General features: G+C 65.1%; 54 protein-coding genes and 7 tRNA genes (1 of these 61 running past the window's edge). 8 read left to right on the top strand and 53 right to left on the bottom strand.

Features of this window, described 5'->3' with window-relative positions; translation table 11 throughout:
* The 5 genes in view from carA to pyrR are tightly spaced (each overlapping or abutting the next) and all read right to left on the bottom strand, a layout consistent with a single transcriptional unit that may run on beyond the window.
* Positions 1-261, bottom strand: partial view of a glutamine-hydrolyzing carbamoyl-phosphate synthase small subunit gene (carA, locus tag D9V34_RS09265; protein WP_121688557.1) — the start only. The gene continues 897 nt to the left of window position 1, outside the view; 261 of the gene's 1,158 nt are visible here — the first part of the coding sequence; it begins with the start codon at positions 259-261; its stop codon lies off the left edge, out of view.
* The gene (locus tag D9V34_RS09260; protein ID WP_121688556.1) at positions 258-782 is read right to left on the bottom strand and encodes a PH-like domain-containing protein; all 525 of its coding nucleotides are present in this window, start codon (positions 780-782) and stop codon (positions 258-260) included. The genes carA and D9V34_RS09260 overlap by 4 nt, the downstream gene beginning before the upstream one ends.
* A complete protein-coding gene (locus D9V34_RS09255; protein ID WP_121688555.1) occupies positions 775-2,145 on the bottom strand; it encodes a dihydroorotase in 1,371 nt (456 codons plus the stop codon). The genes D9V34_RS09260 and D9V34_RS09255 overlap by 8 nt, the downstream gene beginning before the upstream one ends.
* Complete coding sequence (locus D9V34_RS09250; protein WP_121688554.1) at positions 2,142-3,098, bottom strand: aspartate carbamoyltransferase catalytic subunit; 957 nt, start codon at positions 3,096-3,098, stop codon at positions 2,142-2,144. Before D9V34_RS09250 ends, D9V34_RS09255 begins: the two co-directional genes overlap by 4 nt.
* Positions 3,098-3,634: a bifunctional pyr operon transcriptional regulator/uracil phosphoribosyltransferase PyrR gene (gene pyrR / locus D9V34_RS09245; protein WP_121688553.1), complete on the bottom strand. Its 537-nt coding sequence runs from the start codon at positions 3,632-3,634 to the stop codon at positions 3,098-3,100. The genes D9V34_RS09250 and pyrR overlap by 1 nt, the downstream gene beginning before the upstream one ends.
* A gap of 203 nt (positions 3,635-3,837) precedes the next feature.
* Here pyrR and D9V34_RS09240 point away from each other — a divergent pair, with 203 nt between their 5' ends.
* Both D9V34_RS09240 and D9V34_RS09235 read left to right on the top strand, forming a co-directional pair.
* A complete protein-coding gene (locus D9V34_RS09240; RefSeq protein WP_245991984.1) occupies positions 3,838-4,779 on the top strand; it encodes a 3-methyladenine DNA glycosylase in 942 nt (313 codons plus the stop codon).
* Positions 4,763-5,713: a helix-turn-helix domain-containing protein gene (locus tag D9V34_RS09235; RefSeq protein ID WP_121688552.1), complete on the top strand. Its 951-nt coding sequence runs from the start codon at positions 4,763-4,765 to the stop codon at positions 5,711-5,713. Before D9V34_RS09240 ends, D9V34_RS09235 begins: the two co-directional genes overlap by 17 nt.
* Before the next feature lie 226 nt (positions 5,714-5,939).
* On the opposite strand, the gene D9V34_RS09230 is transcribed toward D9V34_RS09235, so the two are convergent.
* Positions 5,940-6,770, bottom strand: a complete 831-nt coding sequence (locus tag D9V34_RS09230) for a polysaccharide deacetylase family protein (protein ID WP_121688551.1) — start codon at positions 6,768-6,770, stop codon at positions 5,940-5,942.
* Positions 6,771-6,990: 220 nt separating this feature from the next.
* Here D9V34_RS09230 and D9V34_RS09225 point away from each other — a divergent pair, with 220 nt between their 5' ends.
* Positions 6,991-8,199 (top strand): aminotransferase class V-fold PLP-dependent enzyme, encoded by a 1,209-nt coding sequence (locus D9V34_RS09225; RefSeq protein ID WP_245991983.1) that lies wholly within the window; start codon positions 6,991-6,993, stop codon positions 8,197-8,199.
* Between the two features lie 59 nt (positions 8,200-8,258).
* Here the strand turns inward: D9V34_RS09225 and nusB are convergent, their stop codons facing one another.
* From nusB to D9V34_RS09160, 13 genes are all read right to left on the bottom strand, one after another.
* A complete protein-coding gene (gene nusB, locus D9V34_RS09220; protein ID WP_121688549.1) occupies positions 8,259-8,678 on the bottom strand; it encodes a transcription antitermination factor NusB in 420 nt (139 codons plus the stop codon).
* Between the two features lie 2 nt (positions 8,679-8,680).
* Positions 8,681-9,244: an elongation factor P gene (gene efp / locus D9V34_RS09215; protein ID WP_030143464.1), complete on the bottom strand. Its 564-nt coding sequence runs from the start codon at positions 9,242-9,244 to the stop codon at positions 8,681-8,683.
* 153 nt (positions 9,245-9,397) lie between these two features.
* On the bottom strand, positions 9,398-9,841 hold the full coding sequence (gene aroQ, locus D9V34_RS09210; protein WP_121688548.1) for a type II 3-dehydroquinate dehydratase: 444 nt from the start codon (positions 9,839-9,841) through the stop codon (positions 9,398-9,400).
* 19 nt (positions 9,842-9,860) lie between these two features.
* Positions 9,861-10,946, bottom strand: coding sequence for a 3-dehydroquinate synthase (gene aroB / locus D9V34_RS09205; RefSeq protein ID WP_121688547.1), 1,086 nt, complete (start codon positions 10,944-10,946; stop codon positions 9,861-9,863).
* On the bottom strand, positions 10,943-11,455 hold the full coding sequence (locus tag D9V34_RS09200) for a shikimate kinase (protein WP_121688546.1): 513 nt from the start codon (positions 11,453-11,455) through the stop codon (positions 10,943-10,945). Before D9V34_RS09200 ends, aroB begins: the two co-directional genes overlap by 4 nt.
* Positions 11,448-12,668: a chorismate synthase gene (gene aroC / locus D9V34_RS09195; RefSeq protein WP_121688545.1), complete on the bottom strand. Its 1,221-nt coding sequence runs from the start codon at positions 12,666-12,668 to the stop codon at positions 11,448-11,450. Before aroC ends, D9V34_RS09200 begins: the two co-directional genes overlap by 8 nt.
* Positions 12,669-12,749: 81 nt before the next feature.
* Positions 12,750-13,622, bottom strand: a complete 873-nt coding sequence (locus D9V34_RS09190) for a shikimate dehydrogenase (protein WP_121688544.1) — start codon at positions 13,620-13,622, stop codon at positions 12,750-12,752.
* On the bottom strand, positions 13,622-15,106 hold the full coding sequence (gene mltG / locus D9V34_RS09185; RefSeq protein ID WP_121688543.1) for an endolytic transglycosylase MltG: 1,485 nt from the start codon (positions 15,104-15,106) through the stop codon (positions 13,622-13,624). The genes D9V34_RS09190 and mltG overlap by 1 nt, the downstream gene beginning before the upstream one ends.
* Positions 15,107-15,108: 2 nt before the next feature.
* Positions 15,109-15,588 carry a Holliday junction resolvase RuvX gene (ruvX, locus tag D9V34_RS09180; protein ID WP_121688542.1) on the bottom strand — a complete coding sequence of 160 codons (480 nt, stop codon included), beginning with the start codon at positions 15,586-15,588 and terminating at the stop codon, positions 15,109-15,111.
* Positions 15,585-18,245 (bottom strand): alanine--tRNA ligase, encoded by a 2,661-nt coding sequence (alaS, locus tag D9V34_RS09175; protein ID WP_121688541.1) that lies wholly within the window; start codon positions 18,243-18,245, stop codon positions 15,585-15,587. The genes ruvX and alaS overlap by 4 nt, the downstream gene beginning before the upstream one ends.
* Before the next feature lie 43 nt (positions 18,246-18,288).
* Positions 18,289-18,492: a hypothetical protein gene (locus D9V34_RS09170; RefSeq protein ID WP_030143455.1), complete on the bottom strand. Its 204-nt coding sequence runs from the start codon at positions 18,490-18,492 to the stop codon at positions 18,289-18,291.
* 185 nt (positions 18,493-18,677) lie between these two features.
* On the bottom strand, positions 18,678-19,307 hold the full coding sequence (gene rpsD, locus D9V34_RS09165; protein ID WP_030143454.1) for a 30S ribosomal protein S4: 630 nt from the start codon (positions 19,305-19,307) through the stop codon (positions 18,678-18,680).
* 268 nt (positions 19,308-19,575) lie between these two features.
* Positions 19,576-21,060 carry a replication-associated recombination protein A gene (locus D9V34_RS09160; protein ID WP_121688540.1) on the bottom strand — a complete coding sequence of 495 codons (1,485 nt, stop codon included), beginning with the start codon at positions 21,058-21,060 and terminating at the stop codon, positions 19,576-19,578.
* Positions 21,061-21,193: 133 nt separating this feature from the next.
* Here D9V34_RS09160 and D9V34_RS09155 point away from each other — a divergent pair, with 133 nt between their 5' ends.
* The 3 genes from D9V34_RS09155 (at position 21,194) to D9V34_RS09145 (ending at position 23,917) form a co-directional block, all read left to right on the top strand.
* Complete coding sequence (locus D9V34_RS09155; RefSeq protein ID WP_121688539.1) at positions 21,194-21,994, top strand: peptidylprolyl isomerase; 801 nt, start codon at positions 21,194-21,196, stop codon at positions 21,992-21,994.
* Positions 21,995-22,095: 101 nt separating this feature from the next.
* Positions 22,096-23,325: a DUF349 domain-containing protein gene (locus D9V34_RS09150; protein ID WP_121688538.1), complete on the top strand. Its 1,230-nt coding sequence runs from the start codon at positions 22,096-22,098 to the stop codon at positions 23,323-23,325.
* Positions 23,326-23,467: 142 nt separating this feature from the next.
* Positions 23,468-23,917, top strand: a complete 450-nt coding sequence (locus D9V34_RS09145) for a hypothetical protein (RefSeq protein ID WP_121688537.1) — start codon at positions 23,468-23,470, stop codon at positions 23,915-23,917.
* A 28-nt stretch (positions 23,918-23,945) separates the two neighbouring features.
* Here the strand turns inward: D9V34_RS09145 and D9V34_RS09140 are convergent, their stop codons facing one another.
* The 13 genes from D9V34_RS09140 to D9V34_RS09080 all read right to left on the bottom strand — a co-directional run bounded on the left by D9V34_RS09140 (position 23,946) and on the right by D9V34_RS09080 (position 37,806).
* Positions 23,946-26,195, bottom strand: a complete 2,250-nt coding sequence (locus D9V34_RS09140) for a RelA/SpoT family protein (RefSeq protein WP_030143449.1) — start codon at positions 26,193-26,195, stop codon at positions 23,946-23,948.
* Between the two features lie 173 nt (positions 26,196-26,368).
* Positions 26,369-27,397 carry a protein translocase subunit SecF gene (gene secF / locus D9V34_RS09135; RefSeq protein ID WP_121688536.1) on the bottom strand — a complete coding sequence of 343 codons (1,029 nt, stop codon included), beginning with the start codon at positions 27,395-27,397 and terminating at the stop codon, positions 26,369-26,371.
* Positions 27,397-29,052, bottom strand: a complete 1,656-nt coding sequence (gene secD, locus D9V34_RS09130) for a protein translocase subunit SecD (RefSeq protein WP_121688567.1) — start codon at positions 29,050-29,052, stop codon at positions 27,397-27,399. Before secD ends, secF begins: the two co-directional genes overlap by 1 nt.
* 143 nt (positions 29,053-29,195) lie before the next feature.
* Entirely contained in the window at positions 29,196-29,570 is a 375-nt protein-coding gene (gene yajC / locus D9V34_RS09125) for a preprotein translocase subunit YajC (protein WP_245991982.1), read from the bottom strand.
* 78 nt (positions 29,571-29,648) lie between these two features.
* The gene (gene ruvB, locus D9V34_RS09120) at positions 29,649-30,689 is read right to left on the bottom strand and encodes a Holliday junction branch migration DNA helicase RuvB (protein ID WP_030143445.1); all 1,041 of its coding nucleotides are present in this window, start codon (positions 30,687-30,689) and stop codon (positions 29,649-29,651) included.
* Positions 30,686-31,297, bottom strand: coding sequence for a Holliday junction branch migration protein RuvA (gene ruvA / locus D9V34_RS09115; protein WP_121688534.1), 612 nt, complete (start codon positions 31,295-31,297; stop codon positions 30,686-30,688). Before ruvA ends, ruvB begins: the two co-directional genes overlap by 4 nt.
* Positions 31,298-31,412: 115 nt before the next feature.
* Positions 31,413-32,042 carry a crossover junction endodeoxyribonuclease RuvC gene (gene ruvC / locus D9V34_RS09110; protein WP_030143443.1) on the bottom strand — a complete coding sequence of 210 codons (630 nt, stop codon included), beginning with the start codon at positions 32,040-32,042 and terminating at the stop codon, positions 31,413-31,415.
* A 5-nt stretch (positions 32,043-32,047) separates the two neighbouring features.
* Positions 32,048-32,803, bottom strand: coding sequence for a YebC/PmpR family DNA-binding transcriptional regulator (locus D9V34_RS09105; protein ID WP_121649813.1), 756 nt, complete (start codon positions 32,801-32,803; stop codon positions 32,048-32,050).
* Positions 32,804-32,878: 75 nt separating this feature from the next.
* Positions 32,879-33,472 carry a pyridoxal 5'-phosphate synthase glutaminase subunit PdxT gene (gene pdxT, locus D9V34_RS09100; protein ID WP_121688533.1) on the bottom strand — a complete coding sequence of 198 codons (594 nt, stop codon included), beginning with the start codon at positions 33,470-33,472 and terminating at the stop codon, positions 32,879-32,881.
* Positions 33,473-33,481: 9 nt separating this feature from the next.
* On the bottom strand, positions 33,482-34,384 hold the full coding sequence (gene pdxS / locus D9V34_RS09095) for a pyridoxal 5'-phosphate synthase lyase subunit PdxS (protein ID WP_121688532.1): 903 nt from the start codon (positions 34,382-34,384) through the stop codon (positions 33,482-33,484).
* Between the two features lie 135 nt (positions 34,385-34,519).
* The gene (locus D9V34_RS09090) at positions 34,520-35,062 is read right to left on the bottom strand and encodes an HIT family protein (protein WP_183091931.1); all 543 of its coding nucleotides are present in this window, start codon (positions 35,060-35,062) and stop codon (positions 34,520-34,522) included.
* A 29-nt stretch (positions 35,063-35,091) separates the two neighbouring features.
* Entirely contained in the window at positions 35,092-37,020 is a 1,929-nt protein-coding gene (thrS, locus tag D9V34_RS09085; RefSeq protein WP_220700575.1) for a threonine--tRNA ligase, read from the bottom strand.
* Between the two features lie 171 nt (positions 37,021-37,191).
* Positions 37,192-37,806 (bottom strand): ECF transporter S component, encoded by a 615-nt coding sequence (locus D9V34_RS09080; protein ID WP_121688529.1) that lies wholly within the window; start codon positions 37,804-37,806, stop codon positions 37,192-37,194.
* Between the two features lie 324 nt (positions 37,807-38,130).
* Between D9V34_RS09080 and D9V34_RS09075 the strand changes: the two genes are divergently transcribed.
* Entirely contained in the window at positions 38,131-38,952 is an 822-nt protein-coding gene (locus D9V34_RS09075) for a hypothetical protein (RefSeq protein ID WP_121688528.1), read from the top strand.
* A gap of 114 nt (positions 38,953-39,066) precedes the next feature.
* Here the strand turns inward: D9V34_RS09075 and D9V34_RS09070 are convergent.
* The 18 genes from D9V34_RS09070 to D9V34_RS08985 form a co-directional block, all read right to left on the bottom strand.
* A tRNA-Val gene (locus tag D9V34_RS09070) sits at positions 39,067-39,141 on the bottom strand.
* A gap of 18 nt (positions 39,142-39,159) precedes the next feature.
* Positions 39,160-39,233 (bottom strand) — tRNA-Cys (locus D9V34_RS09065).
* Between the two features lie 57 nt (positions 39,234-39,290).
* Positions 39,291-39,362: transfer RNA gene (locus tag D9V34_RS09060), tRNA-Gly, on the bottom strand.
* Positions 39,363-39,690: 328 nt separating this feature from the next.
* Positions 39,691-39,762 (bottom strand) — tRNA-Val (locus D9V34_RS09055).
* A 79-nt stretch (positions 39,763-39,841) separates the two neighbouring features.
* A tRNA-Gly gene (locus D9V34_RS09050) sits at positions 39,842-39,913 on the bottom strand.
* A gap of 200 nt (positions 39,914-40,113) precedes the next feature.
* Positions 40,114-40,185 (bottom strand) — tRNA-Gly (locus tag D9V34_RS09045).
* A 153-nt stretch (positions 40,186-40,338) separates the two neighbouring features.
* The gene (locus D9V34_RS09040; RefSeq protein ID WP_121688527.1) at positions 40,339-41,367 is read right to left on the bottom strand and encodes a hypothetical protein; all 1,029 of its coding nucleotides are present in this window, start codon (positions 41,365-41,367) and stop codon (positions 40,339-40,341) included.
* Entirely contained in the window at positions 41,355-42,242 is an 888-nt protein-coding gene (locus D9V34_RS09035; RefSeq protein ID WP_121688526.1) for a DUF1266 domain-containing protein, read from the bottom strand. The genes D9V34_RS09040 and D9V34_RS09035 overlap by 13 nt, the downstream gene beginning before the upstream one ends.
* Positions 42,243-42,565: 323 nt before the next feature.
* Positions 42,566-42,638 (bottom strand) — tRNA-Val (locus D9V34_RS09030).
* Between the two features lie 62 nt (positions 42,639-42,700).
* Positions 42,701-44,353, bottom strand: coding sequence for an apolipoprotein N-acyltransferase (gene lnt / locus D9V34_RS09025; RefSeq protein ID WP_121688525.1), 1,653 nt, complete (start codon positions 44,351-44,353; stop codon positions 42,701-42,703).
* A 46-nt stretch (positions 44,354-44,399) separates the two neighbouring features.
* Positions 44,400-46,745, bottom strand: coding sequence for a DEAD/DEAH box helicase (locus D9V34_RS09020; RefSeq protein ID WP_121688566.1), 2,346 nt, complete (start codon positions 46,743-46,745; stop codon positions 44,400-44,402).
* Positions 46,746-46,876: 131 nt separating this feature from the next.
* Entirely contained in the window at positions 46,877-47,629 is a 753-nt protein-coding gene (tatC, locus tag D9V34_RS09015) for a twin-arginine translocase subunit TatC (protein WP_121688524.1), read from the bottom strand.
* A 49-nt stretch (positions 47,630-47,678) separates the two neighbouring features.
* On the bottom strand, positions 47,679-47,885 hold the full coding sequence (locus D9V34_RS09010) for a twin-arginine translocase TatA/TatE family subunit (protein WP_030143432.1): 207 nt from the start codon (positions 47,883-47,885) through the stop codon (positions 47,679-47,681).
* A 77-nt stretch (positions 47,886-47,962) separates the two neighbouring features.
* Positions 47,963-48,952, bottom strand: coding sequence for a helix-turn-helix transcriptional regulator (locus D9V34_RS09005; RefSeq protein ID WP_121688523.1), 990 nt, complete (start codon positions 48,950-48,952; stop codon positions 47,963-47,965).
* Positions 48,949-49,983, bottom strand: coding sequence for a helix-turn-helix transcriptional regulator (locus D9V34_RS09000; protein ID WP_121688522.1), 1,035 nt, complete (start codon positions 49,981-49,983; stop codon positions 48,949-48,951). The genes D9V34_RS09005 and D9V34_RS09000 overlap by 4 nt, the downstream gene beginning before the upstream one ends.
* A gap of 127 nt (positions 49,984-50,110) precedes the next feature.
* A complete protein-coding gene (locus tag D9V34_RS08995; protein WP_121688521.1) occupies positions 50,111-51,022 on the bottom strand; it encodes an FKBP-type peptidyl-prolyl cis-trans isomerase in 912 nt (303 codons plus the stop codon).
* A 142-nt stretch (positions 51,023-51,164) separates the two neighbouring features.
* The gene (locus tag D9V34_RS08990) at positions 51,165-52,181 is read right to left on the bottom strand and encodes a tRNA (adenine-N1)-methyltransferase (RefSeq protein WP_121688565.1); all 1,017 of its coding nucleotides are present in this window, start codon (positions 52,179-52,181) and stop codon (positions 51,165-51,167) included.
* A gap of 2 nt (positions 52,182-52,183) precedes the next feature.
* Positions 52,184-52,879 (bottom strand): HAD family hydrolase, encoded by a 696-nt coding sequence (locus D9V34_RS08985; RefSeq protein WP_245991981.1) that lies wholly within the window; start codon positions 52,877-52,879, stop codon positions 52,184-52,186.
* 101 nt (positions 52,880-52,980) lie between these two features.
* On the opposite strand from D9V34_RS08985, the gene D9V34_RS08980 reads away from it, so the two are divergent.
* Positions 52,981-54,003, top strand: coding sequence for a PAC2 family protein (locus D9V34_RS08980; RefSeq protein WP_245991980.1), 1,023 nt, complete (start codon positions 52,981-52,983; stop codon positions 54,001-54,003).
* A 62-nt stretch (positions 54,004-54,065) separates the two neighbouring features.
* Here D9V34_RS08980 and mshC read toward each other — a convergent pair whose 3' ends face one another.
* From mshC to D9V34_RS08965, 3 genes are read right to left on the bottom strand one after another with little or no spacing between them, the layout of a single operon-like run.
* On the bottom strand, positions 54,066-55,319 hold the full coding sequence (gene mshC / locus D9V34_RS08975; protein WP_425454448.1) for a cysteine--1-D-myo-inosityl 2-amino-2-deoxy-alpha-D-glucopyranoside ligase: 1,254 nt from the start codon (positions 55,317-55,319) through the stop codon (positions 54,066-54,068).
* A complete protein-coding gene (locus D9V34_RS08970) occupies positions 55,309-56,154 on the bottom strand; it encodes an undecaprenyl-diphosphate phosphatase (RefSeq protein ID WP_121688519.1) in 846 nt (281 codons plus the stop codon). Before D9V34_RS08970 ends, mshC begins: the two co-directional genes overlap by 11 nt.
* A gap of 26 nt (positions 56,155-56,180) precedes the next feature.
* On the bottom strand, positions 56,181-57,497 hold the full coding sequence (locus D9V34_RS08965; protein WP_121688518.1) for a M20/M25/M40 family metallo-hydrolase: 1,317 nt from the start codon (positions 57,495-57,497) through the stop codon (positions 56,181-56,183).
* Positions 57,498-57,671 lie beyond the last annotated feature (174 nt).

Here is a 57,671-nt window from a genome sequence, read left to right as displayed (position 1 = left end):
GTATCCGGAGACCCAGATCCGATCCGATTCCATGTCGGTCTTGTTGACGCCGGTGATGCCGATGTGCGGGGCGGTCATCACGACGATCTGACCCGCGTAGGACGGGTCGGTCAGGGTTTCCTGGTAGCCGGACATGCCGGTGGTGAAAACAACCTCGCCGAGGGTGGTGCCGGTCTTGCCATAGGCGGCACCCTCAAAGCGGGTGCCATCCTCCAGGACGAGGACGGCCGGTTCGGCGGAGCCGAATGCGGTGGTGGTCATGCTGAAATCTCGCTCTCGGTGGGGGTGGGAGTGGGGGCGGCGGCGATCTTTTTTATCGCGGCCAAAATGTTGGCGTGGTCGCCCTGGTCGATCACCCGGATGTAGCTATCCACATCCTGTTCGGGTGCGCGCCAGGCGAGCACGATTAGACCGTCGCGTTCGACCACGCGGTCGATCGTCCAGGTGGCGGTCTGTGCGCCATATACGGTGTCGGGGGCGAAGAACACGGGGGCTCCGCCTCGGGCTTCGAGGAGAACGCCCTCCGCATTCACGGTGATCCGGGCGCGGGCGCGGAAGGACAGGCCGTTCAGGGCGAGTCGTTCCAGCGGAGCGCCGGGCCGGGTGGAGGCCACGTAGAACGCGTCGGCTGAGGCCAGCTCGGTGAGGTTTCCGGGAATCACGCTGTTCAGGGTGATTCCCCCGTCTCGTCGCGATCGCTTTCGCCAGCCCAGCCACATCAGGACAAACAGTCCCGCGAGGAAGGCAACGATGATCAGCGTGGGGACGAGCGGGTTAGGCATGCGATGCTACCAATTCCTGGATCTTTTCAAGCGGCACCAGCTCCCCACCCAACACCGTGGCGTATCCGCGGTGGAAGGTTGCCTGGACCCGGCCCGGAAGGCTGGTTCCCAGGTACGGGGAGTTGATCGAGCGCCCGCGCAGGTCTGCGACGGCAAAGTCGGACCGGGCGGCGGGGTCGTAGAGGGTGATCTCGGCGGGGTTGCCCACCGCGATCTCGAGGCCCTGGCCCGAGATGCGGCCGATCTGGGCGGGGGTGCGGGACATGACCCGCTCGACATCCGCCCAGCCGATCAGGCCGGTCTCAACCATCGACTCGTGAACCACGCTGAGCGCGGATTCGAGACCCACCATGCCGTTGGCAGCCTCGGCCCACGCGCACTCCTTGGCCTCGGCCGGGTGCGGTGCGTGGTCGGTAGCGACGATATCGATGGTGCCATCGGCCAGGGCCTCGCGCAGCGCGAGGACATCCTCGGCGCGACGCAGCGGCGGGTTGACCTTATAGCGCGCATCGTAGGAGCGCACGAGCTCCTCGGTGAGCAGCAGGTGGTGCGGGGTAACCTCGGCGGTCACGTTGATGCCGCGGGCCTTGGCCCAGCGGATCACCTCGACCGAACCGGCGGTGGAGAGGTGGCAGATGTGCAGGCGCGAGCCCACGTGCTCGGCGATCAGCACGTCGCGGGCGATGATCGACTCCTCGGCCATCGCCGGCCAGCCGGTCAGCCCCAGCTCGGCCGAAACCGAGCCCTCGTTCATCTGCGCACCGGGGGTGAGCTTAGGGTCCTGGGCGTGCTGGGCGATCACGCCGTCGAACGCCTTGACGTATTCGAGTGCGCGGCGCATGAGCTGCGGGTCGGAGACACATAGGCCATCGTCGGAGAAGACACGTACCTTGGCGCGCGACTCGGCCATCGCGCCGAGCTCGGCCAGGCGCTCTCCGGCCAGGCCCACGGTGACCGCACCGATCGGCTGCACGCGGGCGTAGCCGGCCTGCTCGCCGAGGGAGAGTTCCTGCTCGACCACACCGGCGGTGTCGGCCACCGGAGAGGTGTTGGCCATCGCGAACACCGTGGTGTAGCCGCCGGAGGCTGCGGCGCGGGTGCCGGTCAGCACGGTCTCGCTGTGCTCGAAGCCGGGCTCGCGCAGGTGGGTGTGCAGGTCAACCAGGCCGGGCAGGGCGATCAGGCCCTCGGCATCCACGGTGGTGGCACCGGCGCGGGTGAGTCCGTTGCCCAGCTCGGCGATGACACCGTTTTCCAGGATCAGGTCGGTGGTGTCGCCCGAGGACAGGCGTGCGCCACGGATCAGGTAGGTCTCGTTCTGCACGGCGGTGTCCTTCGAAGTCGTGGGAGTGGGGGTGGTCATCGCTGGTCCTCGCGTTCTCCCGAGAGCAGCAGGTACAGGGCGGCCATCCGGACGGATACACCGCTCGACACCTGCTCAAGCACCGTCGAACGCGGCGAGTCTGCGGCGCCGGAGGAGATTTCCAGTCCGCGGTTCATCGGACCGGGGTGCATCACAATGCTATCGCCTGTGAGGCGGGCCAGACGCTCATCATCCAGGCCCCAGCGGCGGGAATATTCTCGACTATTGGGGAAGAACGCATCGTGCATCCGCTCCCCCTGAATGCGCAGCATCATGACCACGTCGGGGTTTTCTGCCAGCACGGCGTCCAGGTCGTAGGACACCGCGGCCGGCCAGCCCTCAATCCCCACGGGCAGCAGGGTGGGCGGGGCGACCAGCGTGACGTGCGCGCCGAGACTCGCAAGCAGCCACACGTTGGAACGGGCAACCCGCGAGTGCAGGATGTCGCCAACGATCACCACGTGTACGCCGTCGAGGTCGCGGCCGCGGGAGGCAGCCGCACCGTGGATACGGCGGCGCATGGTGAAGGCATCCAGCAGCGCCTGGGTGGGGTGCTCGTGGGTGCCGTCGCCGGCGTTGAGGATTCCCGCGTCGATCCAGCCGGAGGCGGCCAGGGTGTGCGGGGCACCGGAGGCACCGTGACGGATGACCACGGCGTCGGCACCGATCGCGGCGAGGGTCTGGGCGGTGTCTTTCAGGCTCTCGCCCTTGGAGACCGAGGAGCCCTTGGCGGAGAAGTTGATGACGTCGGCACTCAGGCGCTTAGCGGCGGCCTCGAACGAGATGCGCGTGCGGGTGGAGTCCTCGAAGAAGAGGTTCACCACGGTCTTACCGCGCAGCGTGGGCAGCTTCTTGACCTCGCGCAGCTGGGTGTCGGCCATATCCTCGGCAACGTCGAGGATATTCAGGGCGTCGGTGCGGGAGAGGGTGCGGGTGTCCAGGAGGTGACGCACTAGAGGCTCTCCCCGATGGTCACGCGGTCTTCGCCGTCGATCTCGACCAGCTCCACGTTGATCCGCTCGGACTTCGAGCTGGGCAGGTTCTTACCCACGAAGTCGGGACGGATCGGCAGTTCACGGTGACCGCGATCCACCAGGGTGGCCAGGCGTACGGCGCGGGGGCGACCGATGTCGCCGAGCGCGTCGAGGGCGGCACGAATGGTGCGGCCCGAGTAGAGCACGTCATCGGCGAGGACCACGGTCTTGCCGTCGATGCCGCCGGCGGGAATGCTGGTGGGCTGCGGCGAGCGCGTCGGGATCCGGCCCAGGTCATCGCGATACATGGTGATATCGAGCGAACCGACCGGAACCTCCTGCCCGGAGAACTCCTCAAGCAGCGCCGCCAGGCGGGCCGCGAGGTACACGCCGCGGGTGGGAATGCCGAGCAGAATCAGATCACCCGCGCCACGATTGGATTCAAGAATCTCGTGTGCGATACGGGTGAGCGCCCGGGAAATGTCAGCCTGCTGAAGCACGATACGTGCACTCATAGGGCCTCCCTTCTTCGCCTCTCTGGACGACCTTAAAGGTTGACTGGTGTACAACGTTTCTACCCTAGCACCGCCTGAGCCCTCGGCGCTCGCACACTCGGTCTGCCGAGCTGAGCGATTGTGCGCAATCTGGGCGATTCCCCGTCGCGTGAGACGACCGTTCGGACACGCCGACGAGGTGGTGCACGGGATAGAATTGCGGCATGCCCACCGAGATTTCGCTCCCCGCACCGGTGCGCCTGGATCCGGGCGTGCAGCGTGAGCGCACCCTCGCCCACGAGACCCGTGCCGACACGCTCACCGCGGGCTGGCGCGAGCGTCGTCAGAGCGGCGAAAAACACGCGATCGAAGACTTCCTCTTTACCTACTACCCGATCAAGCCCAGCATCCTGCGACGCTGGCATCCGGGAGTGGGTGCCGCGATCGAGTGGCCCGAGAATCGCGAGCTTCCGACCCGATACGTGCGCCTGGCCGATGGAACCATCACGGTGGATGCGGCCTCGCTCCTGCGCGACCGTGCGCGCCTGATCGACTTTGTGGAGTTCCTGCTCACCCGCACCGGCGAGCGCGCCGCCCGCTTTGACTGCTTCGGCCTGCACGAATGGGCGATGGTCTATAAGCAGGATCCCGAGCAGATCCGGCACGCGGGCGTCCCGCTGCGCCTGTCCCCCGCGGCCACCGACGCGGTGGTGGAATCCCACCGGGTGGGCTGCTCGCACTTTGACGCCTATCGGTTCTTCACCCCCGAGGCCGAACCCCTCAACCGACTCTCCCCCACCCGGGAGAACCAGCCCGAGATGGAGCAGGCGGGCTGCCTGCACGCGGGCATGGACCTGTATAAGTGGATCGCCAAGCTGGGCCCCCTGGTTCCCGGCGAGCTGCTGCTTGACTCGTTCGAGTTGGCCCAGGATATTCGCACGCTGGACATGCAGGCCTCCCCCTACGATGTCTCCTCCTATGGACACGCGGCCGTGGCCATCGAAACCGACGCGGGCAAGGCCGAATACGTGCGCGCCCAGCGCGGCTTCACCGAGCGCTCAAATGCCGTTCGAGCGCGGGTGCTCGCGGTGATCCAGGCGGCACGCGCCGAGGTCGCCTCCACATCCCTCACACTTTCCCGAGACGCGAGTGTCGGGGCGGCGTGAGGACTGGGCCCGCACCTTTGACGGGCTCGACTTCTACGCCGCACGCCTCACCGTGCACGGTTCGCGCGCACTCGCGGCCAACACCGCCCTGGCGAACTACCTGCGCGCCGCAAACATCGTCCTGCATGAGCTCGACGACAACGCGCCCCTGCGTCTGCGCCTGGCCCAGTTCCCGCAGCTGAGTTTTGTCCGGGTGGCGATGCCGGCGATCCGGATGGAGTGGCCGCGGGATGCGCAGTCCGCCGACCGCGCCGCGATCATCATCATCCTGGGCGGTCGAATGAATGTTCGAACCGAGGGTGCGCTGCTGACCCGCGAGCCCGGACTGTTCTATATTCCGCCGGGCACCGAGCCACTCTGGATCGACGTGCTCGACACCGATAACGAGGTGCTCTACATCAGCCTGCCCGCGGGTCTGGTCGCCGATATTCCGCTGGCCACGGCGAGCGCACGCGTGCCCATCCTGGACCCCTCGCTCCTGGCGCCGCTGCTCGCGTTTACCACCGGGCTGTTTGCGGTGGATCCCGAACAGGCACCCCACACGGCACCGCTCCGGCTGGTCGCCGAGGAGATCACCCGATCACTGGTTCGCCTCATCAGTGGCGACGCACCAGCCCAGGCTGATCCCTATGCGCGTGCGGTTGAACTTATCGCCGCCGAGTATCACGCACAAACGCTGCGCATCACCGAGATCGCCCGCCGACTAGGGGTAGCCCCGCGCACCCTTCAAGCCGAGTTTGCCCGGCGCGGCGACACCGTGAGTGGCGCCCTGCGTCGCGCGCGGGTGGCCGAGGCCCGGGCGCTTCGTATGGCCAATCCGACGCTCGGGATGGCCGAGGTTGCGCACGCCACCGGATTCGGCTCGGCCTCGGCGCTGTTCCGGGCGCTCCGCGAGGACTCCGCGGACCAGGGCGGCATCCCCTCGCCCAGCTAGCCCGCAGTGACCAGGGCGGCGCGGAGCTCCTCCGCGAGCGCAGACCCGGTCTGCTCACCCGCACCCACTCAGTTTGCGCAGACGCACTGTCATTTAGCGCAGCGCCCCGGCACGCTCCGGTACATTCCCGGTACACAGGGAGTGAGGTTCAATCCCCTAGAACAGAGCGGGCGTCCCACCCGAACGGCCATGCCGTGGATGCCCGCTCTCCACCTCGGCGCGCGAGCTAGCCCTGATAGATGTCGCGCAGCGTGACCGTGCGTAGACCGCGATCCTGGACGATCTTCTCCAGCTGATCAAACACCTCGGTCACCGGCGTATGGTTGGCGTGACCGATCACGATGTGCCCAGGCAGGAACCACTGGTCCGCGAAGCTCACCACCTGGTCGGGCGTGATCAGCCCCGAGTCTGACAGCGACCCGTACCAGAGAACCGGAACCGTGTAGCCGATGCTCGCGGCCACCGCGTCGGTGTGCGCATTGTGATACCCAAACGGCGGACGGTAGTAGGGTTTGGCGCTCACCCCGAAAGTCTTTTCGATGAACTCGTCGTTTTTGGTCAGCTCGTCCTTGATCTGCTGGTCGCTGATCTTGGTCAGCGCCGGGTGATCCCAGGTGTGGTTGCCAATCTGAATCTGTCCCGACTGCACCATCGGACGCAGCTTATCGGCCACCTGCGTCCAGGAGGGATAGTGTCCGTTAACAAAAAACGTCAGCCGAGTTCCGGTGCGCTGGGCAAAGTCCACGTACTTCTCGACGGTCTCGGGATCTGCACCGTCATCCACGGTCCACGCCATATAGTTCCCGCCCTTGGGCAAACCGGTGATTGCCCCGGTGGGTAGCGGCACTTTGGTGGCGGGTAGGGGAAGCTGGGCGATCGGGGCATCCGAGGGCGAGGGAGACCCCGAGGGTTGGCCACTCGGGCGTGCCGACGGGATGCCGGAAGATGAGGCGGAGGACGAGGGAGTCCCCGTGGTTTCCGAGTGCACGGCACAGCCGCCGGTCAGAAAAACGGTGGCGGCCAGCACACCGGCGGCAAGAAGGGCAGAGGATCTCATGAGATCAGATTATGGCGCGACATCCGGACTCTCCGTAGCGTCAAAGCAGATCCACAGAATCGCCATAGATTCGTTATTTTTGCCCGCCACGAGTGCCAGACACTCACCCCTCGAACACACGTTCGAATGATGAGTCTCGCGCCGCAACTCCGCGTGGTTTAGCATCTAAATTGACGGACTCATTCGAAGGTCCACCTCCCACTCAGCACTGGAGCACCGCGTGAATCTCTCCCATCTTTCCCCGCTCATGCTCGCCGATGGGACATCCGCCCGCGCGGCCTGGGAATTCGCCCCCGGCGTGGTCCCGCTCAACCACGGCTCCTTCGGTGCGGTTGCGAGCCCGGTCATTGCCGCGCAGCGAGAACTGCAGCGCACCGCCGAGCTCAGCGCGGTGGGCTGGTTCCCGTTTGCCGCCGAACGCACCCGGTTGGCGCGCGAGACGGTGGCGGGATTTGTAGGCGCCTCCCCCGCCGATACAGTCTTTGTTCCCAACGCCTCGGCTGGTGCCACGGTGGTGCTGAATGCGCTGCGACTTACCGCCGGCGACGAAATCCTGGTGACCGATCATGGCTACGGTGCTGTGCTGATGGGGGTGCGACGCCTGGCCCGGCGCACCGGAGCCCGGGTCACCATCGTGCCGATCGCCCTCGAAGCCGACGACACCGAAATCCTGGCGTCCTTTACCGCGGCGATCACCCCGCGCACCCGGCTAATCGTGGTGGATCAGATCTCCTCGGCTACGGCCAAGGTGCTCCCCACCGCTGCGCTCACCACGCTGGCGCACACACACGATGCCCGAGTGCTCGTGGACGGCGCCCACGCACCCGGGCTGGTCGCCGATGCGGCGCGGGTAGCCGGGGCAGACTGGTGGTTTGGCAACCTGCACAAGTGGCCGGCGGCCCCGCGCGGGTCTGCGCTCCTAGTGACCGCGGCCGAAGACCGCGACGACCTGTGGCCGCTGATCGATTCCTGGAATGCGGACCTGCCCTATCCCGAGCGCTTCGATATGCAGGGCACCCTGGATATCACCCCATATCTAGCCTCGCCGATCGCCGTGGACTTTATCGAACACACGTTCGGTTGGGACCGCGCCCGCGCAGCCATGACCACCGGGGCCGAGGCGGCCGCCACCCAGGTGGCCGCGGCGCTGGCCCCTCATGTCGCCGGCCCGACCCGACCGGAGGTGGCCGGCCCCGCCCCGGCCATGCGCCTGATTCGCCTCCCGGGCACCCTCGGGTTCACCCGCGAGGAGGCCGACGGACTGCGTGAGCGCCTCTTTGCCGCCACCGGAATCGAGTCGGCCTTCACCAGCTTCCGCGGCATCGGCTACGTGCGCCTCTCCGTGCACCTTTACACGGTCCAGGCCGACATCGACGCGTTCATCAACCGGGCTGTTCCGCTGCTGGTGGAGTGGTCCCGCGAGGGTTAACCAACAAACGGCGGGTGGCACGTTTTACCGTGCCACCCGCCGTTTCTGTTTGCGCAGTACTAGCCGAGCGCGTTGGCCTGGGCGATCTTGCCCAGCAGGCCGTTCACAAACCCGGCGGAGTCATCCGTCGAGAACTGCTTGGCTGCCTCCACGGCCTCGTCGATGGCCACGGCCACCGGGACCTGCGGGTTGAACAGCATCTCCCAGACGCCGATGCGGAGGATCGCACGATCCACCACGGGCATCCGGGCGAGGGTCCAGCCCTGCGCGTAGGTTTCCAGCTGCTCGTCGATCTCGGCGGCGTGATCAAACACACCGTCCACGATCTCGCGCGCGTACAGCCACGATGCCTCGCGCGCGGGTTCATGCGCGGCGCGCGCGGCCTCGGCGGTCAGGATCACGTGGATCGGCTGATCGCGGACGTCCGCGCCGTACAGCATATCGAGTGCCCGCTTGCGGGCTTTAGTTCTGGCGCTCACTACTAGTCGTTCACGCGGCCCAGGTAGTCACCGGTGCGGGTGTCTACCTTGACGCGGGTGCCGCTCTCAACAAACAGCGGGACCTGGATCTCGTATCCGGTCTCGATGGTTGCCGGCTTGGTGCCACCGGTGGAACGGTCGCCCTGCAGGCCCGGGTCGGTGTGGGTGATGGTGATAACCACCGAGGCGGGCAGGTCCACGTACAGCGGGTTGCCGTTGTTCAGGGCGATGGTGACGGCCTGGTTCTCCAGCAGGAAGTTTGCGGCGTCGCCGACGACGGCGGCGGGTACGTTGATCTGGTCGTAGTCGGTGGCGTCCATGAAGACATAGGCGTCGCCATCGGCGTAGAGGTAGGTGAAGTCGCGGCGGTCGACGCTCTCCAGCTCGATCTTGGTGCCGGCGTTGTAGGTCTTGTCTACGGTCTTACCGGAGACGACGTTCTTCATCTTGGTGCGCACAAAAGCGCCACCCTTGCCCGGCTTGACGTGCTGGAAGTCGATTACGGTCCAGAGCTGTCCGTCAATCTTGAGGACAACGCCGTTCTTGATGTCAGCGGTAGATGCCATGAAAAGCGGTTCCGTTCAGTTAAAAAAGGTACGATCGGGTGCGACCGACCCACCCATCTTAGTAGACGCGCCGTGAACCTTCAAAGAACGGCGCGCGCGACCAGAGATTCGCCGCCGCGCAGTACGGGACGAAACACCGACGCCGCGGCGGATTTAGCCGCGGGACAGCCCTGTCAGCTGTACCAGGGCGAGCCGGTACGAGTCGAATCCGAATCCCGCGATAACCCCGGTCGCGACCGCCGAAATAACGCTGGTGTGCCGGAATTCCTCGCGGGCGTGCACGTTGGAAATGTGCACCTCGATCAGCGGAACCCCGGGCTCATGGAGCAGCGCGATGGCATCCCGCAGCGCATAGCTGTAGTGGGTCAGCGCGCCCGCATTGAGGATCACCGGGGTGCCCGCATCGGCGGCCTCGTGGATCCACTCGACCAGCTGCCCCTCATAGTTGCTCTGACGCAGGTCGATCTCCACTCCCTCGGGAGCATCCTCCTGGAGGATGCGCGCGAGGTCGTCGAGGGTCCCCGAGCCGTACACCTCGGGCTGACGGGTGCCCAGGCGGTTGAGGTTCGGGCCGTTGAGGACAAGAATGCGGGTCATGATCGCAGACTACCGGATCCTAGGACCCGATCTCCTGATATGCGGCAAACAGGAGCGAGGTTTCCGGGGCGGTCAGCACGCTGGGCTTGCCGATGTCGTCCAGCACGATGAAGCGGAGCATGCCCGCGCGCACCTTCTTATCGCGCTGCATGGTGGCCAGCAGCGTGTTCCAGCGGCCCACCGGGTAGCTGGTGGGCAGATCCAGCGAGTCGAGGATCGCGCGGGTGCGGTCCACGGCCTCATCGGAGAGGCGTCCGGCCAGGCGCGAGAGTTCGGCCGCAAACACCATGCCCACCGCAACCGCGGCGCCGTGACGCCACTGGTAGCGCTCGGCGTGCTCGATCGCGTGCCCCAGGGTGTGTCCGTAGTTCAGGATTTCGCGCAGACCCGCCTCGCGGAAGTCCTCGCCCACCACCCGGGCCTTCATGTCGATCGAGAGCTCAATCACCCGGCGGAACTCATCGGTTTCCGGGTTGGTCGCCACGGCAACGTCGGCCTCGATGATGTCGAGGATCTCCGGGTAGTAGATGAACCCGGCCTTGACGATCTCGGCGAAGCCGGTGAGGATCTCGTTGCGCGGCAGGGTGTCGAGCACCGAGAGGTCAGCGAAGACGGCCGAGGGGGCGTGGAACACCCCCACCAGGTTCTTGCCCTCGTTGGTGTTGATGCCGGTCTTGCCACCCACGGCGGCGTCGACCATCGCCAGCACCGAGGTGGGCAGCGAGATCAGCTTGACCCCGCGCAGCCAGGTGGCAGCCACGAAGCCGGCGAGGTCGGTGATGGCACCGCCACCGAAGCCAATCACGGCATCGGTGCGGGCAAAGTCGGCCTGGCCGAGGATCTGCCAGCAGAAGGCGGCGACCTCCACGCGCTTGGCCGCCTCGGCATCGGGCACCTCGGCCAGCAGCACCTGGTAGTGCTCGGCCAGGGTTTCGCGCAGCGCGGCGGCGCGGGCACCCAGGGTCGGCGGGTGCACGATCAGCACCTTCTGCACCCCCTCGCCGAGGACGGCGGGGATGCCGCCATAGATGTCTCGGCCGATGATGACCTCATAGTCACCCTGCGGGGAGGAAACGGGAACGATGGTGGGTTCGGGGGTACTCATGAGTTCTCCTTAGCCCACGCGGCAATCTTGCCACCGAGGGCGGTGATGTGTCCGGCGGAGGTGTCAAAGCGAACGCTGGCAACCTCCTCGTACAGGGCGCGACGCTCGGTGAAGATGCGCAGCCAGGCGTCGGGGTCGTTCTGCACCAGCGGGCGCTTACCGCCGCGCAGGCGTCCACGCACCACCCGCTCCGACACGGTCAGGTAGATCGTGGGCAGATCGCGCAGGGTTGCGCGGGTGTCGGCATCCAGCACCGATCCCCCACCGAGTGAAACCACGGCGGGTTCGGTGAGGGCCTGGGCCACCACCTCGCGTTCGATGGCGCGGAAACCGGCTTCGCCCACCCGCTCGAAGATTCCGGCGATCTCGCCGTGCTCGGCGACGATGCGCTGGTCGGTGTCGATGAACGGGCGATCCAGGTCGCGGGCGAGCCGGCGACCAATCTTCGTTTTTCCCGAGCCCATCGGACCGACCATCGCGATCGTCTTGGGGACTGGCTGATTACTCACCGGCGGCGAGCTCCGGGTTGGAGGTCTCGGCGGTGTGCAGGTTGGCAGCCAGGTGCGCGCGGTAGGCGTCGAGGTTGCGACGGGTCTCCACGATCGAGTCGCCCCCGAACTTCTCCAGCACCGAGTTGGCCAGCACGAGCGCAACCATGGCCTCGGCGACCACCCCGGCGGCGGGGACAGCACAGACATCCGAGCGCTGGTGGTGGGCACCGGCGGCCTCGCCGGTCGCGGTGTCCACGGTGCGCAGCGAGTGCGGCACGGTGGCGATCGGCTTCATGCCGGCGCGCACACGCAGCACGGTTCCGGTGCTCATGCCGCCCTCGATGCCGCCCGCGCGGTCGCTTGAGCGCACGATCACGCCGTCCTCGATGAACAGCTCATCGTGGGCGGCCGAGCCGCGACGACGGGTGGTCTCGAAACCGTCACCGATCTCGACGCCCTTGATCGCCTGGATGCCCATGATTGCCTGCGCCAGCTGGGCGTCAAGGCGACGGTCCCAGTGCACGTGCGAACCCAGTCCGGGCGGCAGGTTGTAGGCGAGCACCTCAACCACGCCACCGATGGTGTCGCCGTTCTTCTTGGTGTCATCCACCTCGGCGACCATCTTCGCCGAGGTCTCGGCGTCGAAGCAGCGCAGCGGATCGGCATCCAGCGCGTCCACGTCGCCGGGCAGCGGCAGCGCGGTACCGTCCGGAACGCGGATCGGTCCGATCGCGATGGTGTGCGAGACCAGCTCAACACCCAGCTCGTTCAGGAACGACTTGGCCACCGCACCGAGGGCCACGCGGGCCGCGGTCTCGCGGGCGCTGGCGCGCTCCAGGATCGGACGGGCCTCGTCAAAGTTGTACTTCTGCATGCCCACCAGGTCGGCGTGACCGGGACGCGGACGGGTCAGCGGCGCACCGCGACCACGAGACATATCCGAGAGTTCCACCGGCTCCGGGCTCATGACCTCGGTCCACTTGGGCCACTCGGTGTTCCCCACCCGCAGCGCAACCGGACCACCCAGGGTGAATCCGTGACGCACGCCACCGGAGATGTGCAGCTCGTCGGCCTCAAACTTCATCCGCGATCCACGACCATAACCGAGCTTGCGGCGGGCGAGGTCCTCGCGGATGGCGTCCATCGACACCGGGACGCCCGAGGGCAGCCCCTCAACGATTGCGATCAGTTCCGGGCCGTGAGATTCTCCGGCGGTGAGCCAACGAAGCATGGCACCTATCTTTCCCTCGTCGCGGTGACCCGCGCATGAACATCTGAGGCCGGCGTGCACGGGGCATCCGGCGAAAAACCGCTAACTGGGGGTGGGTGTTGCGGGCAGCTGCAGCCCCACCGCCGCATACATGTCGGCGAGGACCGCGTGCTCATCGGGCAGAGGCAGAGCGGGGTTGTGCCCCACAAAGATCCGCACCTGGATGAGCGCCTGGCGGACCAGCATCTCCAGTCCACTGACCACGATACCGCCTTCGGCAACCCACTCGCTCGCCAGCGCGCTGGGCCAGGGCGAATAGGCCACGTCAAACAGGATTGTGCGCGCCCGCAGATCCGCCGGGAACACGATACCCGAGGAGGCCCCGCCGGGCAGGGTCGAGATCACCAGGTCAGTATCGGCGGCCACCACATACTGATCAAACCGGCGGATTTCCAGCGGGATTCCCAGGGCATCGGCGATGGGTTCCAGGTGCGCCGCACGATCCGGGGTACGCGCAAACACCCGCACGGCGTGGGCCCCCAGACGCGCGGCTGCCACCAGCGCACTGGCGGCGGTTGCACCTCCGCCCAGAATGTCGACGCCGCCGCGTGGCAGCGGGTTCTCCCCCACCAAACCGCGCACGGCATCGGCAATCCCGGCAATATCGGTGTTGAATCCGCGGGGTGCCTCCCCGGGCACCAACAGCAGCGTGTTGACGGCACCGGTCAGGGTCGCGTTTTCGTCGCGCTCCCCGGCGATCCGGAAGGATTCCCCCTTGAGCGGCATCGTCAGCGAGAGACCACGCCAGGACTCATCCAGCCCGGCCAAAATCCCGGCCAGTTCGGCCTCACCCACCTCGCGGCGATCATAGTTCCAGTCCCCCAGACCGAGCCGCGCATAGGCGGCCCGGTGCAGATCCGGGGAACGAGAGTGATCGATCGGCGAGCCGAAGACCGCGAGGTGTGTGGTGGCCACTAGCAGCCCTTACCGGGGTTCGCCGAGCACCAGTCACGCAGCTGCTTGACCGCGGCCTCGTGATCGGTGTTGTTATTGGTGAACACGGTCTCACCGGTGGTGAGGTTGACCGTGACAAAGAACAGCCAGTCGCCATCAGCCGGGGCGATCGCGGCCTTGATCGCGTCGTCGCCGGGGTTGCTGATCGGTCCGATCGGCAGGCCGGTGCGCTCGTAGGTATTCCAGTCGTTTTTATCCTTGAGGGACTCGGCCGAGGACCATACCGAACCATCGGCCTGACCCTTGCCGTACTGAGCGGTCGAGTCCATCTGGAGTTTCATGCCGGCGGCCAGACGGTTTTCGATCACCCGGGAAACCTTGGCGAAGTCATCGGTGGCCCGGGCTTCACGCTGCACGATCGAGGCCACGTTGAGAGTGCGCTCGTACTGGTCGGCGGGCACACCGGCATCGGTCAGGGCGCGCTTGGTGCGATCCACCATCGTCTGCAGGGCCTGGGTTGCCGTGGTCCCCTTGGGGAACGTGTAGGTGGCCGGGAACAGCCAGCCCTCCATCGTGACCGCATCGGCCGGCAGCCCAAAGCTTGCCGGGTTCGCCGCGGCGGCCTGAACATCGGCCTCGGGCACCCCGATCGCCGTGGCCAGCGCGGGCAGGATCGTGCGTCCGGTGTCACCCTCACGAATCAGCAGACCACCCTCGAGGCGGTTGCCGGGCTTGAGCAGCGCGTTCAGTGCGGCCTGCGCACTCATCTCCTTGCGCAGCGAGTACATGCCCGGATGGAATACCGGCTCCTCGCTGCTGGCTACCAGGAGCTGATAGAACGCCTCCACTGAAGCCGTGACGCCGGACTTATAGAGGGTGCGGGCCACGGCGGTGCCATCATCGCCGTCGGCGATGGTCACGGTGATCTGACCGGTCCCCTCGCCCTCAAAATCCTTCACTTCCATCGAGGAAATCCGTTCGATCAGCTTGGGAATAACCGGCCCCAGCGTCAACGCTCCCACACCGACCAGGGCTGCAACCACGAGCACACTAATGCCCGCGACCACAAACCCTCGCCGCCGACGTTTCTTGGGCTTCGGAGCTGCACGCACGGCGGCGGTGTGCTGTGCCAGCGCGGCCTCTGCCTCGGCGCGACGCTGCGCCCGGGTTTCGGCGATCTGGGCCTGTTCGCGGGCCTCACGACGACTGGTCGGCGTGGGCAGTACGGGATCGGGCTCCTGCAGGGCTCGTTCATGAGCCTCGACCACGTCCCGAGGAAGCTCCCCGGTCAACTCGGAGAATACGTGGTTGAGGACGTCCTCCTCGTGGTGCGCCGACCCGACCGGTCCGGATGCCTCCCCCCGCACAATCGCCTCGTCTGGCACGCCGGCGTCCCGAGGGATGGCCGCGTCTGCGGGGCCCGCAGCGGCGGCAGGGTCGACGGGACCGGAGGAACCTCCGGGGGTCAGGCGTTCGGGGAAACGTCCGTTCTGAGGGTCGGTCACACTCAGGCTCCTTCGTCGGTGAGCACCGGTTCACCGGGCGCGATCCCCCGGCCGCGCTCGGTGTCCAGGGCGTGTTGGAGGATGATAACCGCGGCGACCTGATCGATCACACCGCGCGACTTCTTCTGGGAGCGTCCCACGCCGCGCATCGCCTGGTGGGCGGTCACGGTGGACAGACGCTCATCAACCAGGCGCACCGGGGTGCCGAGGCGAGCGATCGCCTCGGCAAATCCCACGGCGTCCGCAGTTGAGGGGGTGCGGTCACCGCTCAGCGAGAGCGGCAACCCCACAATAATTTCCACCGGTTCCAACTCGGCAATGTGCTGGCGAATTGCCGCCAGATCACTGCCGTCCTCGGCGCGCGCCACGGTTTCGACCGGGGTAGCCAGCAGACCATCACGGTCGCTGCGAGCTACCCCGATGCGGGCCTTGCCCACGTCGATACCGATGCGTACACCGCGGCGGAAACCCTCGTGGGTCACGCGCGCCCGATCTGCTCGGTGATCGCGGTCAGCGCGGCGGGAATCGCCGTCACATCCTGACCGCCACCCTGAGCGAGGTCGGGCTTGCCGCCACCGCCACCGCCGAGCACGCCACTGGCAAGCTTCACCAGCGCACCGGCGGCCACGCCGGCATCGCGAGCGGCCTGGTTGGTGCCCACGATGATGACCGGACGACCGGAGACCTCCGCGGCCAGGGCCACCACGGCGGCCTCGGCACCCAGGCGCTCACGCACACCGGTCACCAGCGAACGGACGTCGTCACCCGAGGCCACCGAACCGAGGTTCTGGGCAATCACGCGCACCTGACCGGCGACCTGAGCGGTCTCGACCAGGGCGGGGATCTTCTCGGCGAGGGCCTTGGCCTCGAATCCGGCGATCTTCTTCTCGGCGGCCTTCAGCCCGGTGACGAGCTCCTGGATCTTCTCCGGCAGCTGCTCACGCGGGGTCTTCAGGCTGCCGGTGATCTGCTGCACCAGCGCGCGCTCGGCGGCCAGCTCGCGGAACGCCTCGCGCCCCACCAGGGCCTCGACACGACGGTTGGTCGAACCCACCGAGGACTCGCTGATCAGGCTGACCAGTCCGATCTCGGCCGAGGAGCGCACGTGCGTTCCCGCACACAGCTCACGCGACCAGGCACCGTTGATGTCCACCATCCGCACGCGGTCACCGTACTTCTCACCAAACAGCGCCATCGCACCGAGCTCGCGCGCCTCATCGAGGCCGAGCACGCGGGTGATGACCTCGTGGTTACCGAGGATCGCATCGTTGGCGATGTCTTCGATTTCGCTCTTGGTCTCGGCCGAGAGGGCCTGGTTCCAGGAGAAGTCGAGACGCATGTAGCCGGCCTTGTTGTAGGAACCTGACTGGTGGGCGTCCTGACCGAGGGTCTGGCGCAGCGCGGCGTGCACGAGGTGGGTGCTGGAGTGTGCGCGGGCGGCGCTCTGACGGTAGTCGGCGTCCACGATCGTGGTGGCCTCGTCACCCACGGCGACGGTTCCCTGATCGATCAGCACGGTGTGCGAGACCAGGCCCTTGACCGGACGCTGGACGTCCAGCACCTCGGCCTCGAAGCTCGAACCCACGATGCGGCCCTGGTCGGAGTCCTGGCCACCGGACTCGGCGTACAGGGTGGTCTCGGCGAGGATCAGCTCGGCGGTCTCGCCGGCCTTGGCGGCGGGCACCGAGGCGCCGTTCACGATCACACCGATGACCTTCGAACCGGTGATCAGCTCGTCATAGCCGCGGAAGTCGGTCTCGCCCAGCGCACGGAAGTCGCTGTAGACGGAGAGGTCGGCCAGGTGGCCCTTCTTGTTCTTGGCGTCGGCCTTGGCGCGCGAGCGCTGCTCACTCATCGCCTGGTCGAAGACCGCGCGATCCACGCGGAGACCGGCCTCCTCGGCGATTTCCAGGGTCAGGTCGATCGGGAAACCGAAGGTGTCGTGCAGCAGGAACGCGGTCTTACCGCTCAGGGTCGAGTTCCCGGCGGCCTTGGTCTCGGCCACGGCGGCGTCGAGGATTTCGGTACCACCGGCCAGTGTGCGGAGGAAGGTCTCCTCCTCGGCGAACGCCACCCGCGAGACGCGCGACCAGTCGGCCTCCACCTCGGGGTAGGACGCCTTCATCGCGTCGCGAGACACGGCGAACAACTCGGGGAAGCTCGCGGCCTCGTAACCCAGCAGGCGCATCGCGCGCACAACGCGGCGCAGCAGGCGACGCAGGATGTAGCCACGGCCCTCGTTAGACGGGGTCACGCCGTCGGTGATCAGCATCAGCGAGGAGCGCACGTGGTCGGCGATCACGCGCAGGCGGACGTCGTCCTCGTGGTTGGCGCCGTAGGCGCGGCCCGAGAGCTCGGCGGCGCGGTCCAGAACCGGGCGCACCTCATCGATCTCATACATGTTCTCGACACCCTGCTTGATGAACGCCACGCGCTCCAGGCCCATACCGGTGTCGATGTTCTTCTTGGGCAACTCACCCTTGATGGTGAACTCGGTCTTGGACTTCACGTCCGAGACCAGGTACTGCATGAACACCAGGTTCCAGATCTCGACGTAGCGGTCATCGTCGGTGGCCGGGCCGCCGTCGATACCGTAGGCGGGACCGCGGTCGAAGAAGATCTCCGAGCAGGGGCCCGCTGGACCGGGCTGACCGGTGGACCAGTAGTTGGTGTCGGCGTCCAGGCGCTGGATGCGCTCGGCGGGCAGGCCGGCGATCTCGGTCCAGTACTGGATGGCCTCATCGTCGTCCTTGTAGACGGTGACCCAGAGGTCCTTCGGGTCAAAACCGAGCTTGCCGTCCTCTTCGCTCCCGGTCAGGAACTCCCATGCGAAGGTGATGGCGTCCTTCTTGAAGTAGTCGCCGAAGGAGAAGTTACCGTTCATCTGGAAGAAGGTACCGTGACGCGGGGTCTTACCCACCTCTTCGATATCCGAGGTGCGGATGCACTTCTGCACGCTGGTCGCGCGGTGGAACGGGGCGGGAATCAGCCCGGTGAAGTAGGGCACAAACGGAACCATGCCGGCCACCGTAAACATCAGCGTCGGATCGTCGCTGATCAGCGAGGCGGAGGGGACTACGGTGTGGCCGCGCTCGGCGAAGAAGTTGAGCCAGCGCTTGCGAATTTCGGCGGTTTTCATGGGTCCGTTCTACTGTCGTTGGGGAGGGGAAGAGTCCGACGACTTACTTGGTGGTGGTACTGATGTCGCTATCCTCGCGAAGCTCGGCTTCGCGCAGCTTGTACGAGTCGGCAACAATGTCACCAAACTCGCGCATGCGGCCGTCGAGTTCACTGAAGAACCGACGTCCGCGGGTGGTCTTGTTCACCTCGTGGGCGACAACAAATCCCGCGGCAATACCCGCGAGGAAAATGAGGAAGTTTTTCACTGGAGTCTCCGAAATCATGAGGGTGAGTGGGCAACCACCCCACAATCTTAGTGCGCTGAGGTGGTAAAAGGTGGATCTTGCGGTGCAGGTCGCACGCTTCACCTGCGTGTGGCGATCCAAAAACCCGGGTACCAAAAGCGGGGCCACGGAAAACCGTGACCCCGCAAGAGGTGTATGGGTACTAGTTAGCGGGCTGCGTAGTACTCAACAACGAGCTGTACTTCACAGGTCACGGGGACCTCAGCACGCTTCGGACGACGCTCCAGGCGAGCCTGCAGCTTGTCGATCTCTACGTCCAGGTAAGCCGGAACCTTGGGCAGGACATCCTGGTGACCGCCAGCGGCAGCAACCTGGAAGACCTCAAGAGCCTCGGACTTCTCCTTGACGTGGATGGTCTGACCCGGCTTCACGCGGAAGGACGGGCGGTCCACCAGCTGACCGTCAACGAGGATGTGACGGTGCACAACCAGCTGACGAGCCTGGGCGGTGGTGCGGGCAAAACCGGCGCGAACCACGAGTGCGTCAAGACGCAGCTCGAGGAGCTCAACCAGGTTCTCACCGGTCAGACCGGAGGTACGACGAGCCTCTTCGAACGCAATCTTCAGCTGCTTCTCGCGAATGCCGTACTGGGCGCGAAGACGCTGCTTCTCGCGCAGACGAACGGCATAGTCGGAGTCAGCCTTGCGCTTGGTGCGGCCGTGCTCACCGGGAGCGTAGGGACGCTTCTCGAGGTACTTGGCAGCCTTCGGGGTGAGGGCAATGCCGAGTGCGCGCGAGAGGCGCGTCTTGCTACGGGTACGTGACTTAGTAGACACGGTTTCCTTTCAAATGGTTTCCATAAACAGATTTCCCGCACCACAAAACGCGGTGTGGAAAGGAGTTAGAGGGAGTGACCAGGGCGATTCGGCTACAGAATCCATCCCGTCGATCGATGAGTCTCTGCGCAGCCGTACGTCAAGACTCGATCTAGGTCCCCGCTAGCCTAGCATGCGCCCTCCCCGAAAGCACCCGCGCGCGGGGCGTTTTGTCGGGGATTTATGAGTGGCATTTCACTCTCCGAAACGATCGGAGAGGTCGTGCGCCCTAGCGTCCGCGGACGATGCGCAGGATCTTGGCCAGGCGTCCGCCCACCTCGCGCTCGTTGCCGTGGGTGGTGGGGCGATAGTAGGTGCGGCCGGTCAGCTCATCCGGCAGGTACTGCTGTTCCACCACGCCGAGTTCGGTGTCGTGCGGGTAGCGGTAGCCCTTACCGTGGCCCAGGCGTTTGGCCCCGGCGTAGTGCGCGTCGCGCAGGTGCTTGGGGACACGCCCGAACGCCCCCGCCCGCACATCGGCAATCGCGTCGTTGATGCCCAGGTAGGCGGCATTGGACTTGGCGGCTGTGGCCAGGTAGACCACGGCCTCGGCCAGCGGGATGCGTCCCTCGGGCATACCGATCATCTGGACGGCATCGGCGGCGGCCACCGCGATCACCAGGGCCTGCGGGTCGGCCAGGCCGATATCCTCCGAGGCGGAGACGATGATTCGACGGGCGATGAAGCGCGGGTCCTCCCCCGCCTCGATCATCCGGGCCAGGTAGTGCAGTGCGGCGTCGGGGTCCGAGCCGCGGATCGATTTAATAAACGCACTGATGACGTCGTAGTGCTCATCGCCGTTGCGGTCATAGCGCAGCAGCGCGCGATCCACGGCACCGGCGACGATCTCCTTGGTGATGACCGGGCGGGTGTCGGCGGGGTCAGCACTCTCCGATTCACCGTCACGGTTCGCTTCGCCGTCCCCGAGGCCTGCATCAGCATCAGCATCTGCATCGTCTTCGTCTCGATCCCCCGCTTGCCCCTCGGGGGCACCAAAATCGAGCACCCCGTCCTCGGACAGCGCCGCGGCGACCAGTGAATCGGCGGACACCGCGGCCGCCTCAAGCGCCGTGAGTGCGCGCCGGGCATCCCCCGAAGCCAGCCGAATAATGGTCGCGCGTGCCTCGGGATCCAGGCGGTAGCGATCTCCCAAACCACGCGGATCGGATACCGCACGATCGATCAGGACCCCCAGATCGTCATCGGAGAGCTGTTCCAGCGTGAGTAGCAGGGAGCGCGAGAGCAGAGGCGAGATAACCGAGAATGAGGGGTTCTCGGTGGTCGCGGCCACCAGAATGACCCAGCCGTTCTCGACCCCGGGCAGCAGTGCATCCTGCTGCGCCTTGGTAAAGCGGTGGATCTCATCGAGGAACAACACGGTGGAAAGACCGTACAGATCACGGCTGGTCATGGCCTCGGCCATCACCTCGCGCACATCCTTCACCCCGGCCGTGACCGCCGAAAGCTCCACAAACCGCCGATTGGAGGAGTGTGCGATGGTCTGCGCGATCGTGGTCTTCCCGGTCCCGGGCGGCCCCCAGAGAATGACCGAGACCGTCCCCTGATCTCCGGACTTCCCCGTGGCCAGGCTCACCAGCGGAGAACCCGGGCGCAGCAGGTGCCGCTGTCCGGCAACCTCGTCGAGGGTGCGCGGGCGCATGCGTACCGCGAGCGGAACGCTCCCGGACTGGAGGGCGGAGGACGAGGAAACCATGCCTCCAGGCTATCGGGTACCACCGGCGCCGGCTGCGAATTCGCCGTCGGCGCGCGCCATACGCACACATATTCATCGGCCGTGCCGCTAGTATCGTCTCGAACACCCGAACTCCCTGGAAAGGACCGCATCCGTGGCAGCCCAGAAAAAGGACGAAAAAGCCGCTCGCGAGGCCCGTGCACGCCTGCAGCAGTACGAGGCACGCAAGGAGGCGTGGGAGAAAAAGCGCAAGACGCGCACCCGCAACGCCTGGATTGCCGGCGGCGTGGCATTCGTCCTGGTAGCCGGAGCGATCACCTGGGGGGTCATCGCCCAGAATGCGGGCAACACCCCCGAGGCCGGATCCTCCGCCTCGCCGAGCGCCTCCTCCTCCCCCGCCCCCACGGCCAAGGCGCCGGATCCCTCGGTCGCCGAGGACCGCACCTGGACCGGGGACATCACCGTCAACGGCGTCGACCTGGGTATCGAGCTTGAGGGCCAGAAGGCACCTCAGGCCGTCGCCTCGTTTGTCTCGCTGACCCAGCAGGGCTTCTACAACGGTCTGTCCTGCCACCGCATGGTGGACACTCCCGGAACGTCGGGTGAGCCCGGATTCCAGATCCTGCAGTGCGGAGACCCCAAGGGTGACGGCTCCGGCGGCCCCGGCTACAGCTTCGGCCCGATCGAAAACGCTCCGTCCGACAACATCTACCCGGCGGGCACCCTGGCCATGGCACGCGTCGGAAACGACGCAAACTCCAACGGCAGCCAGTTCTTCATCGTCTTCGGCGACACCAAGATTCCCTCGGATAGCGCCGGCGGATACACCGTACTCGGCAAAATCACGAGTGGCCTGGATAAGCTCAACGAGTCGGTGACCACGATCCCGGTGGGCGGTGCGGATAACTCCACACCGGAACAGCCCATTAAGCTGGACTCCATTACCGTCAAATAGAATCAAGACGTATGTTGGGGCTGCCCGGCATTCGTCGTCCATACTAGGCTTATCGAGAGATCTCGAGAGCATCGAGCGTAAACATCAGCAAGGTGAGGCACGTGTCTACTTCCGAACAGCAACCGTGGGGTCGCGTTGACGACTCCGGTACCGTTTTTGTCCGCGAGGGCGAGCAGTGGCGTGAGGTTGGTCAGTACCCCGACGGCACCGCCGAAGAGGCACTCGCCTACTTCGAGCGCAAGTACCTCGATCTGGCCGGCCAGGTCACCCTGCTGGAGCAGCGCGCCAAGCGCGGCGCTCCCGCAAGCGACATCTCCAAGGCCGTCGCCAAGCTCCACGAGGAACTGACCGACGCCAAGGCCGTGGGTGACATTGCCTCGCTGGTTTCCCGCGTGGGTGCCCTGGACGCCACCGTGGGCGAGCTCACCGAGCAGCAGACCGAGGCGGCCAAGGCCGAACTCGAGGAGGCCGTGGCTGAGCGCACCCGCATCGTCGAGCAGGCCGAGGCCGTCGCCGGTCAGGATCCCGCCAAGACGCAGTGGAAGCAGGCCACCGAGCAGATGGCCGAGCTGTTTGCGGCCTGGCAGAAGCACCAGCAGGAGGGCCCCAAGCTCTCCAAGGGTGTGGCCAACGACCTGTGGAAGCGGTTCCGTACCGCCCGCGGCACCGTGGATGCCAACCGTCGTGCGTTCTTCGCCGAGCTGGATTCGGTCCACAAGGAAGCACGCACCCGCAAGCAGAAGCTGATCGAGGCCGCCGAGGCCCTGATCCCGCGCGGTGCCGAGGCCACCTCGGACTACCGCCGTTTGCTGGACGAGTGGAAGCTCTCGGGTCGTGCCGGCAAGCGCCAGGACGACAACCTGTGGGCCCGCTTCAAGGCCGCCGGTGACGCGATCTACCAGGCCAAGGCCGAGCTGGACGCCATCGACAACGCCGAGTTCCAGGCAAACTACGAGAAGAAGCGCGAGCTGCTCGACCAGGCCACCCCGCTACTGCAGGAGACCGACCGCGAGAAGCTGCGTGCGGCTCTGCTGAACGTTCAGCGTCAGTGGGACGAGGTCGGCAAGGTTCCGCGCGACAAGATCCGCGAGGTTGAAGACGGACTGCGCGCCGTGGAAAACCACCTCCGTGCGCTGGACGATGAGCACTGGAGCAAGAACAACCCCGAGACCAAGGCTCGCACCGAGGGTCTGGCTGGTCAGCTGAACGCGGCCATCGAGAAGCTCGAGCAGGAGCTTGCGGCGGCCGAGGCCACGGGAGATGCCAAGAAGATTGCCAAGGCCAGCGAGGCGCTTGAGGCACGCAAGGCGTGGCTCAACGTCCTCGGCTAGGCTTCCTTCATACGAACGGCCACGGAACCCTCGGGTTCCGTGGCCGTTCTGGTTGTCCGGGGCGTCCGCACCCTGCACATTTCCCCCTGTCCGGGGCGTCCGAACCCTGGACTTTTCCCCCAAAGGTGGACAGGCTGGGAACATGACCCCGGTAGATCTGGCTCGACTCTTCCCGGGTCCGGGGGCCCACCTTCCGGATCTGCTCACCACCGCGGATATGCCGCTGGCTCAGCTGATGGGTGCGCGGCTGCGTGGCGAGGTGTATGCCCTCGAACGAGGCTTTGTCCCGATCGACATTCCCGAGACCTCCGCGCTGCGTGCCCGAGCACTCGCCCTGGCGCTGCCCGAACCCGCCGATAGTCACCGACTGTGTGCGGTGGGTGCGTCCGCGCGCTGGATCCGGGACCTCGATGTCCCCCGCCCCCTCCGACACACGTTCCAGGGCACCCAGCGTCATCGCACACACCGCTGGAGCATCCTCGACGCCACCGTTCTCCCCGGAGCTATCCCCGAAGAACGTCGCACCCGGATCGCCGGACTCTGGGTCGAACTCACCGAGCCGGAATCACCAACGCCCGCCCACTCGGACTGAGTGGGCGGGCGTGAGAGCGGCATCGAGGCTAGCCGCCAGTCACCCGGTAGACGTCGTAGACGGCATCGATGCGGCGCACCGCGTTCAGGACACGATCCAGGTGGGTGGTGTCGCCCATTTCGAAGACAAAACGAGAAATCGCCAGGCGGTTGCTTGAGGTCGAGACATTCGCCGAGAGGATGTTGACGTGGTGTTCGCTGAGCACCCGGGTCACGTCACTCAGCAGGCCCGCGCGGTCCAGGGCTTCCACCTGGATCTGCACCATGAACACGCTCTTTGAGGATGCGGCCCAGGCCACCTCGATCATTCGATCCGGTTCCTGCATCAGACCCTGGACGTTGTGGCAGTCGGCGCGGTGCACTGAGACACCCGACCCGCGGGTCACAAAGCCGACGATCTCATCCCCGGGCACCGGGGTGCAGCACTTGGCCAGCTTAACCAGGATGTCGGCGGCCCCGCGCACCAGCACACCGGAGTCGCTGTGTTCCTGCGGGCGGACGCGGCCGCGCATCGGGAACTCGATCGCGTGCTCCTCGGCCTCCTGATCGCCCTGGAGCAGCGAAACCACCTTCTCCAGGACCGACTGGGTCGAGACGTGCCCCTCGCCCACGGCGGCGTAGAGGGCCGAGACGTCCTCGTAGCGCATCTGGGCGGCAACCTCGGCGAAGCTGTCGCGGTCCATGAGCTTCTGCAGCGGCAGGTTCTGCTTCCGCATCGCCCGGGCGATCGCGTCCTTGCCCTGCTCGATGGCCTCGTCGCGGCGCTCCTTGGTGAACCACTGCCGGATCTTATTGCGCGCCCGGGTGCTCTTCACAAACGCCAGCCAGTCCTGGCTGGGGCCCGAGTCGGGGTTCTTCGAGGTGAAGACTTCCACCACGTCCCCGGAGTTCAGTTCGGTCTCCAGCGGCACCAGGCGGCCGTTGACCTTGGAACCCATCGTGCGGTGGCCCACCTCGGTGTGCACCGCATAGGCGAAGTCCACCGGGGTCGCCCCGGCGGGCAGGCCCACCACGCGCCCCTTGGGGGTGAACACGTACACTTCCTTGGCACCAATTTCGAAGCGCAGCGAGTCCAGGAATTCACCCGGATCGGCGGTCTCGGCCTGCCAATCGGAGATGTGCTTGAGCCAGGCCATATCGGTCCCGGTTGAGCGCGAAACCTCAACCTTATTGCCCGCGTTGCGCTCCTTATACGCCCAGTGCGCGGCCACACCGTACTCGGCGTGCTCGTGCATCTCCTGGGTGCGGATCTGAATCTCCACCGACTTACCGCCGGGGCCGATCACGGTGGTGTGCAGCGACTGATAGAGGTTGAACTTCGGGGTTGCGATGTAGTCCTTGAAGCGACCAGGGATCGGGGTCCAGCGGGCATGGATCGCACCGAGGACCGCATAGCAGTCGCGCACCGAGTTCACGATCACGCGGATACCCACCAGGTCGTAGATGTCATCAAACTCGCGCCCACGCAGAATCATCTTCTGATAGATCGAGTAGTACTGCTTGGGCCGGCCCATGACCTTGCCACGGATCTTCGCCGCGCGCAGATCGGTGGTGACCTCCTGGATCACCTGCTGGACGAACTCCTCACGCTTGGGCGTGCGCTCCTTAACCAGCGACTCGATCTCGGCATAGATCTTGGGGTATAGGACCGCGAAGGAGAGGTCTTCCAGCTCCCACTTGATCGTCTGAATACCCAGGCGGTGGGCCAGCGGCGCGTAGATTTCCAGCGTCTCGGTGGCCTTGCGGGTCGACTTCTCCGGCGGCACGAAGCCCCAGGTGCGGGCGTTGTGGAGGCGGTCGGCCAGCTTGATGATCAGCACACGAATGTCCTTGGACATCGCCACGATCATCTTGCGCACGGTTTCGGCCTGAGCGGCATCCCCGTACTTGACCTTGTCCAGCTTGGTGACCCCGTCCACCAGCATCGCGATCTCATCACCGAAATCGGCGCGCAACTGGTCCAGGGTGTAGTCGGTGTCCTCCACCGTATCGTGCAGCAGCGCACCGGCGAGGGTGCGCGGGCCGAGGCCCAGATCCGCGAGGATCTGGGCGACCGCCACCGGATGGGTGATATAGGGCTCACCGCTCTGACGCTTCTGCCCGCGGTGGGCACGCTCGGCAACGGTATAGGCCCGCTCGATCACCGACAGGTCGGCGCGCGGGTGGTGCGTGCGGGCGGTTCGAACCAATCGGTCCACGGCACCCGCCGGCTGAGCCTTGGAAAAAATGCGCGGAACCAGCCGCCGCAGCGACGCATTCGCCGTATTTGTATCGGTCATCGTCGATTCACCACCTCATGTCTCTGCTCCCTATTATGCCCGCTCCCCGCCCCCACAAAGACCACGGCCCACCGCTAACCGCGAACACCACACTGTACCCACCGCCACCACCAAAAAACCGGAGCCCCGCCGCGATTGCGACGGGGCCCCGGTCCAGGGTGTAGCTGAGCTGTTTAGGCCTCGGAGGTCGAGCCCTGAACGGCCGCACGCTCGCGGTCGGCGAGCACCTTGCGGTCGTGCTTGGCAATCGCCGGCTCCTTCTCGCGCAGCAGCGAGTACAGCGGCGCCGCAACGAAGATGGTCGAGTAGGTGGCCACGAGGATACCCACCAGCAGCGACAGCGAAATGTCCCGCAGGGTCTCGGCACCCAGGAAGAGGTCACCGATCACCAGGATCGAGGCCACCGGCAGAGCCGCCACAACCGAGGTGTTAATCGAACGCACCAGGGTCTGGTTGACCGCCAGGTTGACCGACTCACCGAACGTGCGGGGCGAGTGCTCCCCCGCCTCGGTGGTGTTCTCTCGAATCTTGTCGAAGACCACCACCGTGTCATACAGCGAGTAGCCGAGGATCGTCAGGAATCCAATCACCGCGGCCGGGCTGATCTGGAATCCACTGAGGGCATAAACCCCCAGGGTGATCACCAGCACGTCCACCAGGGCGATAATCGCCGCGGCCGACATCTTCCAGGTGCGGAAGTACAGGGCCATGATGATGAAGGTCAGCACCAGGAAGATCACCAGACCGGTGAGCGCCTGCCGGCTCACATCCGCACCCCAGGAGGGGCCGATGAAGGACGAGGTCACCTCGCTCTCGTTGACCTTGAAGGTGCTGGCCAGAGCCTTGGCTACCTGGCTGGACTGGTCCGAGGTCATCTGGTCGGTCTGCACACGAATCGCGTGGTCGCCCACCTCGCTGACCTTCGACACGGCGGAGGGAACCACCGAGGAGACGGCGTCCGAAGCCTTGGTCTGGTTGGCGTCGGTGACGCCACTCACGGTGAACTCGGATCCACCGGTGAACTCGATCGAGAAGTTGAACGGTGCACCGGTCGTGATGCCACGCACCACGGGAACCATGATCGAACCGATCACCAGCAGGATCGCGATGGTGAACCACAGCTTGCGGCGACCAACGAAGTTGATCGAACGCTTGCCGGTGTAGAGGTCGTTACCAAACGACGTCAGGTTGAGGCTGGGCATTAGCTCTCCTTCGAAGAGGTCGAACCGTTGGCGGCCTGAGCCTCGGCGAGCTTGCGCTCGGCGATGGTCTGACGCTTCTGGGCCTCACGGCTGGCCCCGAGGGCCTTCTTGGAACCGGTCATTTCGGGGGTGCGGAACTGTGCGCGTCCGCGGTAGATCGCACCGAGGGCGTTGGGGTCCAGACCCGTCAGCGGGTGACCGCTGGCAAAGAATCGGTTACGAGCAAGCAGCTGGAGCATCGGGTGGGTGAAGAGCACCACCACGATGACGTCGATCACGGTGGTCAGACCCAGCGTGAACGCGAAGCCCTGCACGTTACCCACGGCCAGCAGGTAGAGCACCACGGCGGCCAGCAGGTTCACACCCTTGGACGCGTAGATGGTGCGCTTGGCGCGCTTCCATCCGGCCTCCACGGCGGATTCCAGGCCACGGCCATCACGGAGCTCATCTCGAATACGTTCGAAGTACACGATGAACGAGTCCGCCGTGAATCCGATCGCGACGATGATACCCGCCACACCTGCCAACGACAGTCGGTAGCCCTGCCCCCACGAGAGGAGCGCCAGGGCCGCGTAGGTGAGGGCTCCCGCCACCACGAGCGAGAAGATGGTCACAAAACCCAGCAGACGGTACTGGAACAGCGTGTAGATGACCACCAGGATCAAACCGATCAGACCGGCGAGCATACCGCCGGAAAGCTGAGTGGCACCCAGGGTTGCGGAGATCTCCGAGCTGGACTGCACACCGAAGGACAGCGGCAGTGCACCGTACTTGAGCTGGTCAGCGAGGGCCTTGGCGCTCTGCTCGTTGAAGTTACCGGAGATGCTCGGGCGGCCATCGGTGATGACTCCCTGCATGACCGGGGCCGAGATGACCTTGCCATCAAGCACAAACGCGAAGGCCGCGCGGGCGTCGTTCTGGTTGGCCGAGTACAGCTTGTACAGGCGCTTGCTCACATCGGTGAACGCATCCTTGCCCTTGCCGGCGAGGGTGATGTTCACAGCCCACTCACCGGTGCTCGCACCGGAGGAGGTGGTCTTGATGCCCGCGGAAGCATCGGTGATCGAGTCACCGTTGAGCTCAACCGGACCCAGCAGGTAGCGCACGGTACCGTCATCCGAGCAGGCCACCACCGGCTGATCCTTGGGCGCGTTCTCGGCACCGGTCGGGGTCTTGCAGTCGGTGGCCAGGAACTCGGCGCTCAGGTACGGGGTGACCCAGGCCAGGTCGCTCCCGTCGGTGGGCTTGGTAGCCGGGGTCTTGGACAGGTCATCGGTCGGCTTGGGGTTCGGCGTCTCCTTGCCGTCCTCGCCGGTCGTGGTGGTGGTCGGAGCCGACGCCACCAGAACCGAACGGAACTGCAGCTGAGCACTGGACTCGATCCGCTTCCGGGTGTCCTCATCGACCTTGCCCGGGATCGACACAACAATGTTGCGTCCACCCTGGGTGTTAACCTCGGCCTCGGTCACACCGGTCGCGTTCACACGCTGACGGATGATCGACACGGCCTGGTTCAGCTGCTCGGCGGAAACCTGCTGTCCACCCTCAAGCTTGGGCTCGAGGATGATCTGCGTTCCACCCTCCAGGTCGAGGGCGAGCTTGGGCTGCCAGGAGGCGTCCCCAAACATCGTTCCCGCGGCAAGACCGCCAAACATGGCAATGAGGATCACCGCCAACCAGATGAGCGCCCGCCTACCGTGGCGGACGGGAGCCTGTCGTGATTGTGCCAATGGGCTACTCAGCTTTCTATGGAGGGACGCGCCAGAACTACCCCGACGCGTGCGATGGGAGAGGCGCGTTACTTCTCGTCGGTCTTGGGCTTGGCGGTCTCGGCGCGCTCACCGAACTCGGGCTCGCCCACGAAGGTGGCGTTGTCCTCGTTCAGCTGAGCCTCGGCGGTCTCGTCCTCGGCGGCCGGCTCCTCGGTGGGAACCACGCGCGAGACGATCTGACGGTGCACGGTGAGGATGGTACCGGGGCTGGTCTCCAGCAGGACCTTGTTGTTCTCGTCATCAATCGAGATGATGGTGCCGAAGATGCCACCGTTGGTCATCACCTCGGCACCGGGAACAACCTGCTCCTGCAGGGCGGCGAGGTCACGCTTGCGCTTCTGACCGTTACGGAACATAAAGAAGATGAGCAGTGCCATAACGGCGAGCATGATGACGGTCATGAAGTCCATGATTTTACGCAGAGCCTTTCGCGGCGCGAGCGCCGGGGATCAAAGTTTCGGGTGTGTTGTTCGCTTGAATTATAGGTCATTGCCCTGTTGCGGGGCGTGGGGATGCTGAATCCCGAAGTGTGCGTAGGCCTCATTGGTCGCCATTCGACCGCGTGGGGTGCGCATGATCAAACCTATCCGTACCAGGAAGGGTTCCACCACACTTTCGATGGTTTCGGCCTCTTCTCCGACGGATACCGCCAGGGTGTTCAGCCCCACCGGTCCCCCGCCGAAGCGCTTGAGCAGGATCTCCATGACGGCCCGGTCCAGGCGGTCTAGCCCCAGCGGATCCACGTCATACAGCTCCAGGGCGGCACTCACGGCGGTGAGGTCCGCGCGGGAATTGTGAACCAGCGCATAGTCACGGACGCGGCGCAGCAGCCGGTTGGCGATACGCGGGGTTCCTCGACAGCGGCCGGCGATTTCGGCCAGTGCCGCGCGATCGATGTCCAGATCCAGGAGTCCGGCGGCGCGAGCGAGCACCTGTTCGAGTTCGTTATCGGCGTAAAACTCCAGGTGTGCGGTGAACCCAAATCGGTCGCGCAGTGGGTTGGGGAGCAGACCGGCGCGAGTCGTCGCGCCCACCAGGGTGAACGGGGCGAGTTCCAGCGGAACCGAGGTTGCACCGGCGCCCTTGCCCACCATGATGTCGATCCGGAAGTCTTCCATCGCCAGGTAGAGCATCTCCTCGGCGGAGCGCGCCATCCGGTGAATCTCGTCAATGAAGAGGACCTCGCCGGGCACCAGGCTGGAGAGCAGCGCGGCCAGATCGCCCGCATGCTGGATCGCCGGGCCGCTGGACATGCGCAGCGGACGCTCGCTCTCCTGGGCCACGATCATCGCCAGGGTGGTTTTTCCGAGCCCGGGAGGGCCGGCTAGCAGGATGTGATCGGGGGTGCGCTCCTGCAGGGCCGCGGCGCGCAGCAGCAGCTCCAGCTGCCCGCGCACCTTCTGCTGTCCCACAAACTCGCTCAGCGTGCTCGGGCGCAGGGCACCCTCGAAGGCCAGCTCGGCGTCCCCGGAGGCGGTGGCGCTCAGGGTTTCGGCGACGTCGTCGAATTCGACGCTCATCGTCCGCTCCCCGGCTGGGGTCCGAGGGCCGACAGGGTGGCGCGCAGCAGCGCGGGCACGGTAGCGGAGGCGGGGTCACCACTCGCGGCGAGGGCGGCCTCCACCGCGGGCACGGCCACGTGTTCGTTCCATCCGAGGCCCAGCAGGGCCTCGATCACGCTGGCCTTGACGGCGGCAGAGCCGGTCGCACTCGCGCTGACCCGGCGGGTGGCCACGAGCTTGCCGGCCAGGGAGACGATGATCAGCTTGGCGGTCTTGGGGCCGATACCGGTGACCTTGCGGAACGCGGAGTCGTCCTCGGCGGCCACGGCGTCGGCGATCTGATCCGGGCTCATCGAGGCGAGCACACCGAGCGCGGATTTGGGGCCCACACCGTTGACGCCGAGGAGCACCTCGAAGACGTCGAGCTGCTCGGTGGTTTCAAACCCAAACAGGAGCTGGGCATCCTCACGGATGATGTGCGAAATGTGCACAAACGTTTCGGCGCCCACACGCAGGCGTACCGCGTGTTCGGGCGTAATCTGTACGGCGTAACCAACGCCGCCTACCTCGATGGCCACTCGGCCGGCGGTGGTGCTGAGCACGGTCCCGCGAAGACTTACAATCACGCCCCTAGCCTATGCCCCGCCTGCGACACGGACTCACTGCCACGCCCGATATTACGCAGGAAGCGGCGATATCGGGCGGGCACTCGCCCACGCTCACCCCGCATCACGGTGGCGGCTACTTTCCGAAGCGGCCGGTGCGGGTATTGCGCGGGGACGCGACCCCGGCCTGTTCGGCATTGCGCCAGGCCTGCTGGGCGGGCGTCAGATTGCCCGAGGTGGGGGCACTCACCGGGGTGCGGGATCCGTGCGGGCGGGCGCCGACGGGAACCAAGCCTCCCCAGGCGTGACAGAGCGCCAGGGCCAGGGCGTCCGCGGCGTCCGCGGGCTGGGGCAGTTCGGCCAGGCCGAGGATGCGGGCAACCATCTGCTGCACCTGCTTCTTCTCGGCGTTGCCGTAGCCGGTCACCGAGGCCTTGACCTCGGACGGCGTGTGCATCCCAATCGGGATGCCGTGCTTGGCGGCGGAGTACAGCGCCAGGCCACTGGCCTGCGCGGTCCCCATCACCGTGCTGAGGTTTTGCTGGGCAAACACACGCTCAACCGCCATCGCGGTGGGCGCGTGTTCCACGATCGCCGCGTCGATCCCCTCGGCGATGGCCAGGAGTCGCGCGTCGATGGACATGTCTGGGCTGGTGCGGATCACCCCGTAGTGCACGAGGGTGGCCCGACGGTTCGGTGCGACATCGACAATGCCGATGCCGCACCGGGTGAGCCCCGGGTCAACACCCAGTACCCGAGTGCTCACGATGCCTAGTCCTGCTCGAGCTCGGCCTGCACCTCGGCGCTCAGGCCGTAGTTGCCGTAGATGTTCTGGACGTCGTCGGACTCTTCCAGTGCATCGATCAGGCGGAACACCTTGCGGGCGGTCTCGGCGTCCACGTCAACCTTGAGGTTCGGGATCATCGCAACATCGGCGGACTCGTAGTCGATACCGGCCTCCTGCAGCGCCTTACGCACGGTGACCAGGTCGCTCACATCGGTGATGATCTCGAAGGTGTCACCCTCGTTGAGAACCTCTTCGGCGCCGGCCTCAAGCACGGCCTCCATGACGTCGTCCTCGGTGGTGTTCTCGGCCGAGACAACGATCAGACCCTTGCGGTTGAAGTTGTAGGCCACGCTACCGGGGTCGGCCATGGTGCCGCCGTTGCGGGTCATCGCCGCACGCACGTCGGCGGCCGCACGGTTCTTGTTGTCGGTCAGACACTCGATCATGAGCGCGACGCCGTTCTGTGCGTAGCCCTCGTAGATGATCGTGGTGTAGTTGATGACCTCACCGGTCAGACCCGCACCACGCTTGATCGCGCGGTCGATGTTGTCGTTGGGAACGGAGGTCTTCTTTGCCTTCTGAACCGCGTCAACCAGGGTGGGGTTTCCGGACAGATCGGCACCACCGATCTTCGCAGCAACCTCGATGTTCTTAATCAGTTTGGCAAACGACTTCGCACGGCGCTGATCGATGATCGCCTTCTTGTGCTTGGTTGTTGCCCACTTGGAGTGTCCGGACATATGCTCCCGTTTCGTCGTATATCCCCTCTATTCTACGGGTCCGACCGGGATCTTCTCGCATCCGGGTGGGCGCGCTCAGCCGTTTTTGGCCGCGAGCACCATCTCCAGGAAGTATCGATGCACCGAATCATCCCCGGTCAGCTCGGGATGAAACGAGGTGCCGAGGAGGTTTCCGTGACGGGCGGCGACGATCGATTCGTCGTCCAGACTCGCCAAAACCGCGGTCTCGGTCGACACCGCAACAATCAGCGGGGCACGAATGAAGGTTGCGGCCACCGGATGATCGATCCCACCAAATTCCAGGGTGGTATCGAAGGAGTGAGCCTGGGAACCAAACGCGTTGCGTCTCACCGTCACCGGCAGACCACCGAGGCTCTGCTGGCCGGGAGCCGCATCCAGCACGGTATCGGCGAGGAGGATCAGGCCGGCACACGTCCCATAGGCGGGCAGGCCGGCGCGCAGCAGGGTGATCAGCGGATCGCGCACCTCAAACAGACGCATCAGCTTGTCCAGCACCGAGGATTCGCCGCCGGGCAGGACGATTCCGTCCAGCCCGCTCAGGTCTGCGGGTGTGCGCACGGGCAAAGTTTCCGCACCCACCCGACTCAGCGCCTCCAGATGCTCGGAAACGCCACCCTGGAGCGCGAGGACTCCGATGCGTGCTGTCATGGGGGCGCGTTACCAGCCGCGCTCGGCCAGGCGATGCGGGGCGGCCAGGTCGGCCACATTGATACCCACCATCGCCTCGCCGAGTCCGCGTGAGGCCTGCGCGATCACGGCCGGGTCGTTGAACGCGGCGGTGGCCTTGACCACGGCGGCGGCGCGAGCCTCGGGGTTGCCGGACTTGAAGATACCCGAGCCGACAAACACGCCGTCGGCGCCGAGCTGCATCATCATCGCGGCATCGGCCGGGGTGGCTACTCCCCCGGCGGTGAACAGCACAACGGGCAGGGTGCCGGTGCGCGCAACCTCAACCACCAGGTCGAACGGTGCCTGCAGGTCCTTGGCGGCCACGTAGAGTTCGTCCTCGTTGAGGGCCGACAGCGCGCGGATTTGCGACTTGATGGTGCGGATGTGCTTGGTGGCCTCGGAGACGTCGCCGGTTCCAGCCTCACCCTTGGAGCGGATCATGGCCGCACCCTCGGTGATCCGGCGCAGGGCCTCACCCAGGTTGGTAGCACCACAGACGAAGGGCACGTCGAAGTCCCACTTATTGATGTGGTTGACGTAGTCGGCGGGGCTCAGCACCTCGGACTCGTCGATGAAGTCCACCTCGAGCGCGCCGAGCACCTGAGCCTCGACAAAGTGGCCGATGCGGGCCTTGGCCATGACCGGGATGGACACCTCGGCACGAATCGCGTCGATCAGGTCGGGGTCGCTCATCCGGGCCACGCCACCCTGGGCGCGAATGTCGGCGGGGACGCGCTCAAGCGCCATCACGGCAACGGCGCCGGCGTCCTCGGCAATGCGAGCCTGCTCGGGGGTCACCACGTCCATGATCACCCCGCCCTTCAGCATGTCGGCGAGGCCGCGCTTGACGCGGGTGGTGGCGGTGGTCTGGGTGGGGTTTTCAGAGGTCATGCGCCTACGCTATGGCATTAACCAGGCCAATACCCGTGAGGATTGCAGTCCAATATAAAGCCAGTGGCTGTTTGGACTGTTTTCAGAACGCAAAACCGCCCGCTTCCGAGGAAGCGGGCGGTTAGGGGCCGCGAACTAGGCCGTGGGCCAGGCGTTCGCGATCGAGGCGCGCACGTCGCCGAGCAGCTGCGGCAGCGCCTTGGTCTTGGCGATGATCGGGAAGAAGTTCGCATCCGAACGCCAGCGCGGCACGATGTGCTGGTGCAGGTGGGCGGCGATCCCGGCCCCGGCAACCTCACCCTGGTTCATCCCCAGGTTGAAGCCGTCGTTGTGGGAGACCTCCTTGATCACGCGCATCGCGGTCTGGGTCAGCGCACCGATCTCGGCGACCTCCTCGGCCGTGGCCAGATCGTAGGTCGAGATGTGACGGTACGGGCACACCAGCAGGTGACCACTGTTGTACGGGAACAGGTTCAGCAGCACGTACGCGTACTTTCCCCGGGCCACGATCAGGCCGTCCTCATCGCTCATCGAGGGGGCCACGCAGAACGGGCAGTCGTCCTTGGCGGGCTGCTGCCCGTTCTGGATGTAGACCATCCGGTGCGGGGTCCACAGGCGCTGGAACTCGTCGGGAACACCGGCCAGCACGTTGCCGTCCGGTTCGGCGACGAAGCCCATGCCGGGCTCCGCCGCCGGATTCTCGGGAACTAGTCCTGCCATGCGGTGTTGACCTGGGCGTGGGTTTCGATGGCGTCCACGATCTTGGCGATCGCCTCGTCCACCGGAACACCGTTGAGCTGGCTGCCGTCACGGAACCGGAAGCTCACGGCACCGGCCACGCGGTCGTCCTCACCGGCGATCAGCTGGAAGGGGATCTTGGCCTTGGTGTGCGTGCGGATCTTCTTGGGCATGCGGTCATCGCTGTGGTCCACGTAGGCGCGGACACCACGGGCACGCAGGCGGTCGAAGATCTCCTCGAGGTACTCGGCGTACTCCTCGGCAACCGGGATGCCCACAACCTGCTCGGGGGCCAGCCACACGGGGAACGCACCGGCGTAGTGCTCCAGCAGCACGCCGAAGAAGCGCTCGATCGACCCGAACAGTGCGCGGTGAATCATCACCGGACGCTGCTTGGTGCCATCCGCGGCGGTGTACTCGAGGTCAAAGCGCTCGGGCAGGTTGAAGTCGAGCTGAATGGTCGACATCTGCCAGGTACGGCCGATCGCGTCGCGTGCCTGAACCGAGATCTTCGGACCGTAGAACGCGGCCCCACCCGGGTCGGGCACGAGTTCGAGGCCGGACTCCACGGCCACCTGGCGCAGGGTCTCGGTGGCGTCGTCCCACATCTCGGGGCTGCCCACGAACTTTTCGCTCTCGGGATCGCGGGTCGACAGCTCCAGGTAGAAATCGTCGAGGCCGTAGTCCTTGAGCAGGCCGAGCACAAACTCCAGGGTGGAGGTCAGCTCGGACTTCACCTGGTCCGGGGTGGCGTAGATGTGGGCGTCGTCCTGGGTCATACCGCGCACGCGGGTCAGGCCCTGCAGGGTGCCGGACTTCTCGTAGCGGTACACCGAACCGAACTCGAACAGGCGCAGCGGGAGCTCACGGTAGGAGCGTCCACGCGAGCGGAAGATCAGGTTGTGGAACGGGCAGTTCATCGGCTTGAGGTAGTAGTCGGCGCCCTGACGGGTCACGTGACCGTGCTCATCGCACACCTCGTCGAGGTGCATCGGGGGGAACATACCGTCCGCGTACCACTGCAGGTGACCGGAGGTCATGAAGAGGTCACCCTTGGTGATGTGCGGGGTGTTCACAAACGAGTAGCCGGACTCGGTGTGGCGCTTGCGCGAGTAGTTTTCCATCTCCTGGCGGATGATGCCACCCTTGGGGTGGAACACCGGCAGGCCGGAACCGATCTCGTCGGGGAAGCTGAAGAGGTCCATCTCGGCACCGAGCTTGCGGTGGTCGCGCTTGGCTGCCTCCTCCAGACGGGTCTGGTAGGCGCGCAGCTCATCCTTGGTGGGCCAGGCGGTGCCGTAGATGCGCTGCAGCTGCTTGTTCTTCTCGGATCCACGCCAGTAGGCGGCGGCCACACGCATGAGGGCGAAGCCGTTGCCGATCAGGCGGGTCGAGGGCAGGTGCGGGCCGCGGCAGAGGTCCTTCCAGACGGTCTCGCCGGTCTTGGGGTCGACGTTGTCGTAGATGGTGAGCTCGCCGGCCCCCACCTCAACAGACTCGTTGTCGCCACCGTTTTCGGCACCACCCTTGAGACCGATCAGCTCGATCTTGTAGGGCTCGTTCGCGAGCTCGGCCTGAGCTTCCTCATCGGTAACGACGCGGCGCACGAAGCGCTGGCCCTGCTTGATGATGCGTTCCATCTCCTTCTGGAGGGCCTTGAGGTCCTCGGGGGTGAAGGATTCGGCCACGTCGAAGTCGTAGTAGAAACCGTCGGTGACGGGCGGACCGATGCCGAGCTTGGCGTCGGGGTTGACCTTCTGAACCGCCTGGGCCAGCACGTGGGCGGCCGAATGGCGAAGGATGTTGAGGCCGTCCTCGGAATCGATCGTGACCGGCTCGGCCACGTCGGTAGTCTCCAGAGTGGTGGCGAGGTCCTTCAGTTCACCGTTGACGCGCATGGCGACAACGTTGCGGTCGGGGAATCGTTCGAATCCGTCAGACACCTGTTGTGCTCCTCTTGTAAATAGATTCGCCCATTCTATCGGTTCCGGGCGCCCCCAGACGACCCGAAACCACGGTGTGTACGATCCTGCCGCACGGAGTTAATAGTGGTGCAATGCCGGCGACGGCTAATCCAGGTCGGATATGGGAGCCGTCGGCGCCTTCTGGGCAGAATCGACGGGTAAGACGGGACGCCACCCGGTATCCAACACCGGTACTAGCGGTAGACACACCACAAGACTCCAGCCCACCGTGGGCAGGTAGGACCCCGCCCACCAGGTCGATCCACTCTCGCCTCGCAGCAGGTCAAGGAAGGTCAGCGCAAAACCAAACACCAGGGCCACAAGCGAGATTACGCTGAGCCTGATGATGCGTCCACGTGCGCTCGTGGCCGGACGCAGAAAGTAGGCAGCAAGCCCGGCGATGACACCCACCAGGGCGTTGGCCAGGTGCCAGTCCCAGAACGTCCAGATCGAGGCACCCTGAAGAAGGTCGACGATGGGGTTCCCAATTAGCCCGGCCACTCCCCCGGCAATGGGACCGAATCGAATCCCGAGAAATACCAGAATGGCGATCGCCGGCCGGATCGTCACATACTCGCTATGCGGCAGCGTATAGCTGAAGATCCCCAGCAGTCCGTACAGCAAGCCTCCCAGAATGCCGATTCCCACAATCCGAATCGAGAACGACCAGGGTTCGGGGAGAACGGAGCGGTTGAGCAGGCTGGGTGCGGTGTCGGTCATGCTGGCAGCGTACTTCCACGACCGCCCAGCGCCATAGGTTTTGCCCCGAATGGGGGCGACGCTCTACCGCACGGATCGGCGGCTCAGACGCGGTGCGATGTCCGGATACCTGGATCGACACATGCGGCCACGTAGTCTGAAAACATGGAAACCGAAGCAGCCCACCCCTCCACAGTTTCTACTGGGCCGAAAGCCCCCACGCGGTCGGCACGGAACCTCCTCATATTTGGCACCATCGCATTCCCGTTCATCTTCGTGGCGCTACTCCTTGGGCAGGTATCCTCTTCCGTTGCCACGTCGTACAGCGCGGATCTGAATACGTTCATGATTTTCAATTTTTTCGCGGCACTGATCATCGGGCTGTTACCGGCAGTATTCGCGGTACGAGACATCTTTCGCATCCATCGCAATCCCCCTACCGACACCACGTTTCGAATGGCCTCGGGTGGTTCATTCGCCATCGCCATCACCGGAATCATCATCGCCGCGCTGGGTGCGAGCGCCACAGCACCCGCGGCGCTCAGCGCCTGGCGGAGCGAGGCCAAGCAGGCGCAGATTCGCTCCGCGCCTCCCACCACGCGGGAGCAGTGGGACGTTCAGGAGGTTGCCGCGGATATGACCGCACTGCTGGAGGGCGGGTTGCGTACGCTGGGTATCGACCCCGCGGGGCTCGTCAAGACGACGATTGGCCCGGAGCCCGGAGAGCGGACCTGCACCCTGTCCAACCTTCAGGCGGGGACATGGGTATCGGTGAGCGCGACGGTGCACCTGCCCGAGCTCCCCGCGGATGAAGGGGCCACAGACGCGGATACCACCAACGCGGGTGCCACGAAGGCGAACACCGCGGAGCCGAGGCGATACACAACGATTCCGGTCACGTACTGGGCACCGCTTGAGGCGTACTGGGGTGAGCTGGGATTCCGCATTCTGATCCCCGATCAGGCTGAGCCGACCCTGTACGCGATTGTTGATAAACCCGGCCAGCTGCACGATACACAGCTCAGCCCCGCGTCGGAGGCGATCGGGGATGGTACGGCGATCGTGACCGATCTCTCCCGAGGTGCTGCCAATTCGGAGCAGGCAAGCTCCGGGGCCGAGCTCAGCCTGACCATGAGCAGCTCGTGCGTGGTGGATCCGAAACGCTAGCACACGAGGTGCGCGCGACGCGGAGCACGGTTCTCCGCGGCACTCGCTCCCTGGGGAGCGGTGTCCCACGAAAGCGAAAAACCCGGCAGACGCTGTGTCTGCCGGGTTTTTCTGTGGTGAGCGATACTGGGATCGAACCAGCGACCTCTTCCGTGTCAGGGAAGCGCGCTACCGCTGCGCCAATCGCTCAGGTATTAAATTATTGAGTGGAGGTGGCGACGGGATTCGAACCCGTGTGGACGGCTTTGCAGGCCGCTGCCTCGCCTCTCGGCCACGCCACCGCATGCGGGTAAAACCCGCGTGCCGTAACCGATCTTTCGATCGCTTCCCAACACTCGAGCGGATGACGAGATTCGAACTCGCGACCCTAACCTTGGCAAGGTTATGCGCTACCACTGCGCCACATCCGCATTTTGTTTCCGTTTCCGGCTACATCAATAGAATACAGGAAACGATACGGACGAAGCGAATTACACCGGTGTTTTTCCAAAATTCGCCCGCCACATACCCCCGCGACCCGCGGAATCCCGCGGATTTTTGACCCGTCATGCGACAACAGCATCGGGCGTGTCCCCTGGCGCGGCGCTTCCCGCACCTGAAACTAATGCAACGCAGTCCCCGACACCGAGTCCCGCCAACGCCACTCCCCCGAGACCTTCGGATCTACCCTCGGCTATTTCTCCGCATACCAAAAAGCCCCGGAGAAGTCATGAGGACTTCATCCGGGGCTTTATTTTGTGAGCGATACTGGGATCGAACCAGCGACCTCTTCCGTGTCAGGGAAGCGCGCTACCGCTGCGCCAATCGCTCAAATGTGAAACTATTCTACACCCGAGGGTGTAGGGAGAAAAGCTTAGCCGGCACCAGACCGGCCCGCAGGCTTATTCCGAGCGGATGACGAGATTCGAACTCGCGACCCTAACCTTGGCAAGGTTATGCGCTACCACTGCGCCACATCCGCATTTTGTTTGCCGTTTCCGGCTACGTCTTAGACATTACCGAAGCCCCGAGTGGGGTTGCAAATCGAGGGCGATTTTCGGCGTTTCGCGCGCGTCTGCATGTCTGGTGCCGCAGGCCCAGAGCTCCCCGCACACCGCAGGAAAATGCCCGAACATACAAAAACACCGGATCGGTCTGCTGACCGATCCGGTGTTTGATCTGAGCGGATGACGAGATTCGAACTCGCGACCCTAACCTTGGCAAGGTTATGCGCTACCACTGCGCCACATCCGCATATTTTGTTGTTGTCCCCGTTCCCGGGTACGTCATTACTTTATCCGCATCAGGCGATTCGACGCAAATCCCCCTCCCCCCTCGGCGTTTCGCGCGCCGGAAAAGGAGCGGCAGGCCCGAGGTTGCGCACCTCGGCTCGGGCCTGCCGCTGGTCTATCCGCCCAGCATCGGCGCGATCACAAACGTGAAGAGTGCGATCAGGACGCTCACCGAAATCACCGCGGTACTCGCGAGGATTCCGGTGGCGGAAACTCCGGAGTTTCCGGTCATCCGATGACCGGCCAGCCCAAATGATACGCCGCCATCGCCCTGCCCGGAATCATCGTCTCGGTACACGCTGGCCTGGCGCGCGAACCGTTCGTTAAGCAGCGCGATCGAGCCCAGCAGGGCATTCATGACCTCGGCTCGCCAGATTCGGGTGGTGTGACGCATGTAGAGGTAGAGGCGGTCCTCGATCACCTCAACCTCGGCGTTGCGCGCCACATCCAGCACCGCAGCCATCACATCGGGGGTGAAGATGTACAGCGCATCACGCTCATATCCGGCCGGGCAATACAGCGTGAAGTGGCGGTGAAAGTCACCCTCGAGATCGAGCTTGACCCGGTTCCCCAGGCCCATGCCGGCGAGGGACAGAATTCGTGACTTCGGATTCTTCAGGATCATATGTGGCAGATCTCGCGGCAAAATAATCTCCGCAAACACAAAGGGGCGGGTGATGTTGACCCGATCGTTCCGCTCCGGATTGGTCGGATAATTGGTGCCGATATCAAGCCACTCGTTACGGATCATGCCACGCTCCACGTTTTTTGCCCGGAGCGGGAAGCCGAGCCCCGGACGTCCACGCGTGATCACACGGTCGCGGTACTCCAGCCCGTTCAGCAGCGCAAAGCGCGCCAGTCGGGTGCGGTGAGCCGCCCCCAGTAGCCAGTGAACGTAGCTGACGATCAGGATCAGACCCCAGGCGGAGACGATCGCCAGCGGAATCCATGGCGGCGCGTCCTCTAACAAAACGATCAACCCCGCGGCAATCGCGAAGACGGCCAGGAGCCCCAGCAGCGAAAAGATACTTACCGCGGTGAGCCTGCCCCACCAGGGGACCTGTGCGAATTTCCCCAGCCGGGTAAAGTCCCGCAGCCGAATCGGCGCATCCAGGGAATCGCCCGGGTGGCCTATTCCCTCCACGCCAGGTTTCCCCACGGGCCGTTACGGTCCCCGTTCATCGCGCGGGCAAAGGCAACCATCTCAAAGGTCTGCTTGGTTTCGAACTCGTCCTCAACCTCGGCGTCGGACCAGTGCATGGTGCGTCCGAGGACATAGCTGCGCCCAAACGCGGCCCAGGAGTCGAATTCGGCCCGGGCGATGGCATTGATCTCACGGATGGCCTGGGCTGACTCCTCGCGGGTAATCAGTCCCATGCCCACGCTCCAGACGCACACGGCCACGGCCTGGCCGAGCGCATAGCCGTCCAGGCTGGTCACCAGATCTCCGGCCTCAAACAGGCCACCCTTCTTGGCGCTCTTGCGCGCCTTGTTTTCGTAGTGCATCAGACCGGTGACAAATTTACGTTCGTCTCCCTTGCCGCTCCCGCCGGCCTCCCTGATGGCCGTCAGCCATTCCTTACTCGTGGGTACCCGACCGAGGCGAGTGGCCAGACCCGCTCGAATCCCGAGCAGCTCCTGCCACAGGGTGCGACGGCGGCGATTCCCGATGAGGCGCTGAACGTTCTTCGCCCAGTCATCGCGGGTGTTCAACCCCCACTGCTTGGCCAGGGCCTTCTGCGAACTCTTTGAGGACGCGATCTCGGTGGCGGTGGGGTCATTCCAGTCGATCATGGGGTTCTGCAACTGGATAAATCCGAGGGCCAGATCGTTGGCTTCACGGGAGTCGGCGGGGAAATCATCGCTCTGATGGGCCTTTCCCGCGGGCAGCAGCGCCAGCACCACAAAAATCAGTACGATCACGCCCACGATGATCGCCAGCAGAATCCAATTGTCCATCACCCACCCGATGGCTTGATCGATGATCGATGTGCTGATGCGTGCGGCATGAACCGACATGGTTTCCCTTTCGTGCGGCGGGCCTACGCCTCACCGTCTCCCCGTATTGCGACGTGATGAAACACACTCACCGCGCCCTAGAACACAAGAACGATATCCAGCCGGGGCCTCGAAAAAAGAAAACCTGTCGCAATCCGCACGCTCGTTGCGACACTACGTCACACTGTCGGAAACCGGCTATCGAGGGCACAGCCTCGCGTCACAGGGGCCAGCATAGGCACCACCAGGAAACGAGACAAGAACCCCGAAACTGACGCTCTCCGCCGACGCCATCCTGCGCAGAAAACACAAAACCCCGCACCAGTGGATGCGGGGTAATTTTGTGGGCGATACCGGACTCGAACCGATGACCTCTTCCGTGTGAAGGAAGCGCGCTACCAACTGCGCCAATCGCCCTTTTGAGTTGTGAACCCGTTCCCGGGCACATCAATACTTTATCTGATGGCCCGGGCGCATTCCTAATCGAGCGGGGGTACGCGTGTCGCGCGCGGTCGGGTGCGACGCCGGGTTCCGAAGGCCAGCGCGCCGGCGATCATCATTGCGCCGCTCCAACCCAGGATGATCTGCAGGGTCTGTCCCCACTCAACGCCCGGCGTAACTCCCCGATAGAGCGGAACGTCGGTGATCATATATCCGGGCTTATACGGGGCGATCTCGGCCAGCGTGTGCCCGTTAGCATCCACGGTCTGACTGGTCCCCACGGTGGAAATGTTCACCAGCGCGCGCCCGGTTTCCAGGGCACGCAGACGCGCAATTGCCAGCTGCTGCTCGTTCTCGGCGGTCTTGCCGAAGTCCGCGTTATTGGTCTGGGCCAGAATCACCTGGGCACCGCGCTCCACTCCCTCGCGCAGCAGGTTATCGTCCACAATGTCGAAGCAGATCGAAATGGCCGCGATGGTCCCCCGCACATCAAACACGTTGTCCCGAGTACCCGGGGTGTAGTCTCGCCCGATCAGTCCGATCAGATCCGGTGCCAGCGGTTCCCAGAAGGAGCGGTCGGGCACATATTCGCCAAAGGGCACCGGGCGCACCTTGTCGTAGCCATCCAGCGGCCCCTGGCCCGCCTCCCACATCAGCGAGGTGTTGTAGTAGTTGCCGTCCCGCTGGGTGATGGTGCCAGTGATAATCGGAGCATCCAACATCTGTCCCAGCGAGTTGAGCGCCTGGGAGGCACGCGGATCCAGCATCGGGTTCAGATCCGATCCGTTCTCGGGCCAGACCACCATATCCGGTCGCTTATCCAGCAGCGGCAGGGATGCCTTGAGCTGACTCTGCAAGACATCACCCGGCTCACGCTTATCGAAGTACCCGGCGGGGCCATTGCCCTGGACCGCGGCGATCCGGCTGGTCCCGATCTTCTCGGTCTGCGCCAGCGGAACGGCGATCAACGCGGCAACCACCAGGGCTGGCAGAAGCACTCGGGCCGGACGATGCGCGATCCCCGAACGCCAGAGGTAGAGGAACACCACCGGCAGCAGCGCCAGCACAAACGAGGTCCCGGTGAAACCGATCCAACTCACCAGCGAGGCGAAGGGGCTCTCGGCGTGAGCCAAAACCAGACGGCCCCAGGCAAAGCCGCCATAGGGCCAGTTTCCGGCGATCTCTTCGCGGGTAATCCACACGGTTGCGATGACCAGCGGCGTCAACACCCAGGCGATTCGCGGGGAGAAAATACGCGGAATTCGCCGTGCGACCACCGCAATAAACCCGGCACCCAACCCGAAGAAGATCCCCTCCAGAGTGGACAGTGCCAGCCACGGGACCGGTCCCAGATACAGCGCGGTCCACGACACCAGGGCCAGATAGAAGCCGATGCCCGCCAGTAAGCCCAGGCCGGTCGCCGCCCAGAAACCGCGGCCGATCACCGCGAGCGTGATCATGATCACGCCCACAAAGGTCAGCGGCCACCATCCCAGCGCGGGAAACGCCGAGGCGAGCACCGGACCGGTTCCCAGCGCCAGCAGGAGAGCCAGCGGCCAGCGCACCCAGGGGGTCTCCGCGCTCAGCCGAGAGGTCTCACCCGGCAGCGGGGCGGGACGCAGGAAGCGCCGCCAGCGGCCGTCGGCGAGCACGCTCGCGCCGGAAAAATCGGGGATAAACCGCTGTGTCATTCACGCATCTTCCTGCCCGCGCGGTGCGCGGGTCCCTCAACTTCTATCAGACCGAGCTGTATGCAACGATGCCGCGACGCACACCGTTCAGCGCACGACGGGCAACGGTCGCAACCTCGGGGTCCGCGACATTGGCCAGTTGATCCAGCAGATCGATGGTCTGCTTGGACCAGCGCACAAAGTCTCCGGCGGCCATATCGGCCTCGCGCAGCACCTGATCCAGGTCGCGCCCGCGCACCCACTCAAACATCGCGTGCGAGAGTCCGGTAGCAAGCGGCTCGCTGCCGGGAAGCTGGTGAGCTCGCTCGGTATCATCCAGCGTCGACCACAGTTCCTCGGTTGCGCGCAGCGCATCGCGGAACGCGCCACCGGGGAGATCGCGCTCATCAAGGTTGCCCTCATCTCGGCGCGGTTCATAAACCAGCGCGCAGGCCATCGCGGCCAGCTGCGGAGCATCCAGCTCGCGCCAGAGTCCTCGGCGCAGGGATTCAGCTACCAGGAGGTCTCGTTCGCCATAGATGCGCTTGAGGATCCGACCGCTCTCGCTGAGCACCAGGGCCCCGTTATCATCCTTGACCAGATACTCGCGGTCCTTGAGCACGTCGGTCACCCGGTCAAAGACCCGAGCCACCGCACCGGTGCGCTCGTTGATCTGCCGGGTCAGCGAATCGGTGGATCGCTTGAGCTTCCACCAGCGCTCGGCCCAGCGTGCGTGCTGCTCCCGTTCAGGACAGCGGTGACACGGGTGCTCGCGCATCTGTCCGCGCAGCTCGGTCAGGCGGTCCTGACGACGGCGCTGGGTGGCCTTGGAGCCGTGCTCGTTGGACTTGCGTTCAATGTCGGTCAGCTCACGGCGAATGCGCGAGTATTCGGCAAAATCACCCAGGTGACAGGCCATCGACTCGGCGTAGCCCGCGAGCGAGGCACGCTGCTCCTGAACCTGACGGGCAAGGCCCAGGACCGCACGGTCGGCCTGGAACTGCGCAAACGAGGACTCCAGAATGTTGCGGGTCCGATTGCGACCAAACTGATCGATCAGGTTGACGGCCATGTTGTAGGTCGGCCGGAAGCTTGAGCGCAGCGGATACGTACGCTTGGAGGCCAGCGAGGCCACGGCCTCGGCGTTGAGCTCCTCCCGCCAGTGGATCACCGCGTGACCCTCGACATCGATCCCGCGCCGCCCGGCACGACCGGTCAGCTGGGTGTACTCCCCCGGCGTGATCGGCACGCGGGCCTCACCGTTGAACTTCTCCAGCTTTTCCAGCACCACCGTACGCGCGGGCATGTTGATGCCCAGCGCCAGGGTTTCGGTCGCAAAAACCACCTTCACCAGCTTGCGGCGGAAGAGTTCCTCCACGACCTCCTTGAAGGCCGGCAACAGACCCGCATGGTGGGCGGCGACCCCGCGCTCCAGCCCATCACGCCAGCGCCAAAAGTCGAGCACCGCGAGGTCCTCATCACGCAGCGTCCGGGTGCGGTCGTTGACGATCGAGCGAATCTCTCGACGCTCCTCGGCCGTGGTCAGCCGAACACCGGTGCGCAGCACCTGGCGTACCGCCTGATCACAACCGTTGCGGCTGAACACAAAAAAGATCGCCGGCAGCAGGTCGCTTTCACCCAGCAGCTCAACCAGACCCGCGCGATCCAGCTGGCCGCTACCGGGCAGGGGGCGGCGCGGACGACGGTCCCGCTCACGACGACCACGCCCGCGGGAGGAACCCTGGAAGCCGCCGTGCGCCATCCGAATAAACTCGGGGTTGACGGTGCGGGTATCGCCACGGAACTCGGTTTCGAACATGTCCACGAGCTTGCCGCGCACCAGTACGTGCTGATCCAGCGGGACCGGACGCGCCTCGGAGACGATGACCTCGGTGTTGCCACGCACGGCCTGTAGCCAGTCGCCAAACTCCTCGGCGTTGGACACCGTGGCCGACAGTGCGATCAGTCGAACCGAGCGCGGCAGGTGGATGATGACCTCCTCCCACACCGCCCCGCGGAAGCGGTCGGCCAGGTAGTGCACCTCATCCATGACCACATAGGCCAGATTATTCAGCAGCGACGAGCCCGCATACAGCATGTTGCGCAGCACCTCGGTGGTCATCACCACGATGCGGGCACCGGAGTTAATGTTTGCGTCTCCGGTGAGCAGGCCCACCTGATCGGCTCCGTAGGTTTCCACCAGCTCGGAATACTTCTGATTGCTCAGCGCCTTCATCGGCGCGGTGTAAAACACCTTCTGCTTCTCGGTCTGCATCGCCGCGAAGATCGCGAACTCGGCCACCACGGTTTTACCGGCACCGGTGGGCGCGGCGACCAGAACACCATTGCCCGCCTCGACGCTGATTGCCGCGGCGCGCTGGAACGGATCCAGCGCAAATTTCTGACCCTGCATAAAGGCGGTCGCCACCGGTCCCACCACATCGGGACGCTCGGGGGCCACCACTGGGGCTACCTCGGCCGAGAGCCCGGCATCAAACACCTGATCGGTAATCGGAGTTGCTGCGGGCTCAGGGGGCGAGGTGGTCATTTTGCGCCTTCCGGGTCCAGGGCGGCGGCCGCATCACGCTTGGCCACCCGCCGATCATGCATCCAGGCAACTGCCCAGGCGCCAAAGTACAGCACAACCATCGGAATCGCGAGCAGGAACATCGAGGCTATATCCGCGGCCGGCGTGGCCGCCGCGCAGAACAGCGCGATGATCAGGATGGCCCAGCGCCATCCCCCGATGATGCCCTTCGCGCTCAGCACCCCTACAAAGTTCAGGAGCACCAGCAGCACCGGCAACACGAAGGCGATACCCACGGCCAGAATCAGCCGCAGCACGAAGTCGTAGTAGTAGCCCGCCTGATAGATGTTCGCGGCGCCCTCGGGGGTAAACCACGCCATCACCTCAACGATGTGCGGGAACACCAGCCACCCGGCAACACAGCCGGCGAGAAACAGCGGAATCGCCGCACCCACAAAACCGGCCGCGTAGAGCTTCTCCTTGCGGGTCAGCGCGGGCATAAAAAACGCCCAGATCTGCGAGAGCCACACCGGAGAGGACAGCACCACACCGATGGTGAGTGCCACCTTCATCTGCAGGTCAAATGGTGAGGTGACCGTATCAAAGTTCAGCAGCGCCGTGCCGGTGGTGCTGAGCTGCTTGATCGGTTGGGAGATTGCCGCAATCGCCTGCCGGGAGAAGATGAACCCAACAATCATCGCCAGGACGATGCCAAGGGCGCTGATGAAGAGACGCTTGCGGAACTCTCTGAGGTGCGCGCCGAGGGACATGCGTCCCTCCCGGTTTTTCACCGGCTTGGCGCTAACCGCCACGACGGGCTTAGTTCTTGGTCGGAGCGTCGTCCGCGGTCGGCTCAGCCGGGGTGGAGTCACCCTCGGGCTTCTTGCCGGCACGGATTTCGCTCTTAAAGATGTTCATCGACTGCCCCAGGCTGCGAGCCAGGCCAGGAAGCTTCGGCGCGCCCCAGATCAGCAGAATGATGAACAGCAGGACGGGCAGGTGCCATCCGGCGAGCAGGTTTTGCATGGGAAATCCTCTGGTTGGTGTACACGTACGTACACGTCGAGTCTATCGCGAATCCGAGCGAACCGCAGTGAGGCCGATTACAGGCCGTATCCGGCCAGCGCCTCACGCGACCAGGCGGCGACCTCCTCGCGGGCGGTTCCCGGGTCGGTCACCTCGGCCAGGCCTCCCAGGCCGGCAACCACACGCTTGAAACCGTGCACATGACCAAGACGCAGGTTGACCAGCGAGCGATTGCCCACCTCGCGCACCTGAGAGTCGGCGGTAAAGAACTCGGCGATCATCGGCAGGGCGGCGGTGTCGATGTTGATCGTGACGGTCAGATCGGTGGCCGAGGGCTGGAAAAAGTCGGAGGGCACGCTGAGGTCGTCGGCACCGTGCTGGGCCTGATTCTCGCCGATCTCGACCCCGCTCATCCGGTCAATGCGGAAGGTACGCACGGCCTGGCGCAGATGGCACCACCCGCGCAGGTACCAGTCGCGGTCCAGGGACTCCACCCGCAGCGGGTCCACGGTCCGGTGCTCGGTCCGGCCGTCGGCCGAGAGGTAGTCAAAGCTCAGCTCGCGACGCTGTGCGAGGGCATCCCGCACCGGAACCAGGGCTGCGGTAGCGGGACTCGCGGCCACGGCCACCTCGGTGGGGCGGCCGGAGGAACCAATCGCGAGCTTGGACATGAGCGAGCCGATCACCTCATCATCGGCGGATCCCGGAAGCGCCGAAAGATACTGCAGCCCGGCGATCAACGCGGCCGCCTCCCGCGCCGAGAAACGCGGGGAATCGTCGATGACTACGAGACGGGTGAGCACGATCTGATCGCGCTGCTCAAACAGATCCCAGTCGATATCGAACAGGTCTTCATGCTGATAGGCGCTGGTCTCCCCGGGCACGCCGGAGACCGCGATCAGCGCCACAGACTCACGAATCAGCGCCTCACTCACCCCGAAGTGCTCGGCGGCGGTGGCCACACTGACCTGCTCATGCTCGATCAGATAGGGCACCAACACCAGCAGGAACGCCAGGCGATCGCGCCCCTGAAGCCCGGCACCGGCGCGGGCGGTGGACTTGGTCATCGAGACTCCCCCTCGGATCGATCGGATACGGCCTGCGCCGTGTGGTTGCGCAGCGTTCGCCGCAGACGTTCAATCACCGCGTCCCGCAGTGCCGCGGGTTCCCGCACCAACACTTCGGGACCATAGCCCGCGAGCTCATCGGCAAAAACGTTAACGTCGGTGTAGTGGACCCGCAGCGGGGCATCATCGCGATCCAGCGCACGGGTGAGCAGGCGACGGGCGGCCTCGGTGTCCGGGCGCACATCCAGCAGCGCACACTGACTCTCATACAGCGCGCGCAGGTCTGCCAGGGCGCGGTCGGCACTGCCCGCATTGTCTTCGGTGAACGAGCGACGGGTCGTCGTCACCGCCCCCAGGATGCGCGAAAGCAGGAAGGTCCGTGAATCCTCGGCATCTCGATCGATACCGTGCACGTGCCAGCGACCCTCGTGCTGCACCAGGGCCAGCGGGGCCACGCGGCGACGGCGCGCATGTTCGTCACCGGGCTTGAGATAGTCGAAAGTCACCTCGAGCTTACGATCCATCGCGGTGTTGAGCGGCCCAAACGCGCTCTCTCGGGTGCGCAGTCGCGGCGCATAGCCGATCAGCGGATCTGAAGACTCCACCCCCAGCGCACGCAGCTTGTGCAGCGCACGCTGCGACTCGTCCGAGAGCGAGCCCTCGCGCCACACGGTACCGGCCAGCGAGAGCACCCCAATCTCGGCCGGTGAGAAGGTGACCTCGGCGGGGAGATCATATTCACCCTTGGGGATGCGATAGCGCAGCAGCTGGTTGTTGCCGCTCTCCCCCGGAGGCTCCACGGTCTCCAGCGGAATCCCCAGCTCACGCACGTCATCCTTATCGCGTTCGAACTGACGTTCGAGCGAGGTGTTGTCCCCACCACGCACGAAGCGCTGGCGATATCCCTGCACGGTGGAGAGAATTTCGGCTTTGGTCAGCCCCTGTTCACTTGCAAGCAGCGCAAGGACAAGGCTGAAGAGCCGTTCCTCAACGGGAACACGGGGCGGGGTGGCGCGAGTAGATTCGAACACGTATTCAGTTTAGCGTGTTGTGGGGGTCGGTGGTTGATTCGTGTCGGGCGCGGCGCAGGGTGCGTTACCGGAGACAAAAATACGCCGCACCCCCACGCGGGGATGCGGCGTATTTGAGAAAACTCGACTAGATCCCGACGGTACCCAGAATGTCCACCACGTAGATGATGGCGCTTCCGTTGCCCTGCTCGGCCGGATCCTGCAGCTTCGGCGGCACAACCACCAGCACGCGCGATCCGATGGTCTGGCCCTTGAGCGCCTCGGACAGGCCCTTACCCAGCTTGTCCAGCTGAGCGACCTGCGGGGTCTTCGAGGTCCAGGTGGTCGAGATGATCGAACGCTCGTTCCAGCTGGCCACGGTCGAGTTCATCGCGAACGCGTCCTTCTCGGTGAGTTCCTTGCCATCCCCCTTGATCAGAGTGGCAACCTTGAGCTCATCCGGAGCCTTGCTCTTGGGGATGGTCAGACCCGGGGTGCCATCCGGTGCGCTCACGACGCTCGGGAAGCCCGAACCCACAACCGGGACATCGCGTCCATAGGCGCGGTCCGGCAGCACCGAGGTGATGTCGGCCACAAACACGACGGCCGGCGACTTACCCTCGGACTGCTCCGAACCCACGGCCGATACGATCCGCGAACCCGCCTGAGCACACTCGAGGGCGGGGCGGAACTGCTCGGGCAGGCTGTCAACCAGGTAGGGCTGAGGACCGGTCTGCTCGCTAGACTGCAGCAGCTCGCCATTCTCGCCGTTGTAGAGCGAGAAGTTCATGGTGATCACCTGGTTGCCGGTGATCGGGATACCGGTGCCCTCACGCACAACCGTGCGCTGCCCCTTGCCCTTGTCCACATACAGCGGGGTCGGAATCTCGACCTTGGCGACCGAACCGGCCTTCCCGCTGGTCTTGATGTCTTCCGAGGCCTTCCCCGAGGACATCGACGGCTTGCAGTCGGCAGCCGACGGGGCGACGGTGGAACACGCGGTCAAGCCGCCGCCAACCAGCAGCGCTGCGGCGACGATGAGTGCGGGGGTGGTGCGCACGGTACCTCACTTTGGGTCAGGAAAAAGAAGCGGTCGAAAAATCAACGCGATCGTCAGACCAGTCTAGGCGACCGGATGCTGAGGATTGAACGCGAGCGGAAGGATGCACGCGGCGAGTCGCTGCCGCGTGCACCCGGAGGGACTAGTCCTGGGCGGTATCCGCATCAAAATCGCGGCTCAGCGAGGATTCGGCCGCGGCCTGAGCCTCGCGCACACGCTTGCGCAGCGACTTGTCGCTGGCCTCACGCACACCCAGCGAACCGGGGGTCCACGCCTCGACATCCTCGGCGCTGAACTCGGTCTTGGAGGCGCGACGCTTGAGCTCGGGCATAATCGTGCCGTCCGCAAGCTTGCGGGCGGTGATCAGGAAGCCGGTGTGCGCGATCATCCGGTGATCCGGACGCACGGCCAGGCCCTCGACATGCCATCCACGCACCATGCTCTCGCTCGAGCTCGGGTTAGTCACCCGACCGGTGGCGCGCATAGCCTCGGCCACACGGGACAGCTGGGTCACGGTGGCCACGTAGCACAGCAGCACGCCGCCGGGCACGAGGGCGTCCAGGCAGGCATCGATGCACTCCCAGGGGGCCAGCATGTCCAGGACGATGCGGTCCACGGTACCGGACTCGGTGGTCTGCGGGAGGGTCTCGGCCAGGTCGCCGGCGGTGATCGACCAGTTCTCCGGGGTGTAGCCGAAGAAGGTGGTGACGTTTGCCCGGGCGACATCGGCGAATTCCTCGCGACGCTCATAGGACTTCAGGGTTCCCTGCGGACCGATCGCGCGCAGCAGCCAGAGCGACAGCGCACCCGATCCCACACCGGCTTCGACCACGGTGGCTCCGGGGAAGATGTCGGCGTCACCGACGATGGCGGCGGCATCCTTGGGGTAGATGATTGCGGCGCCACGCGGCATCGACATCACAAAGTCGATCAGCAGCGGACGCAGCGCCAGGTACTCCTCCTCGGCGGAGTTCACCACAACCGAACCGTCGGGCAGGCCGATGATCGCGCTGTGCTGGATCACGCCGCGGTGCGAGTGAAACTCGCCACCCTCCTCCAGCGCAAAGGTGTTCTTGCGGCCCTTGGGGCCGGTCAGCTGGACGCGGTCGCCAAGGCGGAAGGGGCCGGAGTTGAGGGCCCGCTCGGTGCCGGGGACAATGCTCACGAAGAAATCTCCTGGGTGTTATTGGGGGTGGTGCGACGCCAAACAAGCGCGCTCAGATCATCCAGCGTCACCCCTTCCAGGGTGGGCCAAACGGTAAAGTCGGGGTTTTCTGCCACCTGCGTGGCATGGGGAACCACAATCGCGGTGGTGCCGGCGGCGGCCGCCGAGGTAATGCCGGGGAGGGAGTCTTCCAGGGCCACGCATGCGCGGATGTCCACACCCAGCGCCTCGGCGCCCAGCAGATAGGGCTCGGGATGGGGCTTGGCGTGGGTGACCGAGTCTCCGGTGACCAGCGCATCAAAGGCGGGGAACTCGATCATGTCGATGACCTTTTCGGCCATCGTTCGAATCGACATGGTGACCAGGGCGGTGGGAATGTTGTTTTCTCGCAGCTCGCGCAGCAGCTCCAGCGCGCCGGGGCGGAAGGGCACACCGTGCTCCTCGATCTTGGCGATCACGCGACCGGTCATGGTGGCCACGATCTCATCCAGCTCCAGGGCCACGCCCTTGCTCTGCAGGACCGCGGCACACTCCCAGAGGCCCGAGCCCACCATCTGCAGGGCGTCCTCCTCGGTCCATGTGCCGCCATAGGAGCCCACAAGCTCCCGTTCGGTGGCAATCCAGTACGGTTCGGTGTCTACGAGGGTGCCGTCCATGTCCCAGAGGACTGCGGCGGGAAGCTGAGTGGTCACGGGGTCCCATGTTACCTGGTCCGGCCCGGGCAGTAGGGTGTAATCACGCCCGCGCGTCCCTCGGACGCGATCACGGGCACGAGCATGCAGGAGAGAATCTGGTGACTGAGCGAATTCTAGTGGTGGCCTTCGAGGGGTGGAATGACGCCGGAGAGGCGGCATCCGGCGCGGCCAAGGTGCTGCGCGAACACCTGGCGGCAACCCCGGTGAAACGCATCGATCCCGAGCCCTATTACGATTTCCAATTCACCCGCCCGACGATCTATTTTGACGAGTCGGGACGCCGCGCGCTGCGCTGGCCCGAAACCGTTTTTTATGCGCCGGGTGAGGCGACAAACGCCGCCGAAGGCATCGAGGCGCAGCCGGCATTCATCCCCGAATCGCTCGGCGCACACACCAGTACCAGCAACGAATCCCAGGTCTATCTCCTGCTGGGCACCGAGCCCAGCCGGAGTTGGCAGGCGTTTGTTTCCGAGGTTCTGGATACCGCGCTGGTGCACGACATCGGCCGCATCATCGTGATGGGTTCGGTCCTGGCTGACGCCCCGCACACCCGCCCGATCCAGATCGAGTGTTCCAGCGACAACGCCGACATTCGTGGGGAGCTTGAGCTGGAGCGCAGCCAGTACGAGGGCCCGGTGGGCATCCTCAATGTGCTGTGTGTGGCCGCCGAGGCCGTGGGAATTCCCACCCTGTCGGTGTGGGCTTCGGTTCCCCACTACGTCCATAACACCCCCTCACCCAAGGCGATTCTGGCCCTAATCGATCGGATCGAGGAGCTCGTGGGTGTGGTGATTCCGCGGGGCAACCTGCTGGCCGAGGCCGCCGAGTGGGAGCAGACGGTGTCCGCGCTGACCGCCGAGGACCCCGACATGGTGAACTACATCACCCAGCTGGAGCAGGCCCGCGACACGGTTGAGGATCCCGAGGCATCAGGGGAGGCGATCGCGCGCGAGTTCCGCCGGTTCCTGGACAGCGCGCCCGAGGCCGAAATCGGAAGCGAACCCGGACCCGACACCGAGCCCGCAACTGAGGATGGCAAAACGGACACGACGTCGGGCGACACGGAAGACGGCACGGACGGCACCGGCGACCCCGACCTGCCAGACTCCCCCACCGCATAGCCGCACGTACAAAAACGCCGCCCGCAGATTGCGGGCGGCGTTTTGTGTGTGCGGGAGGCGAGCTAGAGCGTGATTCCCAGCAGCGCCGACACCAGATCGGCGAACAACTCGGTGTCATCAATCTCGGCCAGGGCCGCATCGATCGCCGCCAGGGTGGCCGGGGTGTCCAGGTCGTCCTGCAGGGCCACACGGACCCGATCCAGAAGTGCCAGGGTCGATCCGGCTACCGGGGCCGTGCCAGCGGTACGCCAGGAAGCCAGGCGGCGTTCGGCACCGCTCAGGTCGGCGTCGAACCACTCCCAGTCGCTGCGGTAGTGGTGGGCGAGCACCGCAAGGCGAATCGCCGCGGGCTCGGTGCCGGCGGCGCGCAGCTTGGAGACCAGCACCAGGTTGCCCAGCGACTTCGACATCTTCTCGCCCTCGAAGGCCACCAGGCCCGCGTGGCTAAAGATGCGAGCGAGCGGCTCCCCGGTCAGGGCCGACGCGTGGGCGGCGCTGAACTCGTGGTGCGGGAACGGCAGGTCTCCCCCGCCGGCCTGCACGGTGAAGTTCTCCCCCAGCAGGCCGGTCGCGATCACGCTGCATTCGATGTGCCAGCCCGGACGGCCCGCTCCGATTGCCGCCGGCCAGGACGGATCATTCGGCCGTTCGGCGCGCCACAGCAGCGGGTCCAGGGCGTCCCGCTTGCCCGGACGCTCGGGATCGCCGCCCCGCTCGGCGGAGAGCGTCAGCATCAGCTCACGGGTGTACCCGCTCACCGATCCCAGGGTCCAGGGACCCTTCGAGGCGGCGGCCGCGACATCAAAGTAGATGTCCTCGCCCTCGGCATCGACGGTTTCGACCCGGTAGGCGAGGCCCGCCTCCAGAAGTTCGGCCACGGCGCTGGCCACCGCATCGATGGTGTCCGTCACCGGCACATACTCACGCGGCGGCAGGATACTCAGGGCCGCCATATCCGTACGGAACAGTTCGATCTGGTCGGCGGCGAGCGCGCGCCAATCCACACCGGTGGCCGTGGCACGCTCCAGCAGCGGGTCATCCACGTCGGTCACATTCTGGACATAGTGCACCTCGTAGCCGGCATCCAGCCAGACGCGCTGCAGCGTGTCAAAGGCCAGATACGTCGAGGCATGGCCCAGATGGGTTGCGTCATACGGGGTGATTCCACACACGTACAGGCCCGCGACACCGTCGGTGTCGGCCAGGGCGGAGGTGCCGGTTGCGGTGTTCAGGATGCGTGGCGCGCCACCGGTCCCGGGCAGTGCCGGGACCCGCGGTGCGGTCCACGAGGGGATCGTCCCGAGGCTAGTTGCCATATGCCGACAGCACCCCGGTTCCCAGCAGCACAAACAGCACCAGGCCGAGCGCGATCCGGTAGATCACGAACGGCAGGTAGCTGCGCTTGGAGATGTAGTTCATGAAGAACACGATGACCACAAGGCCCACCACGAAGGCGACGACGGTCGCCACGATGGTCGCGGCCACACCAAAGGGCTCATGGCCGCCCGAAGTGTCGGTGAAAGCCTTGTATACCTGGTAGAAACCGGCACCCATCACGGCGGGGATCGCCAGCAGGAACGCATAGCGTGCGGCCGCGGCCCGGGTGTACCCGAGGGCGAGGCCCGCGGTGATCGTGCCACCCGAACGCGAGACGCCCGGGATCAGCGCGAGCGACTGCGCCAGACCATAGATGATGCCGTGACCGTAGGTGAGGTCCTTGACCTCGAGGCGCTTGCGCCCCAGCCAGTCGGCGACACCCAGGATGATACCGAACACGATCAGAGTCGTGGCGGTGAACCACAGCGAGCGGAAGGTGGTCTCGATGTCGTCCTTGAACAGCAGGCCGAGCACCACGATCGGGATCGAGCCGAGGATGATCAGCCAGCCCATCTTCACATCGGGGTCGGTCCGCGGAACCTTACCCACCAGGCCCTTACACCAGGCACCGATGATACGAACGATGTCCTTCCAGAAGTACAGGATCACCGCGAGCTCGGTACCGATCTGGATAATCGCGGTAAACCGGGCACCGGGATCCTCGCCGGTGCCGAGGAAGGCACCCACGATGCGAATGTGGGCGCTTGAGGAGACCGGAAGGAACTCCGTCAGGCCCTGCACCAGGCCCAAAATTATGGCGTTAATAAATTCCACGCGAGGGGTACTTTCTTCTGTGGGGATTAGTAGTCAAGAAGCAGATCGGTGAGAACCGCGCGGCCAAACACGAGGGCGTCCAGAGGAACGCGCTCGTCGACACCGTGGAACATCGCCGGGAAATCAAGATCGGCCGGCAGCTTCAACGGGGCAAAACCGTAGCCGGCAATGTCAAGTTTAGACAGAGCCTTGTTGTCGGTGCCCGCGGCGAGCAAATATGGGAGCACCGGCGCGCCCGGATCATGCTTCCCCAGCGCCGCGGTGACCGCATCCACCAGCGTTCCGGTGACCGGGTTTTCGATACCCACGTCCTGGTGAGAAATCTCAATCTGAACCTCGTCGCCGATCAGCGCCTGCAGCTGTGCCACCACCTCGGCCTCCTCCCCGGGGAAGCAGCGAATATCGATCCGCGCCTCGGCCCGGTCGGGAATCACGTTGTGCTTATATCCCGCGGAGAGCATGGTCGGGTTGCTGGTGGTACGCAGCGAGGCATGAATGAAGGCACCCGCCGGACCGGTAGCCAGCGCAATCTCTTCCGGCCCCACCCGCTGCGGATCCACACCGAGCATGCCCGCGAGCGAGGCAATCAGCGCCTCGGTGGTATCGGTCAGGCGCACGGGCCACTGAATCGACCCGATCGCCGCCACCGCACGGGCCAGCTTGGTCACCGCGTTATCCTCAAGCACCCGGGAACCGTGGGCGGCGGTGCCGGTGGCCACAAGCTTGGCCCAGACCAGCGCCTTCTCCCCCGTCTGCAGCAGGTAGGCCCGCTTATCGTTCACGGTGACGGAGTATCCACCGACCTCGCTGATGGCCTCGGTCGCTCCGGCAAAGAGGTGCGGGTGGTTGTCCACCAGGTAGTGGGATCCGAAAATGCCACCGTTTTCCTCATCGGAAAAGAAGGCGATGACCAGGTTGCGCTCGGGACCACCCTGCTCCAGCACATCGGCGAGGGAGGTCAGGATCATCGCGTCCATGTTTTTCATGTCCACGGCACCGCGACCCCAGATCATGCCATCCTTGATCACCCCACCAAACGGATCCACCGACCAGTTCTCCGGCTCAGCCGGCACCACATCGAGGTGCCCGTGCACCACGAGAGCGCCCTTGTCCCGGTTGCGTCCGGCGACACGCGCGACCACGCTTGTGCGCCCCGGCGCGGCGTCAAACAATTGCGGCTCAAGTCCGAGCGCCCGCAGCTTCGCCTCCACGTATTCGGCGGCCTCGGTTTCCCCGTTCGACACACCGTCGCCGTAGTTTGTTGTGTTCATCTGGATAAGTTCGCGCGTGATTATTGCAGTCTCATCGAGCGCAAATTCCGCGTCATTCTGGGCCTCGGTCATGACCACAAGGCTATCGTGCATCCAAACCAAATGCCGGATTTGTGTCGGTTGGTAAAAACGCCGGTTGGGCGTCTGGTAAAGTTTTAGCTGTTGGAATGGCCACGGCCCAGACAACAAACGCCGGTCACGAAAGTGACCTCGCCGAGAAATCGGAAGTTACCCGCGCGGGTGGCG

This window comes from Mycetocola lacteus, assembly GCF_003667575.1.
Lineage (GTDB): Bacteria > Actinomycetota > Actinomycetes > Actinomycetales > Microbacteriaceae > Mycetocola > Mycetocola lacteus.
Note: the sequence above shows the minus strand (reverse complement) of the source record. Positions and strands in the feature narration are given on the sequence as shown.

What these genes read in the sequence shown, in the direction of transcription:
- D9V34_RS09260 (WP_121688556.1), bottom strand. Translation starts at nt 782, where the DNA reads ATGCCTAACCCGCTCGTCCCCACGCTGATCATCGTTGCCTTCCTCGCG.
- D9V34_RS09255 (WP_121688555.1), bottom strand. Translation starts at nt 2,145, where the DNA reads ATGACCACCCCCACTCCCACGACTTCGAAGGACACCGCCGTGCAGAAC.
- pyrR (WP_121688553.1), bottom strand. Translation starts at nt 3,634, where the DNA reads ATGAGTGCACGTATCGTGCTTCAGCAGGCTGACATTTCCCGGGCGCTC.
- D9V34_RS09240 (WP_245991984.1), top strand. Translation starts at nt 3,838, where the DNA reads ATGCCCACCGAGATTTCGCTCCCCGCACCGGTGCGCCTGGATCCGGGC.
- D9V34_RS09230 (WP_121688551.1), bottom strand. Translation starts at nt 6,770, where the DNA reads ATGAGATCCTCTGCCCTTCTTGCCGCCGGTGTGCTGGCCGCCACCGTT.
- efp (WP_030143464.1), bottom strand. Translation starts at nt 9,244, where the DNA reads ATGGCATCTACCGCTGACATCAAGAACGGCGTTGTCCTCAAGATTGAC.
- aroQ (WP_121688548.1), bottom strand. Translation starts at nt 9,841, where the DNA reads ATGACCCGCATTCTTGTCCTCAACGGCCCGAACCTCAACCGCCTGGGC.
- aroB (WP_121688547.1), bottom strand. Translation starts at nt 10,946, where the DNA reads ATGAGTACCCCCGAACCCACCATCGTTCCCGTTTCCTCCCCGCAGGGT.
- aroC (WP_121688545.1), bottom strand. Translation starts at nt 12,668, where the DNA reads ATGCTTCGTTGGCTCACCGCCGGAGAATCTCACGGCCCGGAACTGATC.
- alaS (WP_121688541.1), bottom strand. Translation starts at nt 18,245, where the DNA reads ATGAAAACCGCCGAAATTCGCAAGCGCTGGCTCAACTTCTTCGCCGAG.
- D9V34_RS09160 (WP_121688540.1), bottom strand. Translation starts at nt 21,060, where the DNA reads ATGGTTTCCTCGTCCTCCGCCCTCCAGTCCGGGAGCGTTCCGCTCGCG.
- D9V34_RS09145 (WP_121688537.1), top strand. Translation starts at nt 23,468, where the DNA reads ATGACCCCGGTAGATCTGGCTCGACTCTTCCCGGGTCCGGGGGCCCAC.
- D9V34_RS09140 (WP_030143449.1), bottom strand. Translation starts at nt 26,195, where the DNA reads ATGACCGATACAAATACGGCGAATGCGTCGCTGCGGCGGCTGGTTCCG.
- secF (WP_121688536.1), bottom strand. Translation starts at nt 27,397, where the DNA reads ATGCCCAGCCTCAACCTGACGTCGTTTGGTAACGACCTCTACACCGGC.
- secD (WP_121688567.1), bottom strand. Translation starts at nt 29,052, where the DNA reads ATGTTTGGCGGTCTTGCCGCGGGAACGATGTTTGGGGACGCCTCCTGG.
- yajC (WP_245991982.1), bottom strand. Translation starts at nt 29,570, where the DNA reads ATGACCGTCATCATGCTCGCCGTTATGGCACTGCTCATCTTCTTTATG.
- ruvB (WP_030143445.1), bottom strand. Translation starts at nt 30,689, where the DNA reads ATGAGCGTCGAATTCGACGACGTCGCCGAAACCCTGAGCGCCACCGCC.
- D9V34_RS09105 (WP_121649813.1), bottom strand. Translation starts at nt 32,803, where the DNA reads ATGTCCGGACACTCCAAGTGGGCAACAACCAAGCACAAGAAGGCGATC.
- pdxT (WP_121688533.1), bottom strand. Translation starts at nt 33,472, where the DNA reads ATGACAGCACGCATCGGAGTCCTCGCGCTCCAGGGTGGCGTTTCCGAG.
- pdxS (WP_121688532.1), bottom strand. Translation starts at nt 34,384, where the DNA reads ATGACCTCTGAAAACCCCACCCAGACCACCGCCACCACCCGCGTCAAG.
- D9V34_RS09090 (WP_183091931.1), bottom strand. Translation starts at nt 35,062, where the DNA reads ATGGGCTTCGTCGCCGAACCGGACGGCAACGTGCTGGCCGGTGTTCCC.
- thrS (WP_220700575.1), bottom strand. Translation starts at nt 37,020, where the DNA reads ATGCGCGTCAACGGTGAACTGAAGGACCTCGCCACCACTCTGGAGACT.
- D9V34_RS09080 (WP_121688529.1), bottom strand. Translation starts at nt 37,806, where the DNA reads ATGACCGACACCGCACCCAGCCTGCTCAACCGCTCCGTTCTCCCCGAA.
- D9V34_RS09075 (WP_121688528.1), top strand. Translation starts at nt 38,131, where the DNA reads ATGATTTTCAATTTTTTCGCGGCACTGATCATCGGGCTGTTACCGGCA.
- D9V34_RS09035 (WP_121688526.1), bottom strand. Translation starts at nt 42,242, where the DNA reads ATGTCGGTTCATGCCGCACGCATCAGCACATCGATCATCGATCAAGCC.
- lnt (WP_121688525.1), bottom strand. Translation starts at nt 44,353, where the DNA reads ATGACACAGCGGTTTATCCCCGATTTTTCCGGCGCGAGCGTGCTCGCC.
- D9V34_RS09020 (WP_121688566.1), bottom strand. Translation starts at nt 46,745, where the DNA reads ATGCAGGGTCAGAAATTTGCGCTGGATCCGTTCCAGCGCGCCGCGGCA.
- tatC (WP_121688524.1), bottom strand. Translation starts at nt 47,629, where the DNA reads ATGTCCCTCGGCGCGCACCTCAGAGAGTTCCGCAAGCGTCTCTTCATC.
- D9V34_RS09010 (WP_030143432.1), bottom strand. Translation starts at nt 47,885, where the DNA reads ATGCAAAACCTGCTCGCCGGATGGCACCTGCCCGTCCTGCTGTTCATC.
- D9V34_RS09005 (WP_121688523.1), bottom strand. Translation starts at nt 48,952, where the DNA reads ATGACCAAGTCCACCGCCCGCGCCGGTGCCGGGCTTCAGGGGCGCGAT.
- mshC (WP_425454448.1), bottom strand. Translation starts at nt 55,319, where the DNA reads ATGGCAACTAGCCTCGGGACGATCCCCTCGTGGACCGCACCGCGGGTC.
- D9V34_RS08965 (WP_121688518.1), bottom strand. Translation starts at nt 57,497, where the DNA reads ATGACCGAGGCCCAGAATGACGCGGAATTTGCGCTCGATGAGACTGCA.